The organism is Actinacidiphila sp. bgisy160 (genome assembly GCF_965342435.1).
In the GTDB taxonomy this organism is placed as follows: domain Bacteria; phylum Actinomycetota; class Actinomycetes; order Streptomycetales; family Streptomycetaceae; genus Actinacidiphila.
Genome location: NZ_CBDRCM010000030.1, coordinates 1 through 54,278 on the forward strand (window position 1 = coordinate 1; position 54,278 = coordinate 54,278).

Below are 54,278 nucleotides of genomic sequence, written 5' to 3' on the forward strand. Positions count from 1 at the left end.
CCCCCCCCCCACGACCACGTCGAACGCGGCCAGGTCCGCGGGTGGCAGGGGCAGGACGACGACCTTGGCCGGGGTGCCGGCATCGGCGAGACGGGCGATCTCGCCGTCGAACTCGCGCCCCCAGGAGGCGTCGTCCACGAAGACCTCGGCCAGGCCGTTGCGCAGCAGGCCGCGGACGGCCGCCGCAAGGACGTCCCCGGGCGGGCCGCTGACCAGGACGCGTGAGGAGCGGAACCGGGCGAACAGCTCCTGCGGTGTCCGCTGGTCCGCGTGCATGAAGTGCTCGATGAAATTGACCTGCGGCGCGAACATTTCCGCTGCCCCGGAATCCAGGACCTTGTCGTCGGGTTGCGGGACGTCGCGGGCGAATCCCTTGTCGAGAAGGGCCTTCATCAATGCGACAGCAGTTCTGCGCCGACTTTCGTCCAGGCCCTCACATAACTCGGCGACACTGGACGCGCCGTTCATCCGGGGGCCGAGGGCCGACATCCATTCATATGCGCCTGCGCCCTTGAGGACGCATGAAGTATCGGAACTGCGTAAGTAGATCCCGGTGTCGACGCGGAGGAAGACAACATCGTTCCGCAGCCGGGGTCTTATGTCGAGGAGACGCGTTTCGCCAACCGTTCGCATGCCGCCCCCGTAGGGTGTGCACCTTCGGACCATGGTGTGCGCCTTCGGGACACGGGGACAGTTCTACCCGCGTCCACGTGGGGAAGTGTGGAGCATTCCTGGATGGGACGTCAATGGCCTCGACCCGGGTCCTCGCACCATGGCAGCCGCCGGGCGCCCCGCCACCGGGGGTCGTCCCGACGTTGACCTGTGGAATCCCTGTGGCGTGTCCGTGCCCGGGCAGCCGAAACTTCTTCGCGTGGCGACCACTCGCCGATACTCCGGGAACGGCGGCACACGCCAGGAGACGAGGAGGCTCGCGAACTGCCCAGTGCGCATCTGGCTGAGTACACCAAGGCGCCGTCAACGACATTCCGCACTTTCTCCGCTCCGGCGGTCCGCTTTCCCGAACGGTGAGCGACAAGGCCCGGGAGCGGCACAAGAAACCCGCCGCTTCCCGGTATTTCGCCGCGATTTCAGTCGCCCGTCAGGGCAGAGGTACACGAGCCGGGACGAAGCGGTCTTGCGCAGCGGTCGCATCCCGGTGACGCACCCTTACCGGAACGAGGCATCGCGCCCTCGGACGGCTCCGTCAAGTCCCGCACGGGATGGTCATGGCTGGACCGGCCTCACGCGCTGGTTGAGTCGGTCACCATGGGCCGGGCCTACGTGCGTGCGGCGGATACCGACTACGTGCCGGTCGGCGGCCCCGCCGAGTGCGACCGGGTCACCAACGGCCGTGCCGGCCAGGCAACTTCTGACCGGCGGAACCGATTCCGCCTCAGGCCGCGCCCTGCAGGCACCACAGATGCAGGGACGTGCGGTCCTTGGCGACCGTGTACCAGACGCCCTGCCCGGCCGATCCGGGCGATCCGGGCGATCCGGAGACGGGGAACGGGTAGGCGACCGGGCCGCGCAAGGCCTTCGTGCGGGGGTCGACAAGCCAGTGGCGCGGCACGTCGGTGTGGTACTCGGTGCCGACCACGGCGGTGTCGTCGTACGGGAACGCCGCCTCGTAGTCCCAGCACACGCGGTCGTCGCCCTCGCCCGAGGGAAGTGGCACGGCTCCGTCGGCGTCAAGACGCCACAATTCGCCGCCGTCCTGCGCCCGGTGCAGGTAGAGGGACCACTGTCCCGCATCCGTGGTCAGGAAGTGGTCGCCGGACGGGCTCACGGCGAGGAGGACCTCCTCGTCGAACCGCTGGAAGGCGAGCTCCGCCCCGTTCCAGTGGCCCCACAGCACGCACGAGTCCTCCTCACCCCCAAGGACGGTGAGCCCCATGTACGCCGGATTCGTATGGGAGAAGTGGACAGAGCCCGATGCCACGGTCATCGTCTCCGACCGGGCCAGCACTCTGCCCTCGACAGGGTCGAGGACCAGCCACTCCTCCGTGCCGTCGTGGCCCTCGAGGGAGCGGACGTGGGCCCAGAGCAGTGTGCCGTCGCTGGAGAAGGCCGCCGAACCGCCGTCCGCATGGCGGTGGTGGTGGTCGTCGGCGTACTCCGGGAACGATGCATGGGCCCGAGTGCACACGGCTGCGGACCAGCAACCATGCCGGATCTCCCACAGCGTGGCGCCCGTCGCGTCGACGGCCCGCACCGTGTGCACTCCGGCGAACACGGCGACGTCGCCCGTGGGAGAGACCGCCACCGAGCCGAACCGACGAGGCCAGGGCGCGGGGAAGCGCACCTCCGACCCCTGCAGGTCCAGGTCGCGGACGGCAAGCTCGAAGTCCCCGCGCTGCACCAACAGCCTTCGTCCCGGCCAGTGCAAGATTTGCGGAGCGTCCGCCGACACGGGGCCGAAGGGAGCGGCGACGGTGGCGACAAGACGAGCGGTGACGGTCACGAACTCCGACCCTCCGACACACAAGGCACGCGATGCAGAAGCCTGACGCCCTGCACCATACGGTTCAGGGCCCAGCGCGCAGGGACCGGGGCCGTAGCTATCCCTTGAGGCCGGAGCGGGAGACGCCCTCGATGACCCAGCGTTGCGCAACGATGTAGAGCAGCAGGACGGGGACGCTCGCTATCACCCCTCCCGCCATCAGCACGTCGTAATGGATGCTGTTCGCGCTCTGGAAGTTGGCGAGCCCGGCGGGCAGTGTGAGCGACTCGGGGCTGAGCAGCACGTACAAGGGCCAGAGGAAGTCGTTCCAGTTGGCGAGGAAGGCGAGCATGCCCAGGGTGGTGAGGGCCGGCTTGGACAGGGGAAGAACCACCTTGACGAAGATCTGCCAGCGGTTGCAGCCGTCGAGTTCGGCCGCCTCTTCCAGCTCCAAAGGCACGGTGAGGAAGAACTGGCGGAGGAAGAACACGCCGAACGCGCTTGCTGCGCCTGGCACGATAACTGCGGGGAGGCTGTCCACCCAGGCGAGCTCGTTGACGATGAGGAAGTTCGGGATGAGCAGGACCATGGGCGGAACGAAGAGGGTGGCGACGATCGAGGTGAAGATCACCCCTCGGCCTTTGAACCGCAGCCGGGCGAGTGCGTAGGCGGCGGGGGTCGCCGTGACCAGGACCAGGGCGGCGTGTGCTGTGGCGGCGAGGACGCTGTTGAAAAGCCATCGAAGGACGGGGCTGTCGGTGGCGCCCAGGACTTCCTTGTACGCCTGGACGGTGAAGGGGGAGGGGATCCACTGGGGATCCGTGGACCCGGCGGCTTCGCCGGTCTTGAACGAGGTGACCAGCATGTACAGGAGTGGACTCAGGTACAGGGCCGCCACGATCGCCAGGACGAGGTGGAGCAGGGAGCGGCGCATGCGCCGGGCCGTGGGAGACATTGTCGCGGAGGGCCGCTCTGCGCGGTACTCGATGTCCGCCGCCCGCCGCGTTGCTGTCTGACTGGTGGTCATCGGTCCTCCTGGCGTTCCCGGAAGACGCGGAAGACGACGGCGCTGGCGGCCATCAGAGCCAGGGCCAGGATGAAGCTCATGGCGGAGGCCGACCCCATCTCGAAGCGGCGCAGTCCGGTCTCCGCGATGAGGAAGATGGCTGTCTTGGTCTCGTCCGCCGGTGCGCCGCCGGTGATGATGTATGACTGGCCGAACATGTTGGCCGAGGCCAGCAAGGTGGAGTTCACGACGAACAGGGCCACCGGTCGCAGGCCGGGCAGCGTGACGTGCCGGAAGCGTTGCCAGGCGTTGGCCCCGTCGACCCTCGCGGACTCGTACAACTCCGCGGGGATGTCCTGCAGACCGGCGAGGTAGATGACGGAGTTGAGTCCGAGGGTCCACCACACGGTCACGAGCACCAGCCCCCACCAGGCGGCCGGCGTGTCGGTAGTCCACTGGATGTCGTCCGGCAGCCCGAGCACGCCCAGGTAGTGGTTGACCAGGCCGATGTTGCCGTCCAGCAGGAACCGCCACAGCAGTCCGACGACGGCCACGCCGAGCACGTACGGCGCGAAGTAGACGGCCCGGTAGAGGTTGCGTCCGCGGAACCTGCCGTTCATGAGCATGGCGGTGAAGAGCGGCACGATGAGCAGCAAGGGAGTCGACAGCAGTGTGAAGATACCGGTGGCGCGCATGGCCTGCCAGAACCGGGGGGCGTCGACGCCCTCGGGGTCGAACAGCTCCCGGTAGTTGTCCAGCCCCACGAAGGGCTTGGCCGGCAGGTTGATGTCCCAGGCGTGAAGGCTGATCCACAGTCCGAAGCCGATGGGGGCCACCACGAAGGTGAGGAAGAGCACCAGGTACGGTGCCATGAACACATAGGGCGTCCACCACTGGTAGGACCGTGAGACGGCCCGGACCGCGGCGCGGTCCGGGACTCGCGGTTCACTCGTGCTGGACGGCAGGGATTTCAGCCGTCGCACCCGGATCGCCTCACTTCGCGTACTTCTGCTTGTTCTCGGCCAGGATCTTGTTGGCCGTCTTCACTCCGTCGGCGAGCGCGTCGGCAGGCGACTGATGCCCCAGGACGGCCTTCTGGACGGCCAGTTCGAGGGCCTTGCTCTGCACGTCACCGAGGCCGGGAAGCGCCGGGAGGAAGCGGAAGACGTCGACATTGCCGGCAAGCGGTGTCTGGGGGAGCCGGGCCACCTCCGCCTGGGCGCGCACGCTGTTGCGCGCGGGGATCATGCCGGCCTGCGCCCACTCCGTGGAGCGCTCGCTCATATAGTCGATGAAGAACTTGGCGGCCTGAACCTTGTTGTCGTCCCGGCCGGCCTGGGACGTCAGCACGAAGTTGTGGCTGGCCGTCCACACCGCGGGAGTCGAACCGATCGTGGGGATCGCCGACATGTCCCACTTGATCTTCGAAGCGGTGGACTTGAGGTCATTGATCTGCCAGATACCGTCCCACGTGAAGCTGACCTTGTTGTTCTTGAAGGCGTTGTACTGGGAGTCCTGCGCGACCTGGGCCGGGCTGTAGCCCTTTCGGATCTGTTCCACCATCCAGCCCAGCGCCTCCTCGCCCGCTTCCGAGCCCCACAAAGCGGAAGTGCCGTCCTGGTTGTACAGCTCGCCTCCGAACTGCCAGAGCAGGCTCATGAACATCAGGTGGGCCGGCCACTTGTTCGGCATCCAGAACGGATGGTCGACCCCTGCGGACTTCAGTTCCTTCAGCGCCCCCTCGTAGCCGGCCCGGTCACCGGGGGCCTTCTCGAGTCCCGCGCGGGTCAGGTGCGAACTGTTCCAGTAGTCGGCAAGGCAGTGCACGTCGAGCGGGACGCTGTAGCGCTTGCCGTCGAAGACACCGGCCTGCCAGACCGCCGGTATGAAGTCCGACTCGGTCAGTTCCAGGGCCGACACCACGTCGTCGAGCGGCATGAGGGTGCCGCGTACCGCGAAGGTCGCGATCTGGTCGTTGTGGATGACGGCTACGTCCGGGCCCTTGCCTGCGCTGATGGCCGTGGGCAGGGCGGGGTACAGGTCCTCCCAGCGCCGGGTGGTGTTCTTGACGGTGATGCGGCCCTCGTACTTCTTGTTGAACGCGGCCAGCATGGCCTGCATGTGCGGGCCGTCCCCGCCGGTGAAGCCGTTCCAGTACTCCAGCGTGACCTTGGGCCCCTTGTATTCGCCGCCGCTGAACGTCGGGGCGTTGCCGGCCTTGTTCTGGCCGGCGCCGACCTTCGTTCCGCCGCCGCACGCCGTAAGGAGGCCGGTGGCCGCCACCCCGGCGGCCGTGCCGAGGAAACCTCTGCGTGCGAACGCAGAAGTGGACGAGGTTGTACTGCGCATTGTCTGCTCCTTGGATTCGGGCCCGCCGTTGGACCCGTGGACGGCAGTGTCGGTTTCGCTCAGATGGCGGTCAGGCGGATCATGGTCCAGCTCACGGGGGGCAAGTCGGCGCTGAGCCTGCCGTCGTCGATCTTGGTGCCGTGCACGTCGCGCGGCCGCACACGGTCGGGAGCGGCCTCGGTGTTCTTCGCCGAAGGATCGGCGTCGTGCAGGAGCACGTGCTCAGCGACGCGGTGCCGCGGGAAGGCCCGCAGATCGACGGCGAGGGTCAGGTCCTCGTGCCGGCTGCGGTTCACGGCGAAGAGCACGACCTCGCCGCTCTCCTCGTCGTGGGTGGCGGTGGCCCACAGGGCGGGCACGGCCCCGTACTTCGCCGTGTCCACGATCGGGGACTGGGGCTCCACGCGCAGCACCGTGCCCCGGGCGTGCCGCGCGGTGCGGGCGAAGGGGTGGAAGATCGTCTGCCGCCAGGCCGGCCCCTGGGCGCGCGTCATGATCGGGGCAATGACGTTCGCGAGCTGCGCCTGGCAGGCGGCTCCCACGCGATCGGCGTGCCTGAGCAGAGTGATCAGCAGACTTCCCACCACGACCGCGTCGGTCACGTCGTAGACGTCCTCGATCAGTTCGGGCGCCTCTCGCCACGGAAGGGAGGACTCCCCGGCGAAACGGCTCTGATACCAGACGTTCCACTCGTCGAAGGAGAGCTTGATCTTCTTGTCGCTGCGGACCTTTGCCCCGACGTGGTCGGCGGTAGCCGTGATCGAGGAGATCATGCGGTCCATCTCCTCGCCGCTGGCCAGGAACGAGTCGAGGTCGCCGTCCTCGGGCTGGTAGTAGGCGTGCAGAGAGATGTAGTCGACGAACTCGTAGGTGTGCTCGAGCACCGTTGCCTCCCAGGAGGCGAACGTGTCGATGTAGGCGTTGGAGCTGCCGCAGGCGACGAGCTGGAGTGCGGGATCGAAGCGCTTCATCGCGCGGGCGGTCTCCGCCGCCACCCGCCCGTACTCGTGGGCCGTCTTGTGGCCCATCTGCCATGGCCCGTCGAGTTCATTGCCCAGGCACCACATGCGTACGTCGTGCGGCTCGGCCACACCGTGGGAGCGGCGCAGGTCGGACAGCGCGGTGCCCGCCGGGTAGTTGCTGTACTCCAGCAGGTCCAGCGCCTCTGCCACCCCGCGAGTGCCCAGGTTGAGTGCCATCATCGGTTCCACCCCGGCCTTCGCGGCCCACGCCATGAACTCGTTGAGGCCGAAGGCATTGCTCTCCAGGCTGCGCCAGGCGAGGTCCAGCCGCCGGGGCCGTTCGGACACGGGTCCCACCCCGTCCTCCCAGCGGTAGTTGGAGACGAAGTTGCCGCCCGGATAGCGCACGGCGGTTACGCCGAGCTCACGTACCAGCTCGAGGACGTCGCTGCGGAATCCCTGCTCGTCTGCGGCAGGGTGTCCGGGCTCGAAGATGCCGGTGTAGACGCATCTGCCCATGTGTTCCACGAAGGAGCCGAACAGCCGGCGATCGATGCCGCCGACCTTGAAGGCCGGGTCGAGGGTGAGACGGGCAGTGACCATGCGGGAAGCTCCTGGGATCTGACGACAGCCGAAGCCACCGGCGCCGGCCGCGCCTTGACGGCGCGGGCCGAGCGACGGGGGCGACGGCAACAGCGACACAGGGGCGACCGCTGTTGGCAGTAGGATTACATCGTTGAAACAGCGTCGTAAAGTGTTCGGTGGATACGTTTCCGCATCGTGGCGAACCACAAGCCAGGGTGGGTGGTTCTTGCTCCGAGGCGCCCATGTGGAAGTGTGGGCCTCGCCGCCCCAGCGAGAGCGCCTTCACGGCGCAGTGGAGGTGATCTGGTGGGAGCCAGTCTCAAGGACGTCGCGGCCCTGGCCGGAGTCTCGGTCAAAACCGTGTCGAACGTGGTGAGCGGCTCCACGTACGTCGCGCCGCCGACGCGGGAGAAGGTCGAGCAAGCGCTGGCTGAACTGGACTACCGCCCCAACCTCTCCGCCCGGAACCTGCGACAGGGCCGCACCGGCGTCATCGCTCTCGCCCTGCCGGAACTGGACGCACCGTACTTCGCGGAACTGACGCGTTTCGTCATCGACGCGGCGACCGAGCGGGGATGGACCACCATCATCGAACAGACCGACGGGCAACCGGAACGCGAACGCCAAGCTCTCCAAGGCATCCGCGAACAGCGCATCGACGGTCTCATCTTCAGCCCCATCACTGTGGGAGCCGACGAACTGGCCGAACGTACCGACACCACCGCACTTGTACTCCTCGGCGAACGCGTCATCGACGGCCCCACCCACCACGTCGCCATCGACAACCAGCGAGCCGCTCGAGAGGTGACCGAGCACCTGATCTCCTTGGGGCACACCCGCATCGCCGCGATCGGACGCCAGACCAACCCCAGCGCGAACACCGCTCACCTGCGGCTCGCCGGATACAAGGAAGCGCTGATGGCAGCCGGCCTGCCCTACGACGACACCCTCGCTCCGCCGACCGATTCCTACCACCGCTCCGACGGTGCTGAGATCATGGCGCAACTGCTCGCCATGGACACACCGCCGCAGGCGGTCTTCTGCTTCAACGACCTTCTGGCCCTGGGCGCCCAGCGAACCGCACACACGCACGGCCTGCGCATCCCCCAGGATGTGGCCATCGCCGGCTTCGACGACATCGAGGATGGCCGGTACAGCACCCCGACGCTCACCACCGTTGCACCCGACAAGGCACAGATCGCCCGAGTCTCCGTGCAGATGCTGGAGCAGCAGATCCACGGCCGACGCGGAATACGGCGCCCGGATGTGCGCGAAGTGACGGCCGGACACCGGCTTATCATCCGGGAGAGCACCAGCTCGAAACCCTCTGCACCGCGACCGCCGGCGCCGTCCTCGGCCTGATGTGTGCTGTCCGGCGTGTCTGCGAAGCGCATGGCTTGTCCCGGCGGGTTCAGCCGCGCAGCCAGCCGAACAGTCCATTGGCACGCCGCTCGCAGCCGCCGCGGCCGGAGTCGTCCCACCGTGTCGACCACAGCGGGACCTGGTCATCTACGCGGTGGCCGTTCCTGGTGCGCTGGAAGAAGCGGTGATAGTGGGCGATCTCGTCGGCCAGCACGGCGGCCGGTTCGGTGTGGTTGTCGACCTCCACGAACCGTACCGGCACCGGGCCCTGCGGCGCGCTCAGTACCAAGTCGGCCCGCAGGCTGCCCCTGCCGGGCGCGGTGAAGGTTCCGGTGACCGGGAGGATCACTTCCGCCGTCCAGCCGCGCAGCGTGCCCGGGCCGCGAGGCCGGGCAGGCAGCCGTCGTGGCCCCGGCCGGACCGTCGGGGCGGGCCCGGTGCCGGAGGCAGGCCCGGCGCGTTCGGCGGCGCCGCCGGCAGAGGCTGGTCCGGTGCCGGCTACGGGCCTGGATTCCTCAGCGAGGCGAGGGCTGCGGCGGGAGACGGGGTGGGTGGGCTGCGGAGGTGACTGGGAGAACGCGTCGATGGTGGCGGTCACTTTCAGCGCGTGCGCGGCCCCGGCTTTCGCCGCCTCCCGGGCGGTGCCCCCCATCCCCTTCGGTGGACCGCCGAGTTCGCTGGCGGCCGCTGCAGGAACTGGTCGACTGGCTCAACACCGACGACGCCACCCACTCCCTGGTCCGGGCCGCCATGGCGCACCTGCATCTGGTGTCCATCCACCCATGGGCCGACGGCAACGGCCGGATGTCCCGCTCGCTGCAAACCCTGGTGATCGCGCGGGAAGGCGTCCTGGCTCCGGAGTTCTCGTCCATCGAGGCATGGCTCGGGCGGCCGGGCAATACCTGGGAGTACCACCGGGAACTCGCCCGCCGCGGCACCCAGTACCTGCCCGACCAGGACGTCGCCGGCTGGATCCGCTTCAACCTGACCGCCTATCACCAGCAGGCCCAGACCGTGCAGGGCCGGCTGACCCGGGCCGGAAAAGTCTGGGAAGCACTCGTCGGCTTCGCCCGGCACGCCGGCCTCGACGAGCGCACCATCATCGCCCTCCACGACGTCGCCATGTCCGGACGAGTTCGCCGCTCCCGCTACGAAAGCGCCGAAGGCCTCAGCCTGCAACAGGCCCAGCGCGACCTTCGCGACCTGGTCACCGCCCAGGTCCTCACCCCCGTCGGCCGCACCCGAGCCCGCTACTACACCGCCGGCGACCGATTCCCACGACAGGCACTGGACATCTCCGCCACCCCCATGACCCTCACCGACCCCTACACCACCACCGGCTGAACCGCCGGGAACCCGCCCCACCGATCACTTCCCTACCTGTTGATGCGTGGAAGCTCCCGGCGAAGCCGCCGCGCAGTGGTGGGCTACTGCAGCCGTGGCGCACGGATCAGGCGCTGGGCAGGTTCATCCGCCGAGCGCGCGACTGGAGCGGGACCGGGAGGCAGGTGGTGCACGGCCAGCGCCACAGCCTCCTTGGCCGTGGTGAGGGCACCGAGGTCCTGGCTGATGACGCTCCTGCCCACTCCGTACGAGCCACCGCCGTTGGCGCCCAGGCACGGTCCGACAGCAGCTGCCCCGACGGATCACCGAAAAAACGATCACGCTGACACCGCGCGGCGGGGTTCACAACCGGAGACGAACGGTTCGCGAAAAGACCGCACCCGCCACCTCGCCACACTTCACCTGCTGAGGAACAGTTTCCGTTACGCGGCTGGCCAGGACTGGGACAAAATCGCCAAGGCGCTCAAGCCGGTCTACACCGCACCGAACGCGGACGCGAACGCGAACGCGAGCGAGAGCGTGACCGCGCGGATCGCCAAGGCCGTCCGCGCCCGCGGGCACTTCCCGAACGGGGCCGCCGCGATGAAGTGCGTCTGCATGGCCCTGATGTCGCTGGACCCGGCCGGCAAGGGCCGCAAGTGGTGAACCATACGCTGGAAGGCACCATGGAACGCCTTGCAGATCGAGTTCGAAAGCCGACTCACCCCGGGCGGTCGCTGACAACCTCAACAACCAAGATCAGCCGTTGATCTTGACACACCCCCTCATGCCACCCACGGCCTTGGCAAGGTGCGTAACGCCCCCGGAGAGCCGGGATAGACTGGACGTTTCGGCGGCGACTGTGTGAATCGCTCTACGATCACCGGAGCACGGTGATAGATATCAGGCGTGATAACGAATCTCGAGTTCCCTGACCTGCTGCGACTGATCGATGAACGGTCGACCGCCTTCCGCACCGCGGTCGCCGCCGCGCCCAGTCTGGACGCACAGGTGCCGACCTGCCCCGGGTGGACGCTGTTCGATTTGGTGAAGCACCTGGGTGGGGGAGACCGTTACTGGGCCGCCATCGTCGGCGCGGGGCCTGCCGGCGCTCCCCCGGCCGAGGCCACCGCCGCGCGCGCCGCTCTGGAAGTGCCGCGGGAGCGTGAGGCCCTGCTGGCCTGGCTGGCCGCGTCGACGCAGCTTTTGCTGAGCGCCCTGCGCGAGGCAGGACCGGACGCCGGCTGCTGGGCGTGGTGGAGTGCCCTGCAGACGCCGCGGTCCTCTGGCGGAGTTGCCCGGCACCGGGTCCAGGAGAGCGCGGTGCACACCTACGACGCCCAACTCGCCGCGGGCGCCCCGCAGCCGCTGTCGGCCGAGGTCGCACTCGACGGTGTCGAGGAGTTCCTGTTCACCTGCGTCGCGACGCCCAGCGCCTGGCCGCACAAGCCCACGGCCTTCGACTTCCACACCGCCGAGGGCCGCTCCTGGCGCCTCACGGTCGACGGCGACGGCGCACGCTCCACCCGCATCCCCGCGCCCACTGCCGCGACTGGCGAGGACTCGGACGCAGCCGGCGCTTCCATCCATGGCACGGCGAGTGAGTTGGTCCTCTACTTGTATGACCGTATCCCCGCCGATTCCTTGCACGTCGACGGAGACGCAGGGCTGCTCGACCTGCTCCGCGCTTGGGAGCCGGAGGAGTAGGACGTAGCGGGGACGGTTGGCCGCGCCTCGAGCCGGCAGGACACGACTCTTCGCCAGGATGCCGCTGATCGACGCGCTGCCGCCCACTCGCATCGTGCAGCGCGTTCTTCACCACCACGCCGAAGTCACGCGCATGGTCGCGGCCGGCCACCCGCGACATCGCCCGCCGCCTCGGCCTCGACCGAAAGACGGTTCGCCGATACCGCGGCACCAGTCTCGAACACCTCCTCGACAGCGCCCAAGAACCTCGCCCCGAGCAGCTGGACGCCTTCAAGCCGTACCTGCAGCAGCAGTACGCAGCAGGCATCACCAGCGGCCGGGCCCTCTTCCAGCAGATCCGCGAGCGCGGATTTCGCGGAGGCTACTCGACACTCACCGCCTGCCTTCGAACCCCCTGCAAGCCGGCACGGCCCCGGCCCCAACAGCGGAAATCCCGAGCCCGCGCCGGATCACCGCATGGATCATGCGCAACCACGACCGCCTCAGCACCAGAGAGATCGAGCAACTCGACCAAGCTCGCCTCGCTTGCCCGGACATCGCGCGGGCATGCGACCTCGCCCGGGCCTTCACGGACCTGGCCCGCAAGCGCCGAGGCCGGCTGCCGCCCGCCTGGATCCGCCCGGCTGAACAATCCGACGTTGCCCCGGTCGCCAAGTTCGCCGGGTTCCTCCGCCAGGACCTGGACGCGGTGACCGCGGGCCTCACCCTCGAATCGAGCTCCGGCAGTCTCGAGGGCCAGGTCGACACAGTCAAGACGGTCAAGCGAGCCATGCGTCGTCACGGCCTGTTCCTCACCATCGGACGGTTGTCCGACGTGTACCGCGCCGGGGTGCCCTGCCAGACACCTGGCGCCGAGTTGGGGCAGGTCATGGGGGTGCGGGCCAGTCGGCGGGCGCGGTCCGGACACTTGTCGGATGGATCGTCCCGGGCTGGTTCCGGGAGCCTTGAGTACATGGTCAACGTAACGCCGGCGCGAGCGTCGGTACCGGCACCGGCACCGGCACGCACAGTGGCGGGGCGCTTCCCCTTCGTGCGGCCCGTGCCGGTGGGCCGGCTGGTGGGTCTGGACCTGGCCCGCGGCCTGGCGATGCTGGGCATGTATGCGGTGCACGTCGGCCCCGACCCGACGGTGGGCGAGCCGCTGGGCGGAGTGCTGGAGTTGGCGCGGGGCCGCTCGGCCGCGTTGTTCGCGCTGCTGGCCGGGTTCACACTGATCATCCTCACCGGCCGGCCCGAGCCGCGGACCGGGCGCGCGGGACGGCAGGCGGTAGGGCGGGTGCTGGTCCGGGCCGCTGCCTTGATCGCCCTGGGGTACGCCCTGACCGCTGTGGACACCTCGGTCGATGTGATCTTGTCGTTCTATGGGCTGATGTTCGTTCTCGCCCTGCCGCTGTACCGGCTGCGGGCCCGCACGCTGGCGTTCATCGCTGCGGCGGCCGCGGTTGTGATGCCCGTGGTCTTGTATGTGCTCCGCGCCTCGGCTGAGTACGGAAGCTGGGCCGATGCTGTCATCGCACGCGATCCGCTGGCCCGGCTCACCGGCACGGACGGCCTGGTGGAGTTGTTCGTCACCGGCGAATACCCGGTGCTGACCTGGCTGCCGTTCATCATCGCCGGCATGGCCGTGGCCCGGCTCGACCTGAACCGACCCCGTGTGCGTTCCCGGCTCGCTCTGGCCGGTGGTGGCCTGGCCGTGGCCGGGTACGGTGGATCGTGGCTGGCCCTGCATCTGGTCCCGAGGGCACTTGCGATGGTGGGGGCGGCCGCCGATGGCGGGTCGTCCGCCTCCGCGTGGTGGTCCGACACGGTCGGCGAACCCGAGACGACAACCGGGTACTGGCTGCTGGTGGCCGCCCCGCACAGCCAGACGACGTTCTCCATCCTGGGCAACACCGGCGTCGCCCTCTTGGTCGTAGCCGCCTGCCTGGCCGCCACGGACCGCTCCAGGCGCCTGCGGTGGGTGGTCACGCCGCTCATCGCGGTCGGGTCGATCTCCCTGACCGCCTACGTCGGCCACATCCTCGCCATCAAGGCCCTCAGCCTCGACGAACTGCCCGATTCCGCTGCCCTTCCGGCGCTGCTCGGCCTCGCTGCGGCCGCCATGCTGCTGGCTTGGGCTTGGACACGGGTCTTCCGGCGCGGGCCATTGGAATATCTCCTGCATGCCGCGACCACCTTGGCGCGCTGCATCAGATAGCCGACTGCAGCGGTGCTCCTGACCGGCCGGTGGTTCGACGCGCCGCGACCGCTATCAGCACGCATCCTCCCATCGCCAGGACTCCACCAGCGAGGACTCCAGCCATAGCCACCACCGAAGTGGCCCCGGTCAGGCTCGGAATCGCGTTGAGGGGAGCAACGGCTCGATGGCCAGGACCGCCCAGCCTCGGGGCGGACGGGCGCCAATCGGCCGCGCAGCCGGGCCTGTGCTCGCTGTCCATGACAGGCTCGCGCTCAGATACCGGTATCCGACATCCCCTCACGACATCTGCGCATCGGACGAAAGTCCGGTGTGGGCGTAGGATCGCGGGTTCGTCACTATCGGAGGCGGGCTGCAGTGCGGGAGTTCCAGCGGGGCGCGGTGCGGCTGCACATCCTGCACCACGCGGCCGAGGGGGAGATCGTATCCGACGTTGCACCGGCTGGAGGCGGATGGACTGCTGGTCTCCGAGCGGCAAGTAGCCGACGGCCGCGCGCGGCGGGTGTACCGGGCGACCGAGGCCGGCTGGCAGGCCCTCGCGGAAGACCGGGCAGCGCTCAAGGAGCCGGCCCGTGAAGTCCTCGGCGATGACGCACTCTGAACGCTGGTGGCTTTGGGGGCGGTGGGTGTGACGCCGTCACGGCTACTCCCGCCTGTGGCGCTGCCTCCGGGTCATCACCGCCGCGGGTGGAGTGGTCCGGTCGGGTGCCGAACGAATTTCCTGAGCGGGCATGCCGTAGCGGTTACCGGCACATAGCGGCATAAAAGGGTGTTATTCGGCCATGGCTGAATATGCGCGTCGAACTGTGCTCGGTGCCTCGATCGCGGCTCTCGGCTCGGGTGTCTGGCCCGCCGGGCTCGGCGACCCGTTCGGGGTCACGGCAGGTTCGGGTTCCCGTGCGGACTCCCGTGGGCCGACTGCCGTCTCCTTCGCTCCGCGGGGGCCTGCCGGGTATGTCAACCCGTCCGATCCCGAGGTCATCGCTGCCGAGAGGAAACGCGGGGCGGGCCGGGTGCGGCAGGTGAGGCTGGTCGCCGGCGCGACGAGCCTGGATCTGGGTGGCCCGGCCGTCAGGTCCTGGGCATACGGCGATACCTTGCCCGGCAAGGCGGTCCGGGTCATCGCGGGCGAGATCCTGGACCTCACCCTGGCCAACCGCCTGCCCGAGGCGACGACGCTGCACTCGCACGGCATTCGGCTGCGCTGCGACATGGACGGCGTGCCGGGCCTGACCCAGCGCGCGATCGAGCCGGGGGCGGACTTCAGGTACCGGTTCACTGTCGCGGACCCGGGCACGTACTGGATTCATTCCCACTCGGGCATGCAGCTGGACCGGGGCCTGTATGCCCCGCTGATCGTGGAGGACCCAAGGGAGCCCCTCGCCTACGACAGGGAGTGGATCATCGTCCTGGACGACTGGGTCGACGGGGTCGAGGGCTCCACCCCGGACAGCGTGCTGAGGGAACTGGGCGGTGGCATGGATATGCCCTTGGGAGCGGGCCGGGGGGCAGGCTCCGACACCTTCGGCCACGGCATGTCGCCCGACGGGCTGCACGTTTCAGCCCTGGGGAGGTTCCAAGGTCCCTCCCGTGTCCTGAGGGAGGCGGACAGCCCCCTGCTGGGTGGTCACGGCGGCAATGTCGCCTACCCCTACTACCTGGTCAACGGGCGTATCCCGCAGGCGCCGTCGGTGTTCCGGGCGCGCCGCGGGGACCGTATCCGGCTGCGGATCATCAACGCCGGCAGCGACACCGCCTTCCGGGTGGCGCTCGGAGGCCACCAGATGACCGTGACCCACACTGACGGCTACCCGGTGAGGCACACGAAGACCGATGCGCTGCTGGTCGGGATGGCCGAGCGGTATGACGTACTGGTGACCGCCGGGGACGGGGTGTTCCCGCTCGTCGCGCTCGCCGAGGGCAAGAAGGCCACGGCGCTGGCCGTTTTGCGCACCGGCAGCGGGAAAGCGCCGAACGCCGCCGTGCGCCCGCCGGAGCTGGACGGGCGGGTGATCCTGGCCGGCCGTCTGCAGCCCGCTGATTCCGTGGCCCTGTCCCGGCGCGAACCGGACCGCGAGCTGCGGATCCTGGTGACCGGGAACATGCGCAGGTTCAACTGGGCCTTCGACAACCAGCCCTACTCCGTCGAACAACGCCATCCGGTCCACTGGCGCGAACGGGTCCGGCTGACCCTGGTCAACAGGACGAACATGTGGCATCCCCTGCACCTGCACGGGCACACCTTCGCCCTCGCCGGCACCGCCGGCGTCGGGGCTCGCAAGGACACGGCGCCCCTGCTGCCCCACCGCGAGCTGGTGGTCGACTTCGACGCCGACAACCCCGGCCTGTGGATGCTCCACTGCCACAACCAGTACCACTCGGAATCCGGCATGATGACGATCCTCGGCTACCGGAAGTAGGGGCAGCAGAAGCCACGTCACCGACGGCGACTGACGCGTCGTGCGGAACTCGACGACACCCCACCCCTTCATGGCGACCATCCGGCTGATCGTGCCGGGCAGTTCCTGATCGAGTCCTCGCCATGCCCTTCGTGTTGCCTCGCGTTGGCGAGGGCGAGCGCCGAGTGCCTTTCTCGACGGGGACGGTTCGCCGCCGTCCTCCCTCGTCTACGGCTGCCTGTCGATGTGGGGCGCCGCCTGCCGACGATGCAGATCGGCAACTCCGTCACCCTCGCCCACGATCTTCGCGCAGGCCTCGATCAGGCGCACGCACCCCATGGCTGATCACGGAGATCCGCCGGATTCGCAGCAATCTCCAGTGCTGATGACGTCGGCGTGCCGTCCATCTGCGCCGATGCGGGCTGTCAGTCCGGGCCCGGTTCGGTCCCGCCGGTGGAGAGGATGGCGCGGCGGTGCAGGTGGGCATCGAGGGAGTAGGCGCCCGCGCCGACGATCAGCAGGAAGAGACTGCCGCACAGCTGTGCGAGGTGCAGTTTCCCGGCCCGTTGCTGCGGTTCACCAAGGGCCACCCGGTCACGATCGACGTCCACAACGACACGGGCACGCCCGAGCAGTTGCACTGGCACGGCCAGCGGGTGCCGGCGACGATCGACGGGTCCCCCGAGGAGGGCACCGCGTTCATCCCGGCCCACGGGATGCGGCGGTTGTCGTTCGTCGCCGGGCCTGCCGACTTTCGCTTCTATCACACCCACCTGGCGGCGGGCAGCGATCTGACCAGGGGGGGCAGGTGGGGCCGTCTGCATTGAGCCGAAGTCCCACCCCGCGCGTACGACCTGCTGTGAGTTGCATCTGTTCTTCGTCCGTAGGCCGTCGGCGGGCTTCCGCATGGAGGGCCACGTCCAGGTACCGGTGTTCACGCCCCGGCGCTGCCGCTGCCCCGCTCGACCGGGATCCACAGCTGGGAGTCGGTCTCCGCACCGATCTCCACCGGCTGCGTCCGCAGGAGCTCTGGACCTGTCCGGCTCGTGTACGGGTTCGAGGGAAACCACTGCGTGAACACGTCTCGCCACAGCTCCTGGAGGCCGCTCGGATAGGGCCCGTGGTTGTCGAAAACCGCCCAGGTCCCGGCCGACACGTCGAGGGCGTCGAGCTCCTCGGCGGCCACCTCGGGACCGGTCACGACGCCGATCCAGTAGTCCGCCTCGGCACCCTCCTCCCGGCTGTCGGTCAGATACACCACCGCCGACAGGATCCCGTCCGGCTCCTGGCCGACCAGCTCCTTCATCCGTACGATCGCTCGCTTATCCAGGCTTTCCATATGCGCCACGGCGGCCGCGTTGACCCCCTCGCGTACGAGCGGGAGCCGGGCCTTCTTGCCGACGACCCGAAACGACTCCTTCTCCACGATCCGGTAGCGCATGGTCGTACTCCCTTCGACGACGACACGGAAGGACATGCGCGGCTGTGCCGTGAGCACCGCACCCGTACGCCGGGCCTCGCCCGGCCCGATGCCGTGCACCGATCGGAATGCCCGGGCGAACGCCTCGCCCGAGCTGTACCCGTACCGCACCGCGACATCGAGCAGCTTCAGGTCCCCAGCCAGCACCTCGGCCCCGGCGAGCGTCATTCGCCGCCGCCGCACGTAGACCGGGAGCGACATCCCGGCGAGCGCGGAGAACAGCCGCCGGAAGTGGTACTCCGACACCGCGGCGATCCCGGCTACCTCGGCCATGTCGACCTCCCGGTCGAGGCAGGCCTCCAGGTGGTCCAGCGCCTGATTCAGCCGCTCCAGCACGCCTGTCCGTCCTTCCTTCTCGCGTCTCCACTGTAGGAACGCCCACCCTGCCAAACAGCCGCAGGAGCCACAGCGGCCAACACCTGAGCCCAAGCCGGAGTCGCTCGCCGCGCGCGGCGCCTTGACGGTCATCGGCTCTGCGGTCTGAGGCGCCGACCGGGCCGTCGCCCGACCGCGCGGCCATCAGGCCGCCCTGCTGGAGCAAAGAAGATTTGATCGCGCCCCACCCGACAAAACCAGTGCGGGAATTGTCGGGCAGGAAGCCATGGCGTTACCTGAGGCTTACGCCATGACTGATGTTAAGGGGTTTTGCGCGCCGCGGTTTGACGCAGTCCGGGCGGCCCTTGCAGCTTTGCTTCGCAAGGACGACGTGGGTGCCTCAGCGGCCGTCTACATTGACGGCGAGCCGGTGGTCGATATCTGGGGCGGGTACGCCGATGCGGACCGTTCCGTCAGCTGGGAGCGCGACACCATCGTCGGCGTGAACTCGACGAGCAAGAACATGACCGCCCTGTGCGCGCTGATTCTGGCCGACCGGGGCGAGCTCGACCTGTCTGCGCCGGTCGCCGCCTACTGGCCCGAGTTCGCCGCGGCCGGTAAGGAGAGCGTGCTGGTGCGGCACGTGCTGTCGCACACGGCGGGGCTGCCGGACCTGTCCGGGCCGAGGACGGTCGAGGAGCTCTACGACTGGGAGCGCGTGACGGCAGGGCTGGCCGCGCAAGCGCCCGAATGGGAGCCGGGAACGGCCGTCGGCTATCACGCGCTCACCTTCGGCTTCCTTGTGGGTGAGATCGTCCGCCGCATCACCGGCCGCAGTCTTGGCGAGCTCTTCGCCGAAGAGGTGGCCAAACCGCTGGGCGCGGACTTCCATATCGGGCTCTCCACCGAACATGACTACCGCCTCGCACCGCTCATCCCCCCGCCGTCACTGACCGACGAGTACGCTGCCAGCGCACCACTCGGACCGGATGGCACGCGTCGGGAAAGTACCGGTGTGGCGATCCGGGTCAAGGACGCTAACTCCGTGGCCTGGCGCCGTGCGCAGATCCCGGCGGTAAACGGCTTCGGTAACGCTCGCTCTGTCGCCCTGGCTCAGTCGGTATTGGCGAACCAGGGTTCGGCCGACGGCGTGCGGCTGCTGTCCCCCCAGGGTTGCGAGCCCGCGTGGCAGGAGGTGTTCCGCGGCGAGGACCGCGTGCTGGGGACACCGATGTGCTGGACGGTGGGTTTCGGTAAGTTCGGCAACGCCTTCGGCTGGGGCGGCTGGGGTGGCTCGCTGGTCGCGAGCGATCCCGACTCACGCATGACGGTGGCCTATGTCATGAACCAGATGATCGACCGGGACCAGCAGGAGGACAACCGCGGCATGGAGATCATCATGGCCGCCTACAGCGGACTGCACTGACAGGCAACGGGGGCCGGCACCGTCGTGGCCGCCGATGCGCAGCTTTGCACCGAAGCCGGCGACTGCCCCGGCGAGGTCCTGGTCCTCCCGCAAGGCGGCTACCTGTCGTGGCTGGAGGTCTGTCCTGGAGCGATGGCATCGAGGTGAATCCGACCGCGGCGCGTCGGTGGCTCCAGCGGCCAAGTTCATTAGCACAGGCCCGGAGTGCACGAGGGGCGAGGACGCGGCTTCTTCTCCCCCAGGCCCTGCTCTCCACCACGATGTGTCCGTCGAAGCGAATCAAGTCCGATGTGTCCGTCGAAGCGAATCAAGTCCCCCCTTGGCTGTGTCCCGTAGAGAGTCAGTTGCGCGGCAGCAGGGTTCCCAGCGGCCCGAGATCCAGATTGAGGTCCTCCGGCCGCAGTCCGTGCTGGTCGCATAGCTCGGTCATCCGCCGCTCCAGCATCATGAGCGTCAGCCCGATGCGCTCGACCTGTTCATCGTCCAGGTCGCCCTGCTCCACCCTGCGGATCGCCTGGCGTTCCATCAGTTGTCGGAGCAGCTCGACGACGGTCAGCACCAAGGCCAGCAGGTCGCGTCCGACGGTGTCGGGGTCCACATCGACTCGGGAGCCCGTCATAGTGACCCCAAGTCCGCCCAGGGAGCGGGAACCCTCTCGTTCACGGATGACAGGAGGGCGTGCAGCGACAGTCGTACCAGCGGCACGTCAGCAATGGCGATCACCACGTCCCCGCTGATCACCACTCCCGTGGCCAGGAGCCGGTCCAGCAGATCCACCAGTGGTACACCGATCGGCCCTTCAAGGGGCTCGGGTTCCTGCCACGGGACGGGTTCAGCGATCGCCATGAGCACCGTCCTCTCCTGCGAAGGAATAGGGCACCCATGGGCCAGACAGTTCGATCAGTGCTTCGGTGCGCTGCCGCAGCGTGATCACCGCTTCCGTGAAACGTGCCGTCTGGCCCTCGTCCACCAGATAGGCGCCGTTGAGGACCTGGGCGCTGTGGCGTTCGGTTGATTGTTGGTCCTGGAGCCTGAGCCGGCGTGCCGCCGCGGCCACGCCTCGGAGCACGGCGTCCGCTTCCTCGGCGGCTTGCAGCGCGGCGCGCCGGCCTTCTTCTCGTGCCCGGTGTGTACCTCGCACCCGCTCAAGGTAGGCGCGTCCGGCACCGGACGTCGGCGACCCGGTCGGCACTCGAGTAGGGACGGCGGTGCGGTCCGCGTCTGTCGCTGCTGATGCATACACCTTGACGCCCCACTCGGCCCGGCCTTCGACGCGGTCCAGCACAGCGTGGAAGCGTGCCACGTCGGCGCTGAGTGCCTGCCGGGCGCGTTCCTCGCTGCTGTAGAGAGTCGCCAGTGCCATCGGCGCAGCAGGCCCGTGGGCGGCGACGGCCGTCACCACCTCGTGGTGGGCGCGGGCGCATCGCTCCAGCTCATGGGGGTCGGATAGTCGCTCGGTCCAGGAGCGGCCGTCGGCTTCGGCCACCGGCACCTCTTGTACGACGGCGTGCAACTGCTCGAATGGCAGCGCCCGCACGGGGGCGGTGGTGATCCCCGGCAACCTGGAGAGGACATCCTCGTCCACGTGGCGGCAGACGGCGAAGACGTAGGCCGCCGCCGTGGCGGGCGGCACTGCGGGGACGGGCTGCGTCATGGCACCGGTCGCTCCTCGGCTCGTCGGGCTCGTTCGCTCGGCCGGCCCTGCTCGATGTCTTCGTTCGCTTCCGGGGCGGCCGTACCGTCCCCAGGCCCCCCGGCGTCCCGCGAGGACTGGGGTGCAGCGAGTTGCTCGCGCAGTCGCCGGTTCTCCTCTGTCAACTCTTGGCGCGCGGCGCGGGAGGAGAGCGCTGGATCGGTCTCCCACCAGTCGATGCCTGCCTTCTTCGCGGTGTCGACGGAAGCGACGAACAAGCGAAGCCGGATGGTGAGCAGCTCGATGTCCAAAAGGTCGATTTTGATGTCGCCGGCGATGACGATGCCCTTGTCCAGCACGCGCTCCAGGATGTCGGCGAGATTGCTGGTGGAGGGGCCGGGGAGCGGGCCGGCTCGCCGGTAGTCGACCTCGGTCACTGGGTCACCCCCGGGCCCGTGCTCGCTTCCAGCCGGTCGAGCAGCCGGTCCTCTTCCCGCTCGAAACGAGCCAGGTCGATCTCGCCGTCCTCCAGCGCCTGGTTCAGCGCGGCCAGTTGGGCGCGGATCACTGCCGGGTCGTTGACCTCGCGGTCGGCGGCTTCGGCAAGCTGGTCGGCGACCCAGACCACCCCTTTGACGGGGGCCAGCGGCGCGCTGAGCAGTGCGGTGAGCAACCCCATGTCAGGCCCCTGTCCCTGCTGCGGCGGCAGTGGCGCCCTCGGGCTCGGTGAAGCTGTAGCAGGGCAGCGGCCCGGCCACGCGCAGCTCGACCCGGCCCTGGTACCTGACGGACAGGTGGTCGGCAGTCGCCCGGAAGGCCGGGATGTCCTGCCGGGCGACAAGGAACGATGTGTTCATGACGGTGCCGGCGACCTGCGGCCCGTGAGAGCGGGCGACTGCCAGCGCCGCTAGTTCCGGCACGATCTCCTTTGCGGCGTCAACCGCTCGGTGCGCCAGGGTGCGGACCACCGCCTCGCCCAGGCGCACGCTCGCCTCATACCCCGGGCAGCGGTGTGCGTCCTCACGCAACTGCCGAATCCGGGGTTCCTCGGCGACCAGCGCTGCGAGCGCGCCGGTGGCGGGCAGTGCCTTGACGTTCATTTCCACGCGGTCCCTCAGCCGTTCGAGCGCGCGGAGATTCTGCTCCTGGCCGGCTTCCAGTTGCTCGTGGAGCGACTCGGCGTTCGGAGCCAGCATTCCGAAGCGCATCGGCAGCACCGGTCCGTCGATGGCCAGCGTGAGCAGCACTTCCTGGTGGGCCAACAAGTCCCGCCGCCGCGCACGCAGAGGGACGGGTGCGGCACTGATCACGGCCGCGGTCTCGCCCACGGGCAGCAATTCCGGGGCTGCAGGCGGTGTGCCCACCCCACGCAATTCCGCCGGCAGAGGGTGGTCGAAGGCGATGATGCCGTACACGTATGGCCCAGGCGCGGTCACTGCTCACTCTCCCGCCTGCGGCGTCCCTTCTCGGTCTTCGCCGGGGCGGTGCGGCGCCGCGGCCGCGCCTCCGGCTCGCCTTCCTCGTCGCTCTCATCGGAGCCGCCGACGACGTCGCGCAGTTTCTCGCCCACCGACTCAATGGTCTTTTTCACCTTGCGTTTCCCCATGGCCTTGGCTGCCGACCCGCCCAGCAACTCGGGGATTGTGGTGCTACGCGAGGTAGCCTCCAGGTCCAGTCGGTTGCACGCCTCGGCGAACTTCAAATACGTGTCCACGCTGGCGACCACGATGCGCGCGTCTATCTTCAGGATCTCGATGCCGACCAAGGAGACCCGGACGAAGACGTCGATGACCATGCCGCGGTCCAGGATGAGTTCGAGCGTGTCGTACAGCGTCCCGGCACGCGGTACGTACACGACCTCACTGCTGGAGTAAGTGGTGGTCGTGGCCATGGTCCAGGTGGTCCTCTCGGCAGGCTTCCGGTGGGCGCCGGCAGGCTGTTCAGTGGTTGGCGGTGCCTCTGTGGTAGCGGCAGACCCTGCGGTACTCGGCAGGCCGCCCGGCTCCGTCGAGTTCCACCTCGTATGTGGCCAGCAGGCTGGTCGTATCGGGGATGCGAGGCACTTCCAGCACATCGACGGCGACGCACCAACCGTCTTCGGTGCGCCGCACGGCGCACACGCTTTCGATGCGATGGACGATGAAGCTCTGCAGCCAGTCGCAGGCGGTGCGGGCGGCCTTCTCAGGCCCGACCTCTGGGACCGCTTCCCGATCGGCGTCCCCTGAGCTACCGCCGGCGCGCGCGCCCTTGATGGCTGTACTGGTACGAGTGCGGCGTTCCTCCGGCATGACACCAGCGTCACCGGGCCACCCCCTGCACGCATCCTCAAAGCGGCCGATCCGGCGATCACTGTGGGAACGCGCCCGCGGTTCACGGCGTTCTCACCGTTCAAGTGCAGCACCAGCAGCACATCGCCAACCGTCTCCCGCTCGACACCGGGCTGCAGAAACCTGGCGGGCGAGCTCCTCAAGTGGCCTTGCGCCCGCCTTCAGCCGGCATCTTCCGGACAGCTGCGCCACCACGTCAGTTCGCCCGGCCAGATGACCTGGCGACTGGGAAGCCGTTGCCTTTCCGTAGCTGATTGCTGCGCTTCCACTGGTCAGACATGGTGTCGTCTGGTCGCGCGGAGCTGGCTGACCGACACGAGGCCGGGGATGCTCATCGACCAGTAGATCACCGCCTCCGCACTGTCGGTGCGCGCCTCCAAGTCAGGCGGCGGGCGCCCATCAGCCACGCGAACCTGCGCTCCCCCAGCCACCTTTTGGGCAGCACGATGAATCCGCTGGTGTCGTCGCTGCTTCTGACCACGGTCGGGGCGATCCGCAGCACGCTGCGGGCAAGGTCAACCTGCCGGCGGCGGTAACCCTTTGGCCGGCCGCCCCGACCCTCCAGCCAACCCGGCACCGGCAGCACGTCCTGCACCACTGCCCGATCAGTGTCCGTCAGGTCCCACCGATAACGCCGCACCGTTGCCGTAGACACGCGCGAGACAATCACACGACCAAGGAGCCGAGTCGGACCCGGCCGACGCGGGGGCGTACTACTGCGACAACAGGGCCTCCTGGCGCTCGTTGGTCTCGACAACCACGAGTTCCACAGGAGACCCTGCTGTCACGCATACCCGACCGGGAGATCACCCGACCGGGAAGCCACACTCGAACCGACGCTCAGCAGGCCACCGCTCCGGGACCGGCCGAGCCTGCTGAGGTCGTGCCGCTCGAATGGGCAGGCGGGCACGTCGAGGTCGCGAACGTCGAAGCCGCTGGCGCGGAGCCGGGCGACGTCAGTGTCGACGTGGCGGCTATGGCAAAGCGCCAGCGCGTCCAGGACGTAAGGCGAGGGCGCCGATCTGGATTTCTGCGAACCAGCCCAGCCCAGCCCAGCAACAGGGCCGCCGTGAAGCAGACGTGAAGTAGGTGGTTGACCGTCCCGCCGGGCGTGTCGACCGCGTCGTCCCCGGGCGAGAAACATCACCAAGACCCACGGCACCATTGCAGTGGCCGGCGTCATGCGCAGCATTGACGGCGAGATCAGGCACATCCTCGCGCCGTCACCCGGCATCCCCTGACACAGACCGCGTGTGACAGCGCGACCTCTCCGACGGAGCCTTGTCGCCTTTGTGACCACCGCGGCGGCTTCTCCGCAGGCCGACACCTCGAACGTCTTGCCTGGACCGCAGGGGCAGTCCCTCCGCAGCGACTGCTCCATGTCCACCAGCCGCCCGGCCCGCATCGCGAGCATCCGGGTCACGATCACCCGGAGTTCCTGCACAACGGCGGGCCGCGCTTGTGGCCGTGGCTTCACAGAGCCATCCACGACACGCTGTGCGCGCCACCCGATTTGGACATCGAGCCGGAGCCGTGAGCGGCCCCCGGGTCACGCCAGGGCGAGGAAGAGCTTCTCCAGTTCCTGCTCGCTCATGGGGGGCGCCTGATCGTCCGCGGCGGCCATGCACTGGCGCATGCCGCTGGCCACGATCTTGAAGCCGGCCCGGTCCAGGGCACGGGAGACCGCGGCGAGCTGCGTGACGACATCCTTGCAGTCCCGGCCGGCCTCGATCATGGCGATCACCCCGGCCAGCTGTCCTTGAGCCCGGCGCAAGCGGTTGAGCACCGCGGCTGTCGCTTCCTGGTCCACCTGCATCGGATGCCTCCTTCACGAGCAACGGCTCATCATACCCCGATGGGTATGCCCACCAGAGGCTTCGACCGTCAAGCCGCCTGGCTCAGGCAGGACGTCCGGGGGCCGGCCAATGCTCGACAGATACGGGCGGGGGTATATGCTTCTCTTGAAAGAGATACCCCTGGGGGTATTACAGAGAGGAGTCGGACATGTACTTCGTGGAGACGCTCGCGGTCGAGGGGCTGGGAAACCGCAGCTATCTCGCGGGAGGAACGACACGCGCCGTGGCGGTCGATCCTCCGCGTGACATCGAGCGGGTCGTCGCAGCCGCGGCGCGAAGGGGAGTGTGGATCACGCACGTCGTGGAGAGCCACATCCACAACGACTACGTCACCGGGGGCCTGGAGCTGGCCCGGATCACCGGTGCGGCCTACCTGGTACCGGCCGGGGCGCACGTCTCCTTCAACCGGGTGCCGGTGGCCGACGGGGACACCGCTGTCATCGACGAGGGTCTGGCGCTGCGGGCGGTCGCGACACCCGGTCACACCCCGCACCACACCTCCTACGTCCTGGAGGACGGCGGGACTCCGGTGGCCGCGTTCACCGGCGGGTCGCTGCTGATCGGCACGGTGGGGCGGCCGGACCTGGTCGAGCCCCGGCTCACCGAGCAGCTCGCCCGGGCCCAGCACGCATCGGCGCACCGGCTGGCACAACTGCCCGACGAGGTGCGGGTGCTGCCCACCCACGGGTTCGGTTCCTTCTGTTCGTCCGCCCAGGCCGAGGGCGAGGCCAGCACCATCGGCGCCGAGAGGGTCCGTAACGACGCCCTGGTCAAGGATGTGGACTCCTTCGTCGCTGATCTGCTGGCCGGGCTGGACGCGATCCCCGCCTACTACACCCATATGGGTCCGACCAATGCCGCCGGTCCCGCCCCGGTCGACCTGACCGCGCCGAAGCGGGCGGACGCGTCGGAGATCGCCGCGCGGCTGGCCGCCGGCGAGTGGGTGGTGGACCTGCGCAACCGTGTGGCCTTCGCCGAAGGGCACGTCGCCGGTTCCCTGAACTTCGAGCTCCAGGGGCAGCTGGCCACCTACCTGGCCTGGCTGATCCCGTGGGGCAAGCCGGTCACCCTGCTCGCCGAGAGCCCCGAGCAGATCGCCGCGGCCCAGCGTGAGCTGGTCCAGGTCGGCATCGACCGCCCCGCTGCGGCGGCCACCGGTAACCCCGGCCAGTGGGTGGCGGACTCCACCGACCTGCGTTCCTTCCGCCGCGCCGACTTCCCCGCCCTGGCCAAGGCACGCGAGGCGGCCGAGACCGGGGACGAGACCGAGCGGGTCGTGGTCCTGGATGTCCGCCGCGACTCCGAGCGGGCCGGCGCCCGCATCGACGGCTCGGTGCACATCCCCCTCCACGAACTGCACCAGCGCCTGCACGGGGTTCCGGCCGGCACGGTGTGGGTGCACTGCGCGGGCGGCATGCGCGCCGCGATCGCCGCCTCCCTGCTCGACGCGGCCGGCCGCGACGTCGTGGCCGTCGACGACTCCTTCGACACCGCCCGCGAGATCGGCCTGGCCACCGGCTGACCGCCGGGTCCCGGCCGCTCCCATCAACACCGAACGCAGGACGACCATGCCGCTCTTCTCCCGCAACCCCGCTCCCGCGGAACTCACCGTCACCGAAGCGCACCAGCGCGTGCGCACCGGACAGGCGGTGCTGCTCGACGTCCGCGAGGCCGACGAATACGCCGCCGGACACGCTCCCGGCGCCGTGTGGCAGACCCTGGCCGCCGTCGCCGCCGGAGCCCCCCTCCCCGACAGCGTCGGGGACCTTCCCGTGCTGGCCGTGTGCCGCTCCGGGAACCGGTCACGCAAGGCCGCCGAACTGCTGGCAGCCCGGGGCGTCCACGCCCTCGACGTCACCGGCGGCATGCGGGCCTGGTCCGCCGCCGGCCTGCCGGTCCGCACCGGCACTGGTCACGACGGGCAGGTCATATGACCCTGCTCGTCCTCGCCCTGGTCGCCGGAGCCGTGGTCGGCCTGGCACTGGGCGGGCTCGGTGGCGGCGGCAGCATGCTCGCCGTCCCGGCCCTGATCTACCTGCTCGGCTTCACCCCCGCGCAGGCCACCACCGCAAGCCTGGTCATCGTCACCGTCACCTCACTCACCGGACTGATCGCCCACGCCCGGGCCGGACGGGTCCGCTGGCGCACCGGAGCCCTGTTCGCGGCGGCCGGACTGCCCGCCGCCGCAGCCACCGGCGCCCTGTCCTCGGCCATTCCCGGCGCCGTGCTCACCGCCGCGTTCGCCCTGCTGGCCGCCGTCGCCGCCTGGCGCATGCTCACCCCACGGCGCAGCAGCGGCCCCGTGCGGCCAGCAGGTCCCGGCCGGTCGGCGGCCACCGGTGCCGGCCTCGGCGCCGTGACCGGGCTACTGGGCGTCGGCGGCGGATTCCTCGCCGTCCCCGCCCTGGTCTCCGTGCTCGCGCTGCCGATGGCCGAGGCCGTCGGCACCAGCCTGTTGGTCATCTCCGCCAACGGCGCCGCCGCCCTCGCCCCCCGCCTGGGCAGCACCGGAAGCCTGGACTGGGCCGTCGTCGGCCCGTTCACGGCCGCCGCGATCCTGGGCGCATGGGACGGCAAACGCCTCGCCGACAAACTCTCCGGCGCCACCCTCCGGAAGATCTTCGCCATCGCCCTGCTCGCGGTGGCTGCCCTGATGCTCCTCGACGCCCTCACCTGAACCCCCACACCGAACAGCACCACGCGAAAGGAACCCCTCCCATGACCCCCACCCCCCTGACCACCGCACAGCTCCAGCCCCGCCTCGGCCAGCTCACCGTCATCGACGTCCGCTCCCCCGGCGAGTACGCCTCCGGTCACATCCCCGGCGCCCACAACATCCCCCTCGACCAGCTCCAGCGCGCCCTGCCCGCACTGCGCGCCGCCGCCGACCGCGGCGAACTCGCCCTGGTGTGCGCCTCCGGCGCCCGCTCGGCCACCGCCTGCGACCAGCTCGCCACCGCCGGCATCCCCGCCGCCACCCTCATCGGCGGCACCACCGCCTGGGCCCAGGACGGCAATCCCCTCGAACGACCCGCCGGCGGCCGCGCCACCTGGGCCATGGACCGCCAGGTCCGCATGGCCGCCGGCTCCCTCGTCCTCATCGGCCTGCTCGCCGACCTCGCCCTGCCCGGCGCCCGCTGGTTCTCCGCCGCCGTCGGCGCCGGGCTGGTCTTCTCCGCCGCCACCAACACCTGCGCCATGGGCAACCTGCTCGGCAGGCTCCCCTACAACCGCCCACGCACCGCCGCAGCCGATCTCGACAACACCCTCGCCGCCCTCCACCGATGACTCCGCTCCCCCACGGTTGAGTCGGCGGAGCCCTGCGCACGTCGAACAGGTCAACTTGGCCCTGGTCACGCCCTGGTCACCAAGAACGGACGCCGCCGGGAACCCGCGGGCGAGGTCATCGCGCCGACCGGGTTCCGTCCCGACCTGTCGTACCTGTCGGAGATCCGGCTCGGCCCGGACGAGCGGTGGCGGGCCCCGACCGCCCTCGCCGTGACCGCTATGAACAGACCCCCTCCATCGCCGCTGCCTTGTCCGGCGACATCGGGGCCGCCGCACACGCCGAGCCCCCCTCCCCGCCACCGGCATGTGGGGCGGAGCCGACCTGTTCGTCCAGCTCCGGGCAGGCGTGCGGATGCCTCCAGCGGGCTGGGGGACGAACTGGCCACGGCGGGCTGGCTGCGCAGTGTCCGCATCGCCGAGGCGGAGAAGTTCGAGCACGTCACCTATTACGTCAACGGGAGGGACAGCACCGTCCGGAATGCCGAGGAGCACGTGCGGGTCACCGGGGATCAGGCGCCCGCCTACCTGAGCAGAGCGCAGATGAAACTTCAGCCGGGTCACCGAAGCGGTGCCGAAGGCCCTGGCCCGCACCGATGCCGATCTGGTGTTCGCCAACCTCGCCACCATCGGCGTCGTCGGTCACGTCGGCGACCACGCGGCCACCGTGAAGGCGCGCGAGCCCACCGACGCCGCCATGGCCCGTGTCCTTGACGCGACCGGTCCCGCGCGGTGCTGTACCCGCACAACCCGTCCGCCGACCCGGTCCGCGTCTGTCTCGGCGCGGTCCTGCCCGGCCTTGCCGCCGAGAAGCTCCACTTCGCCGACGGCGCCATGCACACCACCCAGGAGGGCAAGGAGCACTACGCCCACCTGGACGCGTTCGGCCACGTCTGGCCCACCTACACCCCGTAAGGAGGAACAGCTCGGCCAACGCCCGTACCGTCAGGCCCGGGTACCACCAAATTGCCAACCCCGAAGGATCTGGCATGCACATACTCGTGCCCGTCCTGGTTCTGGCCTTGGTACTCCAGTGCGACTTCGTGATGAGGACGAGGTAGCTCCCCCGGTCCTGAAAAGCGAGGTCGGATTCCCGCCAGCGTGCAAGGCCGGATCCCGCGATGCTCAACGTCATGAACCGACTCGAAGGAAACGTGACCTTGGTGACCGGCGGAAGCCGGGGCATCGGCGCTGCTGTGGCACTCCGTCTGGCTGAAGAAGGTGCCGACGTCGCCCTGACCTACGAAAGCAACGCGACGTGCGCCACCGACGTCGTGGAGCAGATCAAGGCCATCGGCCGCCGGGCGCTGGCCGTCCAGGCCGACAGCGCGGCCCCTGAGGCCCTGACCGCTGCAGTCAACGAAACCGTCGCGACATTTGGCGCGCTGGACATCCTGGTCAACAACGCCGGAGTCTTCCTCGTCGGCCCACTTGAGGACGTAGGGCCAGCAGAGATCGACCGCACCCTGACGGTGAACGTCCGGGCGCCGTTCGTGACATCCCAGGCGGCGGTACGTCACATGGGCGAAGGGGGCCGCATCATCAGCATCGGCAGCAATATGGCCGAACGCGCGGTCTTCCCCGGGATGGCGCTGTACTCGATGAGCAAGACCGCCCTCGTCGGCATGACCAAGGGCCTGGCCCGGGAACTCGGCCCCCGTGGGATCACCGTCAATCTGGTGCACCCGGGTCCCACCGACACCGACGCCAACCCAGCTCACGGTCCCAACGCCGGCACCATCGCCGGCTTCACGGCCCTGGGCCGTTATGCGGAAGCGGCCGAGATCGCCGCCACCGTCGCCCATCTGGCAAGTTCCGACGGTCAGTACATAACCGGAGCAACGATCAACGTCGATGGAGGATTCACCGCCTGATGCGGGAGCCTACATCGCACAGACACTCCGAGCTGGTCCGTGTTGCCGGTATCCGCTGGAGCACCGAGGAGTGCTTCCAGGCCGCTCCCGCTGGCTTCTGGCCGTGTTGTGTGCGCCGCGTGCTCCTGTTAAGGGTTCAGGCTGCCGGTGACAGCAGGCCCGCGAGTCTGGGGAGAACGCCGGGCGCCACCCGGTAGTACACCCCAGCCGGCCCGCCGCTCGGACACCAGGAATCCGGCCTCGCGCAGTTTGCGCAGGTGGGTGGCTGACGGTGGGCTGCGAGACGCCGACGTCCTGGATGTCGCAGACGCAGGCCTCCCCGCCGGATTGGGCGGCGACCCTGGAGCGGAGTGTTCTTCTCGCCCCAGCGGCTGGCAGCACTCCAGCGACGCGGTGATGTCCAGAACGCCGGAGTCAAATGAGACGCACTTCTTCATCTCCCCTCATCTCATCACTTTCCGACCCCACGAGGGAGGAGGGATTCCCTTCTCACTGATTCGACGTATCTCTATGTTGACGAATATCTATTCAGGGTCCATGCTGAGGGGCATAGACACACATCGAAACCGAGGAGCGCTCCGTGACCCCGCCCGCTACTGCCGAGCTGCCCATCGCCGTCATCGGGGCCGGACCCATCGGTCTGGCCGCCGCCGCCCACCTGGTGGAGCGCGGTCTCCTTCCCCTCGTCCTGGAGGCCGGACCGGGGGCGGGCACCGCGCTGCGCCAGTGGTCGCACGTGCGGCTGTTCTCCACCTGGTCCGAGCTCACCGACGAGGCCGCCGAGAAGCTGCTCGCGCCCACCGGATGGACCGCGCCCGACGCCGCCTCCTACCCCACCGGCGGTGACTGGGCCGCTCAGTACCTGGAGCCCCTGGCCGGCGTCCTCGGCGAGAGGATCCGCTACGGCGCCACCGTCACCGGTGTCTCCCGCGCCGGGCGTGACCGCATCGTCGACGCCGACCGCGACACCCAGCCGTTCGTGCTGCACGTGAGGTACGCCGACGGCCGCGAGGAGCGCGTGGTGGCGCGCGCCGTGATCGACGCCTCCGGCACCTGGACCACGCCCAGCCCGGCCGGCGGCAACGGTCTGCCCGCGCTGGGTGAGAAGGCCGCGGCCGACCGCATCACCTACCGCGTCCCGGACCTGAAGGACCCCGCCGTGCGGGCCCGTTACGCGGGCAGGCGCACCGCTGTGATCGGCTCCGGGGCCTCCGCCTTCACCGCGCTCGCCCTGCTCGCCGACCTGGCCAAGGCCGAGGACAGCAGCGGCACGCACGCGGTGTGGATCCTGCGCCGCGGGATCTCCGGCTCCACCTTCGGCGGGGGCACCGCCGACCAGCTGCCCGCCCGCGGCGCGCTCGGCCTGGCCGCCAAGGCCGCCGTCGACGCCGGCCACGCCGACGCCGTCACGGGCTTCCGCACCGAGGCGATCGAACGCGACAGCGACGGGCGCCTGGTGCTGGTCGCCGACGACGGGCGGCGGCTGGAGCCGGTCGACGAGGTGATCGTGCTGACCGGGTTCCGGCCCGACCTGTCGTTCCTGTCGGAGATCCGTCTCGGCCTGGACGAGCGTTTGCAGGCCCCCGTGGAGCTGGCGCCGCTGATCGACCCCAACGTGCACTCCTGCGGCACCGTCTACCCGCACGGCCGCAAGGAGCTCTCCCACCCCGAACAGGGCATCTACCTGGTCGGCATGAAGTCCTACGGCCGAGCCCCCACGTTCCTGGCCATGACCGGCTACGAGCAGGCCCGCTCCGTGGTCGCCGCCATCGCCGGTGACCTGGAGGCCGCCGACCGGGTCGAGCTGGTGCTGCCGGAGTCCGGCGTGTGCGGCGGGGCCGGCCTGTTCGACACCCCCGACACGCAGCAGGACACCGCAGGCGGCTGCTGCTCGGCCCCTGCTCCGCAGCTGATCCAGATCGCGCCCGGCGCCCTGACCCTCCCGGTCGCCGGCACCACGGGTTCCGGCAACTGCTGCTGACCTTGTGCCGGTTCCGGGGCCGGTGAGCCGGCCCCGGAACCGGCCCCCTTTCCCACCCTCTGGAGGAACGACGATGTCCCGGCTCCAGCTCGCTCTGCGCGTCCCCGACCTCGACGCGGCCGTCGCCTTCTACAGCAAGCTGTTCGCCGCCGAGCCCGCCAAGCTCCGCGACGGCTACGCCAACTTCGCCATCGCCGAGCCCCCGCTCAAGCTCGTCCTGTTCCAGGGCGAGCCCGGCGAGGACACCCGCATGGACCACCTCGGCGTGGAGGTCGCCTCCACCGACGAGGTCACCGCCGCCACCACCCGCCTGTTCCAGGCGGGCCTGGCCACCTTCGAGGAGAACGACACCACCTGCTGCTATGCCCTGCAGGACAAGGTCTGGGTCCACGGCCCGGGCAAAGAGCCCTGGGAGGTCTACGTCGTCAAGGCCGATACCGGCGACCTGACCCAGCAGCCGGCCGGCACCTGTTGCACCACCGACACCGCACCGGCCGAACCCGCCTCGGCGGCGGCCGGCGGGTGCTGCTGACCACCGTGACGGAAGTGAACTCCCGCGCGGCCGGGACCGGAGCAAAGGACCGGTCCCGGCCGCGCGCCGCGCTGCCCGCCCTCTGCCTGACGCAAGTCACCAGCAGGGGCGTGGCCTACTAGGCCTTCCCGGTCCTCAACCCTGCGATCACCAAAGACACCGGCTGGTCCCAAGCCGCGACCACCGCGGCGTTCTCCGCCGCGCTGCTCGTCTCCGCCCTGGCCGGGATCCCCATCGGCCGCATCCTCGACACCCGCGGCCCCGCACCGTCATGACCGCCGGTTCCGCCCTGGCCACGCTCGCCCTGCTCCCCATCGCCGCCGCCCCCACCCTCGCCGTGTTCGGCCTGGGGTGGCTGCTCGCCGGAATCGCCATGGCAGCGACGTTCTACCAACCCGGCTTCGCCGCCCTCACCCGCTGGTGGGGCGAGCACCGCGTCCGCGCTCTGACCACCGTCACCCTCGCCGGCGGCCTCGCCTCCACCGTCTTCGCACCCCTCACCGCGGCCCAGGCCGGACACCTTTCCTGGCGCGCCACCTACACCGCCCTCACCGTGGTCCTGGCCGCCGTCACCATCCCCGCCCACGCCCTCGCCCTGCGCGGACCCTGGCCACCCGCCCCACCCCCGGGCGCTTCGAAGACCGGCCACGACTCGAGCGGCGTCGCCCGCAGCAGGCCCTTCCTGCTGCTCGCCGCCGCCTTCACCCTCTCCGGGTTCGCGATGTACGCGGTCGCCGCTCCCACCGGCCTTTTGCTGTCGGCACCGAGGGTTGAGGGCCTCCTGCACTTCGCGGCCACCGTCAGCGTCTGCCGCCTCGTCCTCACCCTGCGCGCGATCACCCAGTTGCGTACGCCGGCGTGAGCAACCCGGCAAAGATCTGGGACGCAGGGGACGGCACGGCTCTCCCGCCACCAGCACCTCCCGCATCGCATGCCCCTTGACCAGGCGCCCGGATCGCTGCCGCTGAAGGACATCCGAACCTGAATGGTTCGACGTGTGTGAACATAGACGCATGTCGAAAGTCAAAGGTCTGCCGGTACCAGACCTCGAGTCCGTGGCACCGTGCTGCCCGCCGCTGACCGAGCGCGCGCTGAACGTGGAGGAGGCGGAGGTGGCCGCCCGGATGTTCAAGGCGCTGGGTGACCCGGTCCGGCTCCGCCTGTTCTCCGCGGTCGCCTCCCACGAGGGCGGCGAGGCCTGTGTCTGCGACATCTCCGACGTCGGCGTCACGCAGCCGACCGTCTCCCACCACCTGAAGAAGCTCAAGGAAGCCGGCCTGCTCACCTCCGAGCGGCGCGGCACCTGGGTCTACTACCGCGTCGAGCCGTCCGTGCTGGCCGCGATGGGCAAGTTGCTGTCCAGTGCCGCAACAGCGTGACCCAAGCCCTCCCGGGCCGGCCGACACACGTCACGCGGCCTTGGGGGTCGGGTCTGCGAGGGCCGCAGCCTCCATGCGGGACCTGCGCGCGTCCATGGCCGTCTTCAGGCGCTTGTGGAGCGCACCAGGGCGGCGATCTCGCGTGCCGCCTCACGGGCGGGACGTCCGACACCGATGAGGGTGGCGGAGGCGGGGCCGGTCCAGCGCCCCGTCCTCGTACGGGGCGCTGGACCGGCAGGTCGTAGCGCTTCTCGTACTCGCTCAGGTACGCCACGACATGGGCGGCGTCCGGGTGGATGGCGCCGGGCTGGTGCGGCATCGGCCGACCGGGAAGGGAGGAGTACGGGGCGGGAGAGAACAGGTGGAGGGAGTCCCAGGCGTGCCGCCCGGCCCCTCCGGGGCTGTTTTGCGCGTCGAGGATGACGAAGTCCAGGCCGATGTGGCGTAGGTGATAGCCGACGGCGAGGCCCGATTGGCCCGCGCCGATGACCACCACCTGCGTCGGTCGGTTCACTTCTCTATGCGGGCGAAGATCAGCGCGACCAGGGCCAGGCCGATGATGCCGCCGACGATCTGCATGCCGATGAAGCCGGGCACCGAGCCGGGAGCGATACCGGCGAAGGTGTCGGAGAAGGCCCGGCCGATGGTGACCGCGGGGTTCGCGAAGGAGGTTGAGGAGGTGAACCAGTACGCGGCGCCGATGTAGGAGGCGACCGCGACCGCCGCGAAGTGCAGTCGCCGGGTGCGGGCCAGTCCGAAGATCAGCAGCACCAGGCCCGCGGTGGCGACGACCTCGCCGAGCAGCAGGTGCCCGGCCGAGCGGTCGTGCGTGGACCACTTCACCAGCGGCTCGGCGAACATGGCATCGGCCAGGACCGCGCCGGCGATCGCCCCGGCGACCTGAGCCGGAATGTAGGCGGCGGCTTCGCGGGCGGTGACGCCGTCGCCGCCCTCGCGGCGGGAGGTCCACCACTCGGCGAGGGTGACGACCGGGTTGAAGTGCGCGCCGGAGACCGGGCCCAGCAGGGCGATGAGCACACCCAGACCGAAGACGGTGGCGATGGCGTTGGCCAGCAGCTGGACGCCGACGTCCTTGCTGAGCTCGGTGGCCTGGATGCCGGAGCCGATCACCACGGCGACCAGCGCGGCGGTGCCGACCAGTTCGGCGGCGGCCTTGCGGGTAAGCGGGACGCGCGGCGCGGGGACGACGGCGGGGGCGGATTCCGCCGTGATCTCGGGGGCGGTCTCGGTGGCGCTCAACGGGACTCCTGTCGGCGAAGCGCGAGGGGCGGGGATCAGGGGCAGGCGCGTTTGGTGTTGTTCTCGGCGGTGGCCCGGGCGGTGGCGGCCAGATCGGTGAACGACCCGGCCAGGCTCTCGAGGACTTCCGGCCGCAGCCGGTAGTAGGTGAACCGGCCGCAGGGCTCGGTCTCGACGACACCGGCCTCTCTGAGCACCTTCAGGTGGTTGGAGAGGTTGGTCTGACGGGCGCCCGTCTCCTCCACGAGATGCGTGGTGCACAGCGTCTCGCGGGCGAGCAGGCTCACGATCCGGAGCCTGAGCGGGTCCGCCAGAACCCGGATCAGATCAGTGTCGACTGACGTCAGCATGGGCTGATACTGTCACATCAGCCGGGGCTGATGCCAGCCCGGGCATCCCGCCGTAGACAAGAGAGACCACCATGTCCGACAAGCCCTCCGTGCTCTTCGTCTGTGTCCACAACGCCGGCCGCTCCCAGATGGCCGCCGCGTGGCTCACCCACCTCGCCGGGGACCGCGTGGAGGTCCGCTCGGCCGGCTCCGCCCCCGCCGACCAGGTCAACCCGGCCGTCGTCGAGGCGATGAAGGAAGTCGGCATCGACATCTCCGCCGAGATCCCGAAGGTGCTGACCGTCGAGGCCGTCCAGGCCTCGGACGTGTGCGTCACCATGGGCTGCGGCGACACCTGCCCGGTCTTCCCCGGCAAGCGCTACCTGGACTGGGACCTGGAGGACCCGGCCGGCCAGGGCGTCGAGGCCGTCCGCCCGATCCGTGACGAGATCAAGGCCCGGATCGAGGGCCTGATCGCCGAGATCGCGCGGGAGCCGAAGGCATGAGCTGACAGGTCCGCGAGGTCATCGCCATCGGCTCCGGCCCCGCCGGCTACACCGCCGCTCTCTACGCCGCCCGCGCCTCGCCGAAGCCGCTGGTCTTCGAGGGCTCGGTCACCGCCGTGGCGCGCTGATGCAGACCACCGAGGTCGAGAACTTCCCCGGCCTCCGCGACGGCATCATGGGCCCGGACCTGACGCCGGCCAACGCGCCGTAGCAACGATCCGTGACGCGATCCCTGGCGCCAAGGCCGAAGTGTGCAAGCTGGACCTGGCGTCCCTACCGTCAGTCGGCGCATGTGCCAAGACCCTGACCGATCGATTCCCCGTGATCGACCTGTTGATCGATAACGCCGGCGTGGTACGGCTCGGACCACCACAGACCACGGCTGATGGCTTCGAACTCCACCCTCGGCACCAACATGCTCGGCTATTTCTACGACTACCGCCAGCACTTCGTGGAGCGCACCGCTCCCCTCGGCAGCAACTCGAAATGGCCCAACCCGCCCGGCGCCAAGGGATTCACCCCCATGTCGAAGCGCTGGACGGTCAAGCGGACGTCCGGCTGACTGATGCTCGACCGTCGCCTGGCCCGCGACGAGGAGACTCCCCCGGTAGGTCCGAAGGACATGATCGACCTCGTCGTGATGGCCGGCGGCTCACCGGCGAGAACACCTTCTCCTGGCGCGACCCGACATCACCAGACCAAGCGTGCAATAGATAACGGGATCTTAAACCGGTCACAGATCGGCGATTTCCCCGACACGCTTAAGTGTGGAGTCGAGCGCGTCCATCACGGCGTTGTGCCGCCTCGCGCGCGCCGCCCGATCCGTCGGCACCAGCCGCGCAGCGACCTGCACGGCGTAGGCGTCCGGGTCTCCGAAGGCAGTCCGCGGATGCTCTCCAGCGTCCACGCAGTGCACCGTGACATCCTCGACCGCCTGGATTACGACTGCCCGGTCCACGCCCGGCTGCATCGCCAGTCGTACCTGGAAACGCGCCATCCACTTTTCGCGGTCCTTCTCCCTGGCCGCGTCCGTCGTCTGGTTCCTCGTCGCCACGTGCTCTCCAGGTGATCGGCAGCCTTCAGTTATGGAGTTGGACGTCGGGGTAATCGAAGTGGGTTGCGGCGAGAAGCTGATGAGTTTCAGGTGAGCCGCGGGAGCTGAACTACCTCTACCGACCCGGTCGCCGTGAGAACGTAGCAGATCACGACTTCCGGCACAGATTCTCAGCCCGACGTCAACCTCACAGGTCACTCGACCTGCTGATCTGCGGTTTTTCCCGGGGCAGTGAGGGCGGCCGTTCTCCACCCTTCGAGAGGTCGAGTCACGAAGCACGAGAGAACGGCCGCTGCCCATGAGTCTCCACCGTCCGCGGCCGAAGGGTGATCACCACGGTGGCGCCCGACCGCCGAGGTATACGGGGCAGCCGGCTGACCCACGCGCCTCCTGGGGCGCACGCTACAGACAACACAATTCGAAGTCAGCGGGGGGTGCATGGGGTCTACCGGCCGCGCACGTTCACGGTGGCCATCATGCCCAGATCCTCATGGTCGAGGATGTGGCAGTGAAATACGCTGCGCCCGGCGAAGTCGTTGAACGGGATCCGCAGGCGCACCCACCCCCGTGCGGGGACGAGGACGACGTCCTGTAGCACGCCGGCCGGCGGTATCCCGGCGCTGCCGGCAAGTACGTGGAAGGGCCAAACGTGCAGGTGGAACGGGTGAGCCATGGGGCTGGTGTTGACAACGGTCCACTCCTCGGCGGCGCCGAGGGCAACGCTCTGGTCGTTTCGGTCCGGGTCGTAAGTACGTCCGTCGATGGTGAAACGCATGCCACCCATACCTGTCCGACCCGTGCCCATGGCGAAGGTGAGTCGGCGTTTCCCGGTCACCGGGCCTCGCGGGACGGACGGTGCCGGCAGGGTCGCGGGCACCGGGGGCGTCGTTGTGGCCGGGCCGGCGGTGGCGAGAGTGGCCAGGATGACGGGACCGCTGGTGGACGGTTGACTGCCCATCATGCCGAGACTGCCGCGGTCGTAGGGGTCGCTGACCAACGCATGCCGGCCGCTGCCGGTAGGGCGCACGAGCAGGTCGGTGCGGTTGCCGGGGGCCAGAACCACGCAGTCCCGGTCGACCGGTGAGGGCAGGAACACGCCGTCCAGGGCGACCTGGGTGAGCCGGTGGCCGTCCAGCCGTAGCGCCAGCACCCGGGAAACGCAGCCGTTGATGACCCGCCACCGCTGCAGCGACCCGGGTGCGGCGGTGATGACGGGCTGCTGCTGGCCGTTGACCAGCACCAGGTTGCCCTCGCGGCCCGTCATCCTGGCCATCATGGTCGGCGAGGCGACCCGGCCGGCCCCATCCAAGGTGGTGTCGGTAACCATGAGCAGCCGGTCACCGTTGACCGGCAGGTCCGCCTCGCCCTCGGCACCGTCGACGAACAGCGCCCCGACCAGGCCGGCGAAGATCTGATCGGCGACGGTGCCGTGGTGGTGCGGGTGGTACCAGAACGTGCCCGCCGGATGCCCGACCGGAACCCTGATGGTGTAGTCGTGACTGCCACCGGGCTCGATGGTGATGAACGGGTTGTCGCTGTTGCCCGACGGGGATACGTGCAGGCCGTGGGTGTGCAGGTTGGTGGGCTGGTCGATGTGGTTGACCAGCCGCACGCGGAGCATGTCCCCGGGCCGCACCCGCAAGGTCGGCCCCGGTGAGGTGCCATTGAACCCCCACCCCGTGGTGTCCCGCCCTGCCAGCCGTACCCCTGGGGCGGCGACGAGCCGCACGTCCAGCAGCCCGGCGCGGCTGGCCAGCACCTGCGGCTCGGCCAGCCCCTGGCCGCGGGCGGCCGGCTTGAGTCGGTCGCTGGACGGGGCCCCCAGGCCAATGGCCCAGCCTGCCGCACCGGCTGCGCCCGACCCGAGCAGACCCAGCGCCCGGCGGCGGCTGATCGGCTCTCCGCTCACGGCAACATACTCCTGCGCTGCCGGTGAGCCTGCTCGTCGATCTCCGCGCGTGCGTAGGGCTCATCGAAGGATCCGGCGGGCCGACGGCCCGGCCCCCATCCGTGAGGACCCCCGGCCAAGCAGCCGACGTGGCCGCCTGGGAAGCAGTGTCGGACCGGGCGGCGTTGGTGACGCAGTTCCTCATGTGGTCATCGAGGAGAGCGAGGGCGACCTCCTGCAGGGTGGGTGGCGGCGCTGCTCTGGGTGAGGACATCGATGCGTAGCGGTCGTCCCCAACCATGCGGGTGATACCGCGGACTTACCCTTCGACCTTGTCAGCCGGGTCCGCTGCGGCTTCGATCCGGGGCTGCACGGCCACTGTGGGCGCGGCTGGCAGTGGGGTGGTGTGCCAGCGGCGCAGGCGGGAGGAGTTGGTGACGACCGACAGCGAGCTGAGGGCCATGGCGGCGGCGGCGATGATCGGGTTGAGGCGGATACCCCACAGCGGGTAGAGCGCGCCCGCGGCGACGGGGATGCCGAAGGCGTTGTAGATCAGGGCGAAGAAGAGGTTCTGCCGGATGTTGCGCATGGTGGCGCGCGAGAGCCGGATCGCGGTGACGACGCCGGTCAGGGAGCCGGAGATGAGGGTGATGTCGGCGGCTTCGATGGCGACGTCGGTGCCGGTGCCGATGGCCAGGCCGACGTCGGCGGCGGCCAGTGCCGGGGCGTCGTTGATGCCGTCGCCGACCATGCCCACGGTGCGGCCTTCGCCCTGCAGACGGCGGATCTCGTCGGCCTTGTGCTCGGGCAGGACCTCGGCCAGCACCCGGGCCACGCCGACCTGGCCGGCGATCGCGGCGGCGGTCCGGGCGTTGTCGCCGGTGATCACGACCACCTCGATGCCGAGGCGGCGGAGCGCGGCGATCGCGGCGGCGGAGTCGTCCTTGACGGTGTCGGCGACCGCCAGCACGCCCGCGGGACGGCCGTCGACAGCGGCCAGCACCGGGGTCTTGCCCTCTGCCGAGAAGCCGGCCGCAACGGCGGACAGATCGCCGGTGTCGATACCGACGTCGCCGAGCAGTCGGGCGGTGCCGACCAGCACGGCGCGGCCGTTCACGGTGGCCTGCACGCCCTTGCCGGTGACCGAGTCGAACCCGGCTGCGGCGGGCGGGGTGAGGCCGTGTTCGCGGGCCCTGGTGACGATCGCGCCTGCGAGCGGGTGCTCGCTGTCGGCCTCGGCGGCGGCCACCAGTTCCAGCAGCGAGTGCTCGTCGAAGCCGTCCATCGGACGGATGTCGGTCAGTACCGGGGTGCCGGCGGTGATGGTGCCGGTCTTGTCCAGCACGATGGTGTCCAGCTTGTGAGCGGTCTCCAGGGCTTCGGCGGAGCGGATGAGGATGCCTGCCTGGGCGCCCTTGCCGGTGCCGACCATGATCGACAGGGGGGTGGCCAGGCCGAGGGCACAGGGGCAGGCGATGATCAGCACCGCGACCGCCGAGACGAGGGCCAGGGTCAATGCCGGTGCGGGGCCGAGGGTGAACCACACCGCGAAGGTGGCGATGGCGATGGCGATGACGACGGGCACGAAGTACGCGGACACCGCGTCGGCGAGGCGCTGGATGGGTGCCTTGGACGCCTGTGCTTGCTGGACGAGCCGGATGATCTGGGCCAGCATCGTGTCGGCCCCCACCTTGTCCGCCCGCACACGCAGGGAGCCGGTGCCGTTGACGGTCGCGCCGATCACGGTGTCCCCGGCCCGCTTGGTCACGGGCATCGGCTCGCCGGTGACCATCGACTCGTCGACGGCCGAGGCTCCGGACAGCACGACGGAGTCGACGGGCACCTTCTCCCCGGGCCGGACGATCACCTCGTCACCGACCGCCACGTCATCGACCGGGATCTCGGTCTCGGTGCCGTCGCGGATCACCCGCGCGGTGCGGGCCCGCAGGCCCAGCAAGGCGTGGATGGCCTCGCCGGTGCCGGCCTTGGCCCGGGCTTCCAGGAGCCTGCCGAGCATGATCAGGGTGAGGATGACGCCGACTGCCTCGTAGTACACCTCGCGCAGCTCACTGGGCAGCAGGCCGGGGGCCACGGTGACCAGAAGGCTGTAGCCGTAGGCGGCGGTGGTGCCCAAGGTGATGAGGCTGTTCATGTCCGCGCTGCGGTGTCGCAGGGTCAGCCAGCCGGTCACGTGGATCGGCCGGCCGGTGTAGACCATCACCGGGGTGATCAGCGCCAGTTGCAGCCAGTGGTTCAGCAGCCACCCGGGAACCCAGTCGGCGCCGAACACCTCGTGCGCCATCACGGCGAACAGCACCGGCACGGTGAGCACCGCGCCGACGGCGACCCGGCGGGTCAGGTCGGTGATCTCCGCCTGCCGCTCGGCGGCGTCCGCGGCCTCCGCCTCGGCCGCCCTGCCCGGCACGACAGTGCCCGGCGGCCCCGCGGCAGCGTGCCCGCCGTCGGGGCCGGTCCGCGCCGGTGCGGCGCTGTCGCCCGGTTCGACCAGGAGCGTGCCGTGGATCATGTTCATTACGCAGGTGAAGTCGTACGAACCGGCTCGCTCGGGGCTGAGCCGCACGGTGGTGCGGGTGTGGGCGGGCAGCCCGGCTCCCACCTTCAGTTCGGGAAAGACCACCCGGGACGTGCATTCGCCCGACTCCTGGCGATCGAAGACCACCTCTACGGGGGTTCCCTGGCGGACCCGGATGACGTCGGGACGGTAGCCGCCCCGCACGGTCACCTCCACCCGCTGTACCCCGTCCTCGATCCGCGCGGAGTGGGCGCGACGCGGCCTGAAGAAGTACCAGCCCAGGGCAGCGATGAGCACGGCCGCGGACAACACGACGGCGAAATCGAGGGCACCCATGACACGCATCCCTCCTGCTCCCCTCCAGCCTGCCTCCGGCTACCCCTACCGGGTAGGGGCTGCCCGGCCGGCCACCGGGGACCGACCGGCCCCAGCGCGCCGCACGGCACGGAGAGAGGGTGGGAAGCGAGGCAACAGGTCGCCCGGCACAGCCGGGCACCCTGCCCGTCCGCCCCGGAGGTGAGGGTGATGATGTTCTGGTACGGCAACGGTGTCGGCGGCTGGGGCTGGTTCGCGATGTCGGTCGGCATGGTCGTGTTCTGGGCGGTGATCATCGGTGTCGGCGTGTTGCTCTACCGCGCCCTCTCCCGCCCTTACGAGCACACCCACACGCCCCCCGCTTCCTCGCCCGAGCAGGTGCTGGCCGACCGGTTCGCCCGCGGCGAGATCGACGAGGAGGAGTACCGGCGGCGCCTGGCGGCGCTGAGCGTCTTCCCGCACTCCACGAAACAGGCATGAGTTCCCCACCTGATCATGTTCCCGGTCCTGGTGTACGTGTACGTCCGGCCGACCCGCAGCGAGGAGGGCGAGGTCGCCAAGAGGTTCGGCAGCCGATCCCCCCACCAGCCGACCACGCGCAGGTGACTGGACGGGGAAGCAGGTCGCAGAAGCGTGGGGCCGGGATTGCGACCTACGGATGGTATGCCGGTAGCCGCACCTGGCCAGGCGGGACCCACCGTCATTCACGTGGGCGGTCTACGGCCTCACCAAAGCTCCGGCACTGCGGCTGATCACGTGCGGAGGTCGGTGCACCAGGGCCGGCGGATACCGCGGCAACGTCATCGCCTCCGCGCGTCCGGACTTCCCTCTCAGGCCGGCGAGACGCGCCGACCACCGCACAGCCCGGCTCAGGCTGCCGGACGACCCGCCATGAGGTTCCGGACCGTCGGCGGGCCGGACTGCGCGGGCGCCGTGCCTTGAGACGGCAGGGGATCATGGCGCCCCTGCTGGGCTATGTGCCGCAAGTGCGGTGGTGAGGCCCGGTGCCGGGCCCGCCCGGTGCTGGTCGGGCAGGGCCCGGTGGGGGGCGGGCGGTCAGGATGCCCGCCCCCTGTCTTTTGACGGGGTCAGCTCTTGCCGAGCAGATCGTTCATCTGCTTGATCTCGGCGGTCTGGGCGGTGATGACGGACGCGGCCAGTTCCGTGGCGGGGCCGTACTGGCCCTTGGACTTCTCGGTGCCGGCCATCTCGATCGCACCCTGGTGGTGGTCGACCATCATGTCCAGGAACATCGCGTCGAACTCGGTGCCCTTGGCCCTGTCGAGCTCGGCCATGTCGTCGGCGCTCATCATGCCGGGCATGCCGGCGGACATGTCGTGGCCCATGCCCGTCATGTCCTCCGGGACGTCCTCGCCCCACGAGGTGAGCCAGCCGGACATGGTGTTGATCTCGGGGTCCTGGGCGGACTTGATCTTCTCCGCGAGGGTCTTCACGTCGGTGGACGAGGCGCGGGTGGCGGCCAGGTCGGCCATCTCGATGGCCTGCCGGTGGTGGGTGATCATTTCCTTGGCGAAGTCGACGTCCGCCGCATTGTGGGCTCCGGCCGATGCGGGGGCGGACGCTGGCGCGGGGGCCGACGGGTCCGAGCCCGCGCCGTGGCCCATGCCGCTCATGCTGTCGCTGCCGCAGGCGGCGAGGACGACGGCTGCGGTGGCGGTGGCGGCGACCAGGGCGGCGCGGCGCAGCGCGGAACGATTGGTGGTCATGCTTTTGGGACTCCCGGGATGTGTGTGTAGGTGCACGCGAAGGTGACGTCGCGGGGCGCTGTGGCTCCGGCGACGCAGCAGCGTGCGGCCTATATCCGTAGGAGTTGGAGTTGGGCGAGGGAGGGCGGTGCCCGGCCGCCGGCGGGCGTACTCGGGGCGGTCAGGGTCGCGTGGTGGAGTTCGGCTGCCAGGCATGCGGGCGCGGCGGCGGGGGCGGTCAGCGTCGGCGACCCGGAAACCGCCGCGGACGCACAGGTGGGATCGGCGTGCTGGGGGTGGCCGTCGCAGCCGTGGTGGGTGTCCGGGCAGTCGCTGTCCTGCGCGGAGGCGGCGGTGCCATGGGCGGCAGCCTGCATCCGGTGGGTGCTCGCCGAAGCAAGCGACGGGCCCAGCGCGTGCATGCCCATCAGTCCGGCCAGCAGCCCGAAAACGAGCAGCACGCGCAGCCGCAGGGGCTGATGCGGCTGCGCGAGCCGGCTGGCACGGGTCATGGGCCCCATCGTAGACATGGGGCGACGGGGTTTCCGCAAAGCGCCCAGGGACATGAGTCACTTGGCCGGACGGCTTGAACCAATGGTCCGGGCTGTGGATGGTGTGTGTGTGTCGGGGTCTGGGCGGCGGTCCAGATGGCGAGCAGGCGCAGGGCATCGGCGGTGGGTGACGCGGGTTCGACGTTGTAGACGCACAGGACCTGGTCGTGGTCGTCGGGTAGGTGGAGGCATTCGTAGCCGAAGTGGAGCTCTCCGACAACGGGGTGGTGGTAGCGCTTGGTGCCATGGGTGCGGAGCATGACGCTGTGGTGGCGTCGCGGAGTACTTCGTCCTCGGTGGTGAAGGTCTGGATCGCAGCGACCGGGCCGAAGATCTCCCCGCGCGTGATCCGCGAGCCGGCGGGGATGTCGGTGAGAACGGTCGGCGGGTAGAAGTAGCCCGGGCCGTCCGGTACCAGGGCCCCGGCCCGTACGCGGGCGCCGACGGCGGCTGCTTCATCGACCAGGTCGGCGACGCGGCGGCGCTGGCGTGCGTCGATCAGCGGACCGAGGTCTGTGGAACGTGGCGCCCCCTGTCACCGGCCGCCACCGGCCGTTGATGAGCACACCCTCTTCTACGTGGCCGATGATGTCGTACGGGGCGCAAGGTCGTGTCCACGGAACTCTTCCTTGTGGATTGATCATGGCAGGGAAGGCGGGCAAGGACCTGTTGCCGGTGTCGCTCCTGTTGCCTGTCAGGGAGGGAGGAAGCGACACCGGCAGCCGGCCTGCCGAGGGGGCAGCAGGCACGCGTCAGCGAGATGACGCGTGCCTGCCTTGGGAAGGGGGGTTAGGCGGTGGCGGGGAAGTCGGTGGCGGGTGCGGTGGCCGCGGTCGCGTCGAGGTTCGCCTGCAGGGCCTGGACCTTGGAGGTGGCGTAGGCGTGGGAGTCGGAGCCGAGGATCTGGCGCAGGGGGCCTTCACCGGCCACGACCCGGTCGATGATCGCGGCAGCGCCCTTGACCGGGTCGCCGAGCTGGCTGCCCTGGAGCTGGAGGTGGTTGTCCACCATCTCGCGGATGCCCGGGTAGTGGTCCGTGGTGGCGGCCGGCAGCGCGAGGGAGTCCGGGGTGAGGAAGTCGGTGCGGAAGTAGCCGGGCTCGACGATGGTCACGTTGATCCCGAAGTCCGCGACCTCGGCGGCCAGGGCCTCGCTCAGACCCTCCAGCGCGTACTTGCCCGCGCAGTACAGCGCCCAGCCCGGAACGGAGACCAGACCCAGGACCGACGACACGTTGACCACGTGGCCCGCGCGCTGCTCACGCAGGATCGGCAGCGTGGCACGCAGCACGTTCCACACGCCGGTGACCTGTACATCGAGCATGTCCCGCACGTCGCGGCCGGTGGTCTCCTCCACCGCGGCCAGGAACCCGTAGCCCGCGTTGTTCACCACCACGTCCAGACCACCGAAGCGCTCAGTGGTCCTCGCCACGGCCTGCTTCACCTGCGCCTCGTCACGCAGATCGACCGTGAGCGGGAGGAGGCGCGAGGTGTCCACACCGTGACCGAGCGCCGCGAGCAGCCGCTCGGACGAACGCGTCGTCGCCGCGACACTGTCGCCGCGCTCCAGCAACTGCCGGACCAGGTGCAGCCCGAGGCCACGAGAAGTACCGGTCACGAACCAGTTCGCGGGTCGGCCAGTCGGAAAAGCCATGATCGTTCCTTACCTCATATCAGGCGCTGGGGACCGTCCCGAGCGGTCCTCGGTCCGGCATGCATCCAGCGTGGTTCACCGCACCACGCCATGGAGGCGCATATCGCGCCCTGTGAGGCCACGGACAAAGCAACCTAGGACTCACAGGGCCAGCCAGAAACGCCCGCTATCGGGGACACTGATGTGTGTGGCTGAGATGAACCGTGAACTGGCTGATTTCCTGAGACGAGCCCGCAGCCAGGGTGATCCGTCACGGGCAGGGCTTCCCCCGGACGGTCGTGTCCGCCGGGTGCCGGGCCTGCGCCGGGAGGAAGTTGCCCTCTTGGCTGGAGTGTCGACCGACTACTACGCCCGTCTCGAACAGGGGCGCCCCATCACCCCCTCGCCTGCCGTCGTCGATGCGATCGGCCGTGCCCTGGGACTGGACGCTGCGGGGCGTGCACACCTGCGAGACCTCACGGGGGTGATCGCAGCGCCGACGCGGCGCCGCGCCCGCGGCGTCCAGCGGGTCCGCCCCGGCCTGTTCCAGCTCATCGATGCCCTCGACAGCGAACCGGCTCTCGTCCTGGGCCGCCGCACCGACATCCTCGCCGCCAACCGCATGGCCAAGGCACTGTTCGCGGATTTCGAGCAACTACCGCCCAGGGAGCGCAACTACGCACGGTGGATGTTCCTCGACGCCGACGCCCGCTCCTTGTTCGTCGACTGGGAGGACCAAGCACGGGCAGCAGTCGAGAGCCTGCGACTCGATGTGGGCCGCGACCCGGACGACCGGGAAACGGCCGCGCTCGTCACGGACTTGCGTGAAAGCAGTCCCGACTTCGACCGGTGGTGGGAACAGCACCGTGTCCACCAGCGCACCCACGGCTCGAAGCGCCTCTGCCACCCTGTGGTCGGCGAGCTGACCGTCGAATACGAAACGCTGGCTCTGCCTGGCGACCCCGACACGACTCTGTTCGTCTATACCGCCGAGGCGGGATCACCATCGAAACGCGCATTGGACCTCCTTGCGAGCTGGACCCTCACTGGCTCCGTCGCCGAAACGGAGCGCCGAAGCCGGTCCAACCCCGCCCTTTGAGGACGCGAAGGCCTTGCCGACGCCATCACGCGTCGGCAAGGCCTCGGGCCCAAACCAGAGTCGCAGCAGGTCAGCGAAACCCTTGACACGGGTCATGTCTCAACGGCGACACGGTTGGACGCCCCAACAGGTCCTGGACTCAGCACCGGTCCCCCGGCTTGTCGCCGTCCGAGGGGCCATCTCACCATCGAAGGCAGCGGGGGCCGCCGGCCGACGGCTGATTCTGGCTCCTGGACGTCGCAAGCGGATCGGGTCAAGCAGTGTGCTGATAAGCCGGGTAGGTCAGGTAACCCTCGTCACCGCCCTGGTAGTAGGTGGCCTCGTCGACGGGAGCGATCGGAAGCCCGGTGCGCAGTCGCTCGACCAGGTCGGGGTTGGCAATGAACGCGCGGCCGAAGCTGACGAGGTCGGCTCCCAGCCCGAGCCAGTGGTCAGCCTCGGCGCGACCAGTCTGCTTGGGGCCCATCGGAAGCACCGGGTTCATGATGAGGGTGCCCGGCCACGCTCGGCGCAGACCGACCAGCACTTCTTCCTCGGTGGTGGCCTCGAGATGGACGTAAGCCACCCCAAGGTGGGCCAGCTCGGCCAGCAGTGCGGTGTAGAGCTCGGGAACATCAGCCTCCTTCACTCCCCAGAACGTCCCGCCCGGGGAGAGGCGGATGCCGGTCCTGGCCTTGCCAACGGCCTCGACAGTCGCCGACACCGCCTCGACGGCGAACCGGATCCGGTTGGCGATCGAACCTCCGTAGCGGTCCGTGCGCAGATTGGCGTTCGACGAGAGGAATTGCGAGATCAGGTAGCCATTGGCGCCGTGCAACTCGACCCCGTCGAAGCCGGCGTCGATGGCCCGGCGGGCAGCCTGGGCGTACGCATGGGCGTGGTCGGGCACTTCGGTGGTGTCAAGGGCGCGCGGTGTCGGCGCGGGCTGCGGGCCGGTCGGGGTGAACACCTCGCCGACGGCAGGAACAGCCGAGGGCCCGATGGGCTGCGTACCGGTGGTGTCGGGATGCGAGACCCGTCCGCCGTGCATGAGCTGGGCAAAGATCCGGCCGCCATTGGTGTGCACGGCGTCAGTCACCAAACGCCAAGCAGCGACCTGCTCATCGGTGTGCAGCCCCGGTGTGCCCGGGTTGGACTGCCCGATCAGGCTCGGCTGCACTCCCTCGGTCACGATCAACCCTGCCGTTGCCCGCTGCGCGTAGTAAGTCGCCATCGACGGCGTGGCCAGACCGCCGGCGGCGGCCCGGACCCGTGTCATCGGGGCCATCACCACCCTGTTGGGCAGGGTCAGTTCACCGAGGCGGTGATTGCTGAAAAGCATCGTCATGTCAGGACTCCAACGCGATCCGTACACTGCCCGGTTCTCGGGCACGGCAGCTACGCTAAAACCTCACATGGATGTCAGATGCAAGCCCTGTGCCACAGGTCACAGCTAGGAGGAAACGTGCGTATCGGAGACCTCGCGTCACGGACCGGAGTCAGCGTCCGGTCCCTGCGCTACTACGAGGAGCAGGGGCTGATCACCAGCACCCGCAGCGCGGGCGGGCAGCGGCATTACACGGACGGGGAGGTCGAGCGGGTCGCGTTCATCCAGCGGTTGTACGCGGCAGGGCTGTCCAGTCGCACCATTACGGAACTGCTGCCCTGCGTCGATTCCCCCAGTGAGGAGCACTCCGAAGCCGCGATGCATCGGATGGCGCACGAGCGCGAACGGCTCTCCGACCACATCGCCGACCTCATACAAACCCGGGACGCACTCGATGCGTTGATGGACGCGGCCCGCGCGGATCGGGAGACTCTGCGCACCTCACAGGCCAGCTGATCCAGGGCCTTGACCAAGTTCCTCAGCTTGTTGTTCAACCTCGCTGGGTCACCCGACCTGCTGATCTTGGTTCCTTCCTGAGACGGCAGGACGGCCGTTCTTCACGCTTCGAAGTGTCGGGCAAGGTCGCGTGCAGGCACGGCCGCTGGTGAAGAGTCTCGCTCCTGCAGCTCTCGTAGACGCCGCGCTGAGCGCATTGTCCCGCTTTCCTGTCCACCAGGATCACAAAACCGCAGGCCAGCCCCACGCGACGAGCCCAGGAAGACCGTGAAACGAGTCGAAGACCTCACCGAACAAGGCGCTCACGCTTCCGTTGCAGCAACGGCCTCACCGGGGCGCCAAGTTCTGCGTGACATGGGGGCGAACCCTGCTTGGCCGCCGGCCACTTGTCCGGTCCCGTGCCGATGGCTTCAGAAGCCGTCCGGCCCGTAGACCTTCCGTGCGTGCGAGGCGAAGGCGCGCGGTCCCAGCACGGGCATGATGATGCGTGGCACCAGAGGGGCGGTGGACAGCATCAAGGTGACGACGGCAGGCTCTGCGAGGGAGGCCAGCATGCCGAAAATGATGGGCAGCTTCTTCTTGGGAAGTCCGTTGATCGCGTGATCGCCCAGTTCGTGCCACTCGGCCGCGGTCACGTACTGGTCGACGATGGGCAGCACCTCTGCCTCTTCCACGGCCAGGTGCTCCGTCAGCGCCTCGGCGAGCGCCCGAAGGGCCCTGGCGAGTTCGTCACGGTCGGATGCGCCGGCGTTCCTCCGCCACCGCGCCAGCGAGGATGAGCACTCGGCGAGCAAGCCGTCGATCTGCTCGTGGTGCTTGTCCATGAGCTCCAGGGCAGGGAACAGATCATGCGGAGCCCGTGCTGCGAGCTTCGGCCACAGCAGGACGTCCTCGCCCTTGTGGTGCAGGTGCAGGAACTCCTCGATCATCTGGATGTGGTCCGCCACAACGGCGGCGCGGGCTGTGTCGCCGGGCGTGACGGTGAGGACGAGGCCGGGCATCCTGCCGTAGGCCCTGCGGAACGCCTCATGGACGACGAGCATGTCGCGGATGTCAGCGCGGTCGTGCTGATTGGTCACAGTTCTCCTTCGGTCGGTGAGCGGTGTCCGTCCGGTCCCGCCGTGGGTCGACGAGCGGGCAGGTGGCGGTGGTGTCCCCATCGCAGGGCGCGGGTGGACCCGTGGCCGGCTGGTGAATGGCGAACCGGCAGCGGACCGGCTCGGGCCCTGGTTCGGCGCTGCCCCTTCGCGGCCGCTGTGCGGGTACCGGGGGCGGGCCGGGGGGTGATCAGAAGACGTAGGGGATGTCGTGGATGACGTCCTGGTGGCGGATGCGCCACGCCCCGTCGGTCCGGCGGAAGGTGAAGCGGTAGTACCCGGACTCGATCGGCTTGATGGTGCCCTGGGCGCCGAAGGTGCCGGCGGGCCACCCGCCCTCGGGCTTCTTGGTTCCGACCACGTCGAAGGTGATGAACTGGGTTTCGATGCCGGCGTCGTCGCCGTCGATGGAGACCAGGTGGTCGTAGGTGGTGTGGTGGCTCCAGCCCAGGGGCGGGTGCGGCGCCATGGCCGTGGACATGGCCTCGGCGATCTGCGCTCCTCCGGAGAGGGTTCCCAGCAGTTCCATCCCGTCGGGGCCGCGGTAGTGGATCTCGACGACTGCTTCGGCCTCGTAGAGCTTTGCCAGCGCCTCGCCATCGCGCGAGTCCGCGGCCCGGGTGTAGCGGGAAACGATCTCCCTGAGCTCGCTCTCGGTGTTCATGGTGTTCTCCGGTTCCCTGCGTGTGGGGGGTCTGGGGTTTCCGCGGCGGATGGCCGCCGGGCTGCTCGCGTGCCGGGCCCTGACGCAGGTGGCTGCCAGGGCAACGCAATATGCATGCATGAAAAGTACATATTCTCAGGCGGAAGTGCAACTTTGACAGTTGCTAATATGGGTGGGCCGGGAACCGCCCGGCCCAAGCGGTGGAAGGAAGGTGGCCATGCTGGACGTGAGGTTCTCCAGTGCGCTGAAGGCCATGCTCCTACTGGGTCATGCCGAGGAGGAGGGCAGTCCCGTCCTCAGCTCGACCCAGCTCGCCAGGAGCCTGGACACCAACCCGAGCCTGGTGCGCAAGCTGATGGTCCCGCTGGTCCGGGACGGTCTCGTCGCGTCCATCAAGGGACGCAGCGGGGGTGTTCGCCTCGGCCGGCCCGCGGACCGGATCACGCTGGAAGAGATCTACCGCTCGTCCATGGGTGACAAGCCGCTGTGGGCCCCCCGGCCGGAGGGGCCGCGGGAGTGCCTGGTCACCAACCACTCCGCCGAGTACTTCGTCAGGCTCACCGACGAGACCGAGGCGGCCGTCCTGGGCGCGCTGGCAGGCCGTACCCTGGCCGACAGCCTCGACGAACTGCGCGCCATCGACCGGGCTGAGGGGGCCCTCGCATCACGCACCCGTGACGGGCGACCCGTCTGACGGCGACCCCCGGCCGGGGACGGGGCGCAGCGGTCCCTCACCAGCGGCACATCACTGAGGGGCCGGGGATTCGAGCTCGAAGACGGCAGGCGCCGACGCCACGCCGTTGACCTGCAGCGCGACGGCGTGCGGGCCTGGATGGTAGCGGCGGGTGGTGATCGGCCGGAAGGAGTGTTCGCGACTGACCCCCATCGTCTCGCCGGGGGCAAGGGTGCGGGTGGTGAGCTTGAACGTCTTTGCGGTCTGCGAGCCGTTGGCCCTGTGGTGGTGGACCACGTAGTCGATCGCCAGCCGGGCCTTGGCGGCGCCGACGTTGCGGATGGTGGCGGTGAAGCGGACGTTTCCGTCGAACGGCACCGTGGTGCGGTCGAGTACGGGGCCGTCGATCTCCAGTGTCGCCGGAGCGAAGCCGAGCAGGTCCAGGGCGCCGGGGTGACCGCGTTTGACGAGGGTACGCATTCCGTGGCGCACGAGCCGTCCAGTGGCGGGGGCCGGGGCGGTGAGCCAGCGTCGAGCGGTCGTGACGGCAAGGTCGGCGTGGTCACGGCTGACGTCGTTGAGGTGGTTGGCGACTGACCTGCGGACGTACTCGCTCTCGTCACCATAGAGGGCGTCGAGGACAGCCACGGTCGCGCCGGGGCGGGTGATGAGCTCCGGAACCCGGATTGACCAGGGAAGGTAGGGCCGGGTGCCCTCCGAGGCGAGGCGGCGCACATCGGGGTCCGGCGATCTCGTCCACTGGGCGATGATCCCAAGGGCGCGGTCGAGGTCGTGTCGCAGCAGGGTACGCAGGGCGAATTCAGAAGTCAGCCGCCCGGTGAGGTCGGTCAGGAGCTCCATCGCGTCATCGAAGGCATCGTCGCCGTGTTCGGCGACGGCCTTGGTGGCGATGGCGCTGGTGACCGGCCAGATCAGCCACCCCCTGAACACGGGGGCGCCGTCCTGTGCGGCGCGCACGACTCGCGCCAGCTCGGCATAGCCCCCAGGCACATCCGCGAGCAGGGCGTTTGTGAGCAGATCGGCCCGTTCGCGCAGCCTGAGGGGCCCGAGCTGCTGAGCGGCCGCCCGCAGCGAGGCGAGTTCCGCGCCCGGGAGCACGGCGTGGATGGCACGGGTCAGGGACTGTGCGGTGTAGCCGTTGATGAGTTCGTCGGCGAAGGGCATGGTCGTCTCCTCCAGCGTGTCGGCAGGGCAGGTCACTCGACGTGCTGCAGCACGGTGGTGAACTGCCAGTCGACACTGCTGTGGTCGATCGCTTCGTGAACCGGCGAGCCGCCCATCTCTCCGGTGATTCCCGCAGCTCCTGAGCGGGCGTGCTTGATGCTGTCATAGGAGACGATGTCCAAGATCGTGCCGTCGCCGCGCAGGACAATGCGGCGCCACCGGAACCCCGGCTGGCGCTTCAGGTACTCGTTGATGTCCGCGTTGGCCGCGACGAAGTCCTCCGGCGTGAGGCCGGGCGCGGGCCTGAGCGCGGTCACTTCCAGGATCTCGGTCATGATGGGGATCGCCCTTCTCCGATGGTGGCTGATCATGGCCGGCCGGGTATCCCCCGCCGGCGTCCCCATCAGCGTGAAGGACGGATCGCCGGGCAGGAAGGCAGCGTCTTTCTGGGTGTGGGGCACCTAGGAAGCGGCCGAGGATCCGGCAAGGCCACTGAGGATCAGGCCGGGCCGGCCCCGCAGGCCAGGTACACCACAGCCTCCTCGCTTCGGCTCCCGGGCTCGGGCGTGCCGACGAGCAGCAGTTGCCCCGGGGCGTCGACCACGTCGAAGGTCTGGTAGGTCAGCTCGATGCGCCCCACCTCGGGGTGAACGAACACCTTGAAGGCCCGGGGCAGGCTTCCCACGCTGTGCTCCTCCCACAGCGTGCGGAACTCCGGCGAGGTCTTCGCAAGCTCGTCGACAAGGTCGCTGATGCCCGCGTCGCCGGGGAACCGTCCGGCGTTCAGGCGCAGCGCGTGAACGGTGCTGCGCTGCAGCAGTTGCCAGTCGGTGAACACCGTCTTGGCCTGGGGGTGGGTGAACAGGACACGCGGCATGTTCCGCTCCACCCCGAAGGGCGACAGCAGCGCATCGGCGACGAGGTTGGTGGCCAGCACGTCGAAGGCGGGACCGAGCACGTAGGCGGCCGCTTGCGGGAACGCTTCCAGCAGCCGCAGGAGGGACGGGTGGACAAGATCGCGTGGGCTGTCCGGCGCGAGCCGGGGATTCAGTCCCGCCAGCCGGTGCAGATGCTCGCGTGCATCGGGCGCGAGACGAAGCGCACGCCCGATGGCAGCGATCACCTGCGCGGACGGATTGCGCTCACGCCCCTGCTCCAGGCGTGCGTAGTAGTCCGCGCTGACGCCCGCGAGTACGGCGACCTCTTCACGTCGAAGGCCGCGGACGCGTCGCCCCGACACGCCGCCGACCAGTCCGGCATCCGCCGGCCCCACTCGTGCGCGACTCGCGCGGAGAAAGGCGCCGAGTTCGTTGTCGCGCATCTGCATGACCTCGATGCTAGCGGGGTGCTCGTCGGGTTCACGTTTCGGTGAACGGGTCCGTCAATCGGGTGACCATGCGCACTGTCCTGTCCCTCCTCGCAGCACGTGCCTGAAGCCACACGATGGCGGCGGCCGTCAGCGCGGGCGTCACGGCCCGCCGACACGGCCGGCGGCGAACAATACTGCGGGAGGGACAGGAGCCAGTGACCTGTGGTCTCGCCTATG

General features: G+C 69.5%; 54 protein-coding genes and 10 pseudogenes. 28 read left to right on the forward strand and 36 right to left on the reverse strand.

From position 1 onward, the window contains the following. From ACRWNP_RS22580 to ACRWNP_RS22605, 6 genes and pseudogenes are all read right to left on the reverse strand, one after another. Positions 1 to 393: pseudogene (locus tag ACRWNP_RS22580) on the reverse strand (TOMM precursor leader peptide-binding protein); the annotation flags it as partial. Positions 394 to 1,393: 1,000 nt separating this feature from the next. Further along, positions 1,394 to 2,359 (reverse strand): hypothetical protein, encoded by a 966-nt coding sequence (locus ACRWNP_RS22585; protein ID WP_431964124.1) that lies wholly within the window; start codon positions 2,357 to 2,359, stop codon positions 1,394 to 1,396. A 199-nt stretch (positions 2,360 to 2,558) separates the two neighbouring features. Continuing rightward, positions 2,559 to 3,467, reverse strand: coding sequence for a carbohydrate ABC transporter permease (locus ACRWNP_RS22590; protein WP_431964126.1), 909 nt, complete (start codon positions 3,465 to 3,467; stop codon positions 2,559 to 2,561). Continuing rightward, the gene (locus tag ACRWNP_RS22595) at positions 3,464 to 4,318 is read right to left on the reverse strand and encodes a carbohydrate ABC transporter permease (RefSeq protein ID WP_431964128.1); all 855 of its coding nucleotides are present in this window, start codon (positions 4,316 to 4,318) and stop codon (positions 3,464 to 3,466) included. Before ACRWNP_RS22595 ends, ACRWNP_RS22590 begins: the two co-directional genes overlap by 4 nt. Before the next feature lie 121 nt (positions 4,319 to 4,439). Further along, complete coding sequence (locus ACRWNP_RS22600; protein WP_431964130.1) at positions 4,440 to 5,795, reverse strand: ABC transporter substrate-binding protein; 1,356 nt, start codon at positions 5,793 to 5,795, stop codon at positions 4,440 to 4,442. A gap of 59 nt (positions 5,796 to 5,854) precedes the next feature. Further along, complete coding sequence (locus tag ACRWNP_RS22605; protein ID WP_431964132.1) at positions 5,855 to 7,360, reverse strand: alpha-N-arabinofuranosidase; 1,506 nt, start codon at positions 7,358 to 7,360, stop codon at positions 5,855 to 5,857. Between the two features lie 288 nt (positions 7,361 to 7,648). On the opposite strand from ACRWNP_RS22605, the gene ACRWNP_RS22610 reads away from it, so the two are divergent. Next, a complete protein-coding gene (locus ACRWNP_RS22610) occupies positions 7,649 to 8,704 on the forward strand; it encodes a LacI family DNA-binding transcriptional regulator (RefSeq protein WP_431964134.1) in 1,056 nt (351 codons plus the stop codon). 49 nt (positions 8,705 to 8,753) lie between these two features. Here the strand turns inward: ACRWNP_RS22610 and ACRWNP_RS22615 are convergent, their stop codons facing one another. After that, complete coding sequence (locus tag ACRWNP_RS22615) at positions 8,754 to 9,053, reverse strand: replication-relaxation family protein (protein WP_431964136.1); 300 nt, start codon at positions 9,051 to 9,053, stop codon at positions 8,754 to 8,756. A gap of 311 nt (positions 9,054 to 9,364) precedes the next feature. Between ACRWNP_RS22615 and ACRWNP_RS22620 the strand changes: the two genes are divergently transcribed. Next, positions 9,365 to 10,048: a Fic family protein gene (locus tag ACRWNP_RS22620; RefSeq protein WP_431964138.1), complete on the forward strand. Its 684-nt coding sequence runs from the start codon at positions 9,365 to 9,367 to the stop codon at positions 10,046 to 10,048. 83 nt (positions 10,049 to 10,131) lie between these two features. Here the strand turns inward: ACRWNP_RS22620 and ACRWNP_RS22625 are convergent, their stop codons facing one another. After that, positions 10,132 to 10,290: a hypothetical protein gene (locus tag ACRWNP_RS22625; RefSeq protein WP_431964140.1), complete on the reverse strand. Its 159-nt coding sequence runs from the start codon at positions 10,288 to 10,290 to the stop codon at positions 10,132 to 10,134. 154 nt (positions 10,291 to 10,444) lie between these two features. On the opposite strand from ACRWNP_RS22625, the pseudogene ACRWNP_RS22630 reads away from it, so the two are divergent. From ACRWNP_RS22630 to ACRWNP_RS22660, 7 genes and pseudogenes are all read left to right on the forward strand, one after another. Further along, positions 10,445 to 10,768: pseudogene (locus tag ACRWNP_RS22630) on the forward strand (transposase); the annotation flags it as partial. Between the two features lie 168 nt (positions 10,769 to 10,936). Beyond that, positions 10,937 to 11,734 (forward strand): maleylpyruvate isomerase family mycothiol-dependent enzyme, encoded by a 798-nt coding sequence (locus ACRWNP_RS22635; RefSeq protein ID WP_431964142.1) that lies wholly within the window; start codon positions 10,937 to 10,939, stop codon positions 11,732 to 11,734. Positions 11,735 to 12,197: 463 nt separating this feature from the next. Further along, positions 12,198 to 12,491: pseudogene (locus tag ACRWNP_RS22640) on the forward strand (hypothetical protein); the annotation flags it as partial. 195 nt (positions 12,492 to 12,686) lie between these two features. Beyond that, positions 12,687 to 13,931 (forward strand): DUF418 domain-containing protein, encoded by a 1,245-nt coding sequence (locus ACRWNP_RS22645; RefSeq protein ID WP_431964290.1) that lies wholly within the window; start codon positions 12,687 to 12,689, stop codon positions 13,929 to 13,931. 433 nt (positions 13,932 to 14,364) lie between these two features. Further along, positions 14,365 to 14,532: a PadR family transcriptional regulator gene (locus ACRWNP_RS22650; protein ID WP_431964144.1), complete on the forward strand. Its 168-nt coding sequence runs from the start codon at positions 14,365 to 14,367 to the stop codon at positions 14,530 to 14,532. 181 nt (positions 14,533 to 14,713) lie between these two features. Next, positions 14,714 to 16,351: a multicopper oxidase family protein gene (locus tag ACRWNP_RS22655; protein WP_431964146.1), complete on the forward strand. Its 1,638-nt coding sequence runs from the start codon at positions 14,714 to 14,716 to the stop codon at positions 16,349 to 16,351. A 452-nt stretch (positions 16,352 to 16,803) separates the two neighbouring features. After that, a complete protein-coding gene (locus ACRWNP_RS22660; RefSeq protein ID WP_431964148.1) occupies positions 16,804 to 17,157 on the forward strand; it encodes a multicopper oxidase domain-containing protein in 354 nt (117 codons plus the stop codon). A 107-nt stretch (positions 17,158 to 17,264) separates the two neighbouring features. Here ACRWNP_RS22660 and ACRWNP_RS22665 read toward each other — a convergent pair whose 3' ends face one another. Then, positions 17,265 to 18,146, reverse strand: a complete 882-nt coding sequence (locus ACRWNP_RS22665; protein WP_431964150.1) for an AraC family transcriptional regulator — start codon at positions 18,144 to 18,146, stop codon at positions 17,265 to 17,267. A 289-nt stretch (positions 18,147 to 18,435) separates the two neighbouring features. Here ACRWNP_RS22665 and ACRWNP_RS22670 point away from each other — a divergent pair, with 289 nt between their 5' ends. Next, the gene (locus ACRWNP_RS22670) at positions 18,436 to 19,551 is read left to right on the forward strand and encodes a serine hydrolase domain-containing protein (protein ID WP_431964152.1); all 1,116 of its coding nucleotides are present in this window, start codon (positions 18,436 to 18,438) and stop codon (positions 19,549 to 19,551) included. 340 nt (positions 19,552 to 19,891) lie between these two features. Here the strand turns inward: ACRWNP_RS22670 and ACRWNP_RS22675 are convergent, their stop codons facing one another. The 9 genes from ACRWNP_RS22675 to ACRWNP_RS22715 form a co-directional block, all read right to left on the reverse strand. Beyond that, positions 19,892 to 20,170: a gas vesicle protein K gene (locus ACRWNP_RS22675; RefSeq protein WP_431964154.1), complete on the reverse strand. Its 279-nt coding sequence runs from the start codon at positions 20,168 to 20,170 to the stop codon at positions 19,892 to 19,894. Then, the gene (locus ACRWNP_RS22680; protein ID WP_431964156.1) at positions 20,167 to 20,397 is read right to left on the reverse strand and encodes a gas vesicle protein; all 231 of its coding nucleotides are present in this window, start codon (positions 20,395 to 20,397) and stop codon (positions 20,167 to 20,169) included. Before ACRWNP_RS22680 ends, ACRWNP_RS22675 begins: the two co-directional genes overlap by 4 nt. Beyond that, a complete protein-coding gene (locus ACRWNP_RS22685) occupies positions 20,384 to 21,205 on the reverse strand; it encodes a GvpL/GvpF family gas vesicle protein (protein ID WP_431964158.1) in 822 nt (273 codons plus the stop codon). Before ACRWNP_RS22685 ends, ACRWNP_RS22680 begins: the two co-directional genes overlap by 14 nt. Continuing rightward, positions 21,202 to 21,621 carry a gas vesicle protein gene (locus ACRWNP_RS22690; protein WP_431964160.1) on the reverse strand — a complete coding sequence of 140 codons (420 nt, stop codon included), beginning with the start codon at positions 21,619 to 21,621 and terminating at the stop codon, positions 21,202 to 21,204. The genes ACRWNP_RS22685 and ACRWNP_RS22690 overlap by 4 nt, the downstream gene beginning before the upstream one ends. Next, a complete protein-coding gene (locus ACRWNP_RS22695) occupies positions 21,618 to 21,863 on the reverse strand; it encodes a gas vesicle protein GvpG (protein WP_431964162.1) in 246 nt (81 codons plus the stop codon). The genes ACRWNP_RS22690 and ACRWNP_RS22695 overlap by 4 nt, the downstream gene beginning before the upstream one ends. Before the next feature lies 1 nt (position 21,864). After that, on the reverse strand, positions 21,865 to 22,599 hold the full coding sequence (locus tag ACRWNP_RS22700) for a GvpL/GvpF family gas vesicle protein (RefSeq protein WP_431964164.1): 735 nt from the start codon (positions 22,597 to 22,599) through the stop codon (positions 21,865 to 21,867). Between the two features lie 17 nt (positions 22,600 to 22,616). Further along, on the reverse strand, positions 22,617 to 23,075 hold the full coding sequence (locus ACRWNP_RS22705) for a gas vesicle structural protein GvpA (protein WP_431964166.1): 459 nt from the start codon (positions 23,073 to 23,075) through the stop codon (positions 22,617 to 22,619). A gap of 49 nt (positions 23,076 to 23,124) precedes the next feature. Continuing rightward, the gene (locus ACRWNP_RS22710) at positions 23,125 to 23,472 is read right to left on the reverse strand and encodes a gas vesicle protein (RefSeq protein ID WP_431964168.1); all 348 of its coding nucleotides are present in this window, start codon (positions 23,470 to 23,472) and stop codon (positions 23,125 to 23,127) included. 1,588 nt (positions 23,473 to 25,060) lie between these two features. After that, positions 25,061 to 25,327 (reverse strand): metal-sensitive transcriptional regulator, encoded by a 267-nt coding sequence (locus tag ACRWNP_RS22715; RefSeq protein ID WP_431964170.1) that lies wholly within the window; start codon positions 25,325 to 25,327, stop codon positions 25,061 to 25,063. Positions 25,328 to 25,515: 188 nt separating this feature from the next. Between ACRWNP_RS22715 and ACRWNP_RS22720 the strand changes: the two genes are divergently transcribed. The 7 genes and pseudogenes from ACRWNP_RS22720 (at position 25,516) to ACRWNP_RS22750 (ending at position 30,526) form a co-directional block, all read left to right on the forward strand. After that, positions 25,516 to 26,889 (forward strand): MBL fold metallo-hydrolase, encoded by a 1,374-nt coding sequence (locus ACRWNP_RS22720; RefSeq protein ID WP_431964172.1) that lies wholly within the window; start codon positions 25,516 to 25,518, stop codon positions 26,887 to 26,889. A gap of 46 nt (positions 26,890 to 26,935) precedes the next feature. After that, entirely contained in the window at positions 26,936 to 27,301 is a 366-nt protein-coding gene (locus ACRWNP_RS22725) for a rhodanese-like domain-containing protein (protein ID WP_431964174.1), read from the forward strand. Beyond that, positions 27,298 to 28,044 (forward strand): sulfite exporter TauE/SafE family protein, encoded by a 747-nt coding sequence (locus ACRWNP_RS22730; RefSeq protein WP_431964176.1) that lies wholly within the window; start codon positions 27,298 to 27,300, stop codon positions 28,042 to 28,044. Before ACRWNP_RS22725 ends, ACRWNP_RS22730 begins: the two co-directional genes overlap by 4 nt. A 41-nt stretch (positions 28,045 to 28,085) precedes the next feature. After that, positions 28,086 to 28,655, forward strand: coding sequence for a rhodanese-like domain-containing protein (locus ACRWNP_RS22735; RefSeq protein ID WP_431964178.1), 570 nt, complete (start codon positions 28,086 to 28,088; stop codon positions 28,653 to 28,655). 604 nt (positions 28,656 to 29,259) lie between these two features. Beyond that, positions 29,260 to 29,313 (forward strand): annotated as a pseudogene (locus ACRWNP_RS22740) (hypothetical protein); the annotation flags it as partial. Positions 29,314 to 29,384: 71 nt separating this feature from the next. Next, positions 29,385 to 29,567 carry a hypothetical protein gene (locus ACRWNP_RS22745; protein WP_431964294.1) on the forward strand — a complete coding sequence of 61 codons (183 nt, stop codon included), beginning with the start codon at positions 29,385 to 29,387 and terminating at the stop codon, positions 29,565 to 29,567. 218 nt (positions 29,568 to 29,785) lie between these two features. Beyond that, positions 29,786 to 30,526 carry an SDR family NAD(P)-dependent oxidoreductase gene (locus ACRWNP_RS22750; RefSeq protein ID WP_431964180.1) on the forward strand — a complete coding sequence of 247 codons (741 nt, stop codon included), beginning with the start codon at positions 29,786 to 29,788 and terminating at the stop codon, positions 30,524 to 30,526. A 136-nt stretch (positions 30,527 to 30,662) separates the two neighbouring features. Here the strand turns inward: ACRWNP_RS22750 and ACRWNP_RS22755 are convergent. Then, positions 30,663 to 30,886, reverse strand: a pseudogene (locus ACRWNP_RS22755) (helix-turn-helix domain-containing protein); the annotation flags it as partial. A gap of 220 nt (positions 30,887 to 31,106) precedes the next feature. Between ACRWNP_RS22755 and ACRWNP_RS22760 the strand changes: the two are divergent. From ACRWNP_RS22760 to ACRWNP_RS22775, 4 genes and pseudogenes are all read left to right on the forward strand, one after another. Beyond that, the gene (locus ACRWNP_RS22760; RefSeq protein WP_431964182.1) at positions 31,107 to 32,507 is read left to right on the forward strand and encodes an NAD(P)-binding domain-containing protein; all 1,401 of its coding nucleotides are present in this window, start codon (positions 31,107 to 31,109) and stop codon (positions 32,505 to 32,507) included. A gap of 73 nt (positions 32,508 to 32,580) precedes the next feature. Then, positions 32,581 to 33,039, forward strand: a complete 459-nt coding sequence (locus ACRWNP_RS22765; RefSeq protein WP_431964184.1) for an ArsI/CadI family heavy metal resistance metalloenzyme — start codon at positions 32,581 to 32,583, stop codon at positions 33,037 to 33,039. A gap of 5 nt (positions 33,040 to 33,044) precedes the next feature. After that, positions 33,045 to 33,796: pseudogene (locus ACRWNP_RS22770) on the forward strand (MFS transporter); the annotation flags it as partial. A gap of 256 nt (positions 33,797 to 34,052) precedes the next feature. Then, positions 34,053 to 34,418, forward strand: coding sequence for an ArsR/SmtB family transcription factor (locus ACRWNP_RS22775; RefSeq protein ID WP_431964186.1), 366 nt, complete (start codon positions 34,053 to 34,055; stop codon positions 34,416 to 34,418). A 214-nt stretch (positions 34,419 to 34,632) separates the two neighbouring features. Here ACRWNP_RS22775 and ACRWNP_RS22780 read toward each other — a convergent pair. The 3 genes and pseudogenes from ACRWNP_RS22780 to ACRWNP_RS22790 all read right to left on the reverse strand — a co-directional run. Continuing rightward, a pseudogene (locus ACRWNP_RS22780) lies at positions 34,633 to 34,932 on the reverse strand (FAD-dependent oxidoreductase); the annotation flags it as partial. Then, on the reverse strand, positions 34,929 to 35,678 hold the full coding sequence (locus ACRWNP_RS22785; RefSeq protein ID WP_431964188.1) for an aquaporin: 750 nt from the start codon (positions 35,676 to 35,678) through the stop codon (positions 34,929 to 34,931). The pseudogene ACRWNP_RS22780 and the gene ACRWNP_RS22785, both read right to left, overlap by 4 nt. Before the next feature lie 35 nt (positions 35,679 to 35,713). After that, complete coding sequence (locus tag ACRWNP_RS22790; RefSeq protein ID WP_431964190.1) at positions 35,714 to 36,028, reverse strand: ArsR/SmtB family transcription factor; 315 nt, start codon at positions 36,026 to 36,028, stop codon at positions 35,714 to 35,716. Positions 36,029 to 36,099: 71 nt separating this feature from the next. On the opposite strand from ACRWNP_RS22790, the gene ACRWNP_RS22795 reads away from it, so the two are divergent. From ACRWNP_RS22795 to ACRWNP_RS22805, 3 genes and pseudogenes are all read left to right on the forward strand, one after another. Beyond that, positions 36,100 to 36,513, forward strand: coding sequence for an arsenate reductase ArsC (locus ACRWNP_RS22795; protein WP_431964192.1), 414 nt, complete (start codon positions 36,100 to 36,102; stop codon positions 36,511 to 36,513). A gap of 20 nt (positions 36,514 to 36,533) precedes the next feature. Continuing rightward, positions 36,534 to 36,703 (forward strand): annotated as a pseudogene (locus ACRWNP_RS22800) (thioredoxin-disulfide reductase); the annotation flags it as partial. A 195-nt stretch (positions 36,704 to 36,898) separates the two neighbouring features. Then, complete coding sequence (locus ACRWNP_RS22805; RefSeq protein WP_431964194.1) at positions 36,899 to 37,075, forward strand: hypothetical protein; 177 nt, start codon at positions 36,899 to 36,901, stop codon at positions 37,073 to 37,075. Between the two features lie 171 nt (positions 37,076 to 37,246). Here the strand turns inward: ACRWNP_RS22805 and ACRWNP_RS22810 are convergent, their stop codons facing one another. From ACRWNP_RS22810 to ACRWNP_RS22820, 3 genes are all read right to left on the reverse strand, one after another. Beyond that, entirely contained in the window at positions 37,247 to 37,567 is a 321-nt protein-coding gene (locus ACRWNP_RS22810) for a hypothetical protein (protein WP_431964196.1), read from the reverse strand. Positions 37,568 to 38,012: 445 nt separating this feature from the next. Beyond that, on the reverse strand, positions 38,013 to 39,476 hold the full coding sequence (locus ACRWNP_RS22815; RefSeq protein ID WP_431964198.1) for a multicopper oxidase family protein: 1,464 nt from the start codon (positions 39,474 to 39,476) through the stop codon (positions 38,013 to 38,015). A gap of 298 nt (positions 39,477 to 39,774) precedes the next feature. After that, the gene (locus ACRWNP_RS22820) at positions 39,775 to 42,324 is read right to left on the reverse strand and encodes a heavy metal translocating P-type ATPase (protein ID WP_431964200.1); all 2,550 of its coding nucleotides are present in this window, start codon (positions 42,322 to 42,324) and stop codon (positions 39,775 to 39,777) included. 189 nt (positions 42,325 to 42,513) lie between these two features. Between ACRWNP_RS22820 and ACRWNP_RS22825 the strand changes: the two genes are divergently transcribed. Next, positions 42,514 to 42,783, forward strand: coding sequence for an SHOCT domain-containing protein (locus ACRWNP_RS22825; protein WP_431964202.1), 270 nt, complete (start codon positions 42,514 to 42,516; stop codon positions 42,781 to 42,783). A gap of 608 nt (positions 42,784 to 43,391) precedes the next feature. On the opposite strand, the gene ACRWNP_RS22830 is transcribed toward ACRWNP_RS22825, so the two are convergent. From ACRWNP_RS22830 to ACRWNP_RS22850, 5 genes and pseudogenes are all read right to left on the reverse strand, one after another. Continuing rightward, positions 43,392 to 44,030 (reverse strand): DUF305 domain-containing protein, encoded by a 639-nt coding sequence (locus ACRWNP_RS22830; protein ID WP_431964204.1) that lies wholly within the window; start codon positions 44,028 to 44,030, stop codon positions 43,392 to 43,394. Between the two features lie 89 nt (positions 44,031 to 44,119). Continuing rightward, entirely contained in the window at positions 44,120 to 44,521 is a 402-nt protein-coding gene (locus ACRWNP_RS22835; protein WP_431964206.1) for a DUF6153 family protein, read from the reverse strand. Then, positions 44,518 to 44,823 (reverse strand): annotated as a pseudogene (locus ACRWNP_RS22840) (hypothetical protein); the annotation flags it as partial. The pseudogene ACRWNP_RS22840 and the gene ACRWNP_RS22835, both read right to left, overlap by 4 nt. 20 nt (positions 44,824 to 44,843) lie before the next feature. Further along, positions 44,844 to 45,071 (reverse strand): annotated as a pseudogene (locus ACRWNP_RS22845) (aldehyde dehydrogenase family protein); the annotation flags it as partial. Between the two features lie 278 nt (positions 45,072 to 45,349). Then, complete coding sequence (locus ACRWNP_RS22850; RefSeq protein ID WP_431964208.1) at positions 45,350 to 46,213, reverse strand: SDR family oxidoreductase; 864 nt, start codon at positions 46,211 to 46,213, stop codon at positions 45,350 to 45,352. 187 nt (positions 46,214 to 46,400) lie between these two features. Between ACRWNP_RS22850 and ACRWNP_RS22855 the strand changes: the two genes are divergently transcribed. Then, entirely contained in the window at positions 46,401 to 47,291 is an 891-nt protein-coding gene (locus ACRWNP_RS22855; RefSeq protein WP_431964210.1) for a helix-turn-helix transcriptional regulator, read from the forward strand. A 253-nt stretch (positions 47,292 to 47,544) separates the two neighbouring features. Here the strand turns inward: ACRWNP_RS22855 and ACRWNP_RS22860 are convergent, their stop codons facing one another. Then, a complete protein-coding gene (locus ACRWNP_RS22860; protein ID WP_431964212.1) occupies positions 47,545 to 48,618 on the reverse strand; it encodes an alkene reductase in 1,074 nt (357 codons plus the stop codon). Between the two features lie 117 nt (positions 48,619 to 48,735). On the opposite strand from ACRWNP_RS22860, the gene ACRWNP_RS22865 reads away from it, so the two are divergent. Further along, positions 48,736 to 49,113 carry a MerR family transcriptional regulator gene (locus ACRWNP_RS22865; RefSeq protein WP_431964214.1) on the forward strand — a complete coding sequence of 126 codons (378 nt, stop codon included), beginning with the start codon at positions 48,736 to 48,738 and terminating at the stop codon, positions 49,111 to 49,113. A 410-nt stretch (positions 49,114 to 49,523) separates the two neighbouring features. Here ACRWNP_RS22865 and ACRWNP_RS22870 read toward each other — a convergent pair whose 3' ends face one another. After that, positions 49,524 to 50,192 (reverse strand): hemerythrin domain-containing protein, encoded by a 669-nt coding sequence (locus ACRWNP_RS22870; RefSeq protein ID WP_431964216.1) that lies wholly within the window; start codon positions 50,190 to 50,192, stop codon positions 49,524 to 49,526. A gap of 208 nt (positions 50,193 to 50,400) precedes the next feature. Further along, positions 50,401 to 50,874: a nuclear transport factor 2 family protein gene (locus tag ACRWNP_RS22875; RefSeq protein ID WP_431964218.1), complete on the reverse strand. Its 474-nt coding sequence runs from the start codon at positions 50,872 to 50,874 to the stop codon at positions 50,401 to 50,403. Positions 50,875 to 51,091: 217 nt separating this feature from the next. Between ACRWNP_RS22875 and ACRWNP_RS22880 the strand changes: the two genes are divergently transcribed. After that, positions 51,092 to 51,568 carry an RrF2 family transcriptional regulator gene (locus ACRWNP_RS22880; RefSeq protein WP_431964220.1) on the forward strand — a complete coding sequence of 159 codons (477 nt, stop codon included), beginning with the start codon at positions 51,092 to 51,094 and terminating at the stop codon, positions 51,566 to 51,568. A gap of 51 nt (positions 51,569 to 51,619) precedes the next feature. On the opposite strand, the gene ACRWNP_RS22885 is transcribed toward ACRWNP_RS22880, so the two are convergent. From ACRWNP_RS22885 to ACRWNP_RS22895, 3 genes are read right to left on the reverse strand one after another with little or no spacing between them, the layout of a single operon-like run. Beyond that, on the reverse strand, positions 51,620 to 52,732 hold the full coding sequence (locus ACRWNP_RS22885; protein ID WP_431964222.1) for a DNA alkylation repair protein: 1,113 nt from the start codon (positions 52,730 to 52,732) through the stop codon (positions 51,620 to 51,622). Between the two features lie 32 nt (positions 52,733 to 52,764). Next, the gene (locus ACRWNP_RS22890) at positions 52,765 to 53,193 is read right to left on the reverse strand and encodes a hypothetical protein (protein ID WP_431964224.1); all 429 of its coding nucleotides are present in this window, start codon (positions 53,191 to 53,193) and stop codon (positions 52,765 to 52,767) included. A 38-nt stretch (positions 53,194 to 53,231) separates the two neighbouring features. Beyond that, the gene (locus tag ACRWNP_RS22895) at positions 53,232 to 54,059 is read right to left on the reverse strand and encodes a helix-turn-helix transcriptional regulator (protein WP_431964225.1); all 828 of its coding nucleotides are present in this window, start codon (positions 54,057 to 54,059) and stop codon (positions 53,232 to 53,234) included. Positions 54,060 to 54,278 lie beyond the last annotated feature (219 nt).

What these genes read in the sequence shown, in the direction of transcription:
- ACRWNP_RS22645 (WP_431964290.1), top strand. Translation starts at nt 12,687, where the DNA reads ATGGTCAACGTAACGCCGGCGCGAGCGTCGGTACCGGCACCGGCACCG.
- ACRWNP_RS22875 (WP_431964218.1), bottom strand. Translation starts at nt 50,874, where the DNA reads ATGAACACCGAGAGCGAGCTCAGGGAGATCGTTTCCCGCTACACCCGG.
- ACRWNP_RS22670 (WP_431964152.1), top strand. Translation starts at nt 18,436, where the DNA reads ATGACTGATGTTAAGGGGTTTTGCGCGCCGCGGTTTGACGCAGTCCGG.
- ACRWNP_RS22820 (WP_431964200.1), bottom strand. Translation starts at nt 42,324, where the DNA reads ATGGGTGCCCTCGATTTCGCCGTCGTGTTGTCCGCGGCCGTGCTCATC.
- ACRWNP_RS22715 (WP_431964170.1), bottom strand. Translation starts at nt 25,327, where the DNA reads ATGCAGGTGGACCAGGAAGCGACAGCCGCGGTGCTCAACCGCTTGCGC.
- ACRWNP_RS22880 (WP_431964220.1), top strand. Translation starts at nt 51,092, where the DNA reads ATGCTGGACGTGAGGTTCTCCAGTGCGCTGAAGGCCATGCTCCTACTG.
- ACRWNP_RS22655 (WP_431964146.1), top strand. Translation starts at nt 14,714, where the DNA reads ATGGCTGAATATGCGCGTCGAACTGTGCTCGGTGCCTCGATCGCGGCT.
- ACRWNP_RS22765 (WP_431964184.1), top strand. Translation starts at nt 32,581, where the DNA reads ATGTCCCGGCTCCAGCTCGCTCTGCGCGTCCCCGACCTCGACGCGGCC.
- ACRWNP_RS22830 (WP_431964204.1), bottom strand. Translation starts at nt 44,030, where the DNA reads ATGACCACCAATCGTTCCGCGCTGCGCCGCGCCGCCCTGGTCGCCGCC.
- ACRWNP_RS22850 (WP_431964208.1), bottom strand. Translation starts at nt 46,213, where the DNA reads ATGGCTTTTCCGACTGGCCGACCCGCGAACTGGTTCGTGACCGGTACT.
- ACRWNP_RS22605 (WP_431964132.1), bottom strand. Translation starts at nt 7,360, where the DNA reads ATGGTCACTGCCCGTCTCACCCTCGACCCGGCCTTCAAGGTCGGCGGC.
- ACRWNP_RS22735 (WP_431964178.1), top strand. Translation starts at nt 28,086, where the DNA reads ATGACCCCCACCCCCCTGACCACCGCACAGCTCCAGCCCCGCCTCGGC.
- ACRWNP_RS22680 (WP_431964156.1), bottom strand. Translation starts at nt 20,397, where the DNA reads ATGGCGATCGCTGAACCCGTCCCGTGGCAGGAACCCGAGCCCCTTGAA.
- ACRWNP_RS22695 (WP_431964162.1), bottom strand. Translation starts at nt 21,863, where the DNA reads ATGGGGTTGCTCACCGCACTGCTCAGCGCGCCGCTGGCCCCCGTCAAA.
- ACRWNP_RS22600 (WP_431964130.1), bottom strand. Translation starts at nt 5,795, where the DNA reads ATGCGCAGTACAACCTCGTCCACTTCTGCGTTCGCACGCAGAGGTTTC.
- ACRWNP_RS22835 (WP_431964206.1), bottom strand. Translation starts at nt 44,521, where the DNA reads ATGACCCGTGCCAGCCGGCTCGCGCAGCCGCATCAGCCCCTGCGGCTG.
- ACRWNP_RS22590 (WP_431964126.1), bottom strand. Translation starts at nt 3,467, where the DNA reads ATGACCACCAGTCAGACAGCAACGCGGCGGGCGGCGGACATCGAGTAC.
- ACRWNP_RS22730 (WP_431964176.1), top strand. Translation starts at nt 27,298, where the DNA reads ATGACCCTGCTCGTCCTCGCCCTGGTCGCCGGAGCCGTGGTCGGCCTG.
- ACRWNP_RS22720 (WP_431964172.1), top strand. Translation starts at nt 25,516, where the DNA reads ATGTACTTCGTGGAGACGCTCGCGGTCGAGGGGCTGGGAAACCGCAGC.
- ACRWNP_RS22775 (WP_431964186.1), top strand. Translation starts at nt 34,053, where the DNA reads ATGTCGAAAGTCAAAGGTCTGCCGGTACCAGACCTCGAGTCCGTGGCA.
- ACRWNP_RS22675 (WP_431964154.1), bottom strand. Translation starts at nt 20,170, where the DNA reads ATGACGGGCTCCCGAGTCGATGTGGACCCCGACACCGTCGGACGCGAC.
- ACRWNP_RS22885 (WP_431964222.1), bottom strand. Translation starts at nt 52,732, where the DNA reads ATGCCCTTCGCCGACGAACTCATCAACGGCTACACCGCACAGTCCCTG.
- ACRWNP_RS22685 (WP_431964158.1), bottom strand. Translation starts at nt 21,205, where the DNA reads ATGACGCAGCCCGTCCCCGCAGTGCCGCCCGCCACGGCGGCGGCCTAC.
- ACRWNP_RS22750 (WP_431964180.1), top strand. Translation starts at nt 29,786, where the DNA reads ATGAACCGACTCGAAGGAAACGTGACCTTGGTGACCGGCGGAAGCCGG.
- ACRWNP_RS22825 (WP_431964202.1), top strand. Translation starts at nt 42,514, where the DNA reads ATGATGTTCTGGTACGGCAACGGTGTCGGCGGCTGGGGCTGGTTCGCG.
- ACRWNP_RS22805 (WP_431964194.1), top strand. Translation starts at nt 36,899, where the DNA reads ATGGCTTCGAACTCCACCCTCGGCACCAACATGCTCGGCTATTTCTAC.
- ACRWNP_RS22790 (WP_431964190.1), bottom strand. Translation starts at nt 36,028, where the DNA reads ATGCTGACGTCAGTCGACACTGATCTGATCCGGGTTCTGGCGGACCCG.
- ACRWNP_RS22895 (WP_431964225.1), bottom strand. Translation starts at nt 54,059, where the DNA reads ATGCAGATGCGCGACAACGAACTCGGCGCCTTTCTCCGCGCGAGTCGC.
- ACRWNP_RS22860 (WP_431964212.1), bottom strand. Translation starts at nt 48,618, where the DNA reads ATGACGATGCTTTTCAGCAATCACCGCCTCGGTGAACTGACCCTGCCC.
- ACRWNP_RS22595 (WP_431964128.1), bottom strand. Translation starts at nt 4,318, where the DNA reads ATGGCACCGTACCTGGTGCTCTTCCTCACCTTCGTGGTGGCCCCCATC.
- ACRWNP_RS22705 (WP_431964166.1), bottom strand. Translation starts at nt 23,075, where the DNA reads ATGGCCACGACCACCACTTACTCCAGCAGTGAGGTCGTGTACGTACCG.
- ACRWNP_RS22710 (WP_431964168.1), bottom strand. Translation starts at nt 23,472, where the DNA reads ATGCCGGAGGAACGCCGCACTCGTACCAGTACAGCCATCAAGGGCGCG.
- ACRWNP_RS22725 (WP_431964174.1), top strand. Translation starts at nt 26,936, where the DNA reads ATGCCGCTCTTCTCCCGCAACCCCGCTCCCGCGGAACTCACCGTCACC.
- ACRWNP_RS22795 (WP_431964192.1), top strand. Translation starts at nt 36,100, where the DNA reads ATGTCCGACAAGCCCTCCGTGCTCTTCGTCTGTGTCCACAACGCCGGC.